General features: G+C 59.9%; 55 protein-coding genes and 2 pseudogenes (1 of these 57 cut by a window edge). 34 read left to right on the forward strand and 23 right to left on the reverse strand.

The features are described from left to right. The 4 genes in view from BLP23_RS16920 to BLP23_RS16935 are tightly spaced (at most 36 nt apart) and all read right to left on the reverse strand, a layout consistent with a single transcriptional unit that may run on beyond the window. On the reverse strand, window positions 1-689 hold the 5' portion of the coding sequence (locus BLP23_RS16920; RefSeq protein WP_092585972.1) for an amino acid ABC transporter ATP-binding protein. It extends 91 nt beyond the left edge of the window; the window shows 689 of its 780 coding nt (coding positions 1-689); the start codon lies at window positions 687-689; its stop codon lies beyond the left edge, outside the window. Continuing rightward, a complete protein-coding gene (locus BLP23_RS16925; protein ID WP_092585973.1) occupies window positions 686-1,651 on the reverse strand; it encodes an amino acid ABC transporter permease in 966 nt (321 codons plus the stop codon). The genes BLP23_RS16920 and BLP23_RS16925 overlap by 4 nt, the downstream gene beginning before the upstream one ends. Further along, window positions 1,648-2,538: an ABC transporter substrate-binding protein gene (locus tag BLP23_RS16930; RefSeq protein WP_092585975.1), complete on the reverse strand. Its 891-nt coding sequence runs from the start codon at window positions 2,536-2,538 to the stop codon at window positions 1,648-1,650. Before BLP23_RS16930 ends, BLP23_RS16925 begins: the two co-directional genes overlap by 4 nt. Window positions 2,539-2,574: 36 nt before the next feature. After that, window positions 2,575-3,564 (reverse strand): substrate-binding domain-containing protein, encoded by a 990-nt coding sequence (locus BLP23_RS16935; protein WP_092585976.1) that lies wholly within the window; start codon window positions 3,562-3,564, stop codon window positions 2,575-2,577. A gap of 103 nt (window positions 3,565-3,667) precedes the next feature. Between BLP23_RS16935 and BLP23_RS16940 the strand changes: the two genes are divergently transcribed. Together BLP23_RS16940 and BLP23_RS16945 are read left to right on the forward strand one after the other, a co-directional pair. Next, the gene (locus BLP23_RS16940) at window positions 3,668-4,996 is read left to right on the forward strand and encodes an aminotransferase-like domain-containing protein (protein ID WP_092585978.1); all 1,329 of its coding nucleotides are present in this window, start codon (window positions 3,668-3,670) and stop codon (window positions 4,994-4,996) included. 184 nt (window positions 4,997-5,180) lie between these two features. Next, the gene (locus BLP23_RS16945) at window positions 5,181-6,260 is read left to right on the forward strand and encodes a calcium:cation antiporter (protein ID WP_092585980.1); all 1,080 of its coding nucleotides are present in this window, start codon (window positions 5,181-5,183) and stop codon (window positions 6,258-6,260) included. A 53-nt stretch (window positions 6,261-6,313) separates the two neighbouring features. Here BLP23_RS16945 and BLP23_RS16950 read toward each other — a convergent pair. Next, window positions 6,314-7,963: pseudogene (locus tag BLP23_RS16950) on the reverse strand (alpha/beta hydrolase). A gap of 202 nt (window positions 7,964-8,165) precedes the next feature. Between BLP23_RS16950 and BLP23_RS16955 the strand changes: the two are divergent. From BLP23_RS16955 to BLP23_RS17005, 11 genes are all read left to right on the forward strand, one after another. Next, window positions 8,166-8,810 (forward strand): MarC family protein, encoded by a 645-nt coding sequence (locus BLP23_RS16955; RefSeq protein WP_092585982.1) that lies wholly within the window; start codon window positions 8,166-8,168, stop codon window positions 8,808-8,810. 56 nt (window positions 8,811-8,866) lie between these two features. Next, entirely contained in the window at window positions 8,867-10,033 is a 1,167-nt protein-coding gene (locus BLP23_RS16960; protein ID WP_324613742.1) for an HlyD family secretion protein, read from the forward strand. Beyond that, entirely contained in the window at window positions 10,023-11,081 is a 1,059-nt protein-coding gene (locus BLP23_RS16965; RefSeq protein WP_092585986.1) for a DUF2955 domain-containing protein, read from the forward strand. The genes BLP23_RS16960 and BLP23_RS16965 overlap by 11 nt, the downstream gene beginning before the upstream one ends. Before the next feature lie 370 nt (window positions 11,082-11,451). Continuing rightward, on the forward strand, window positions 11,452-11,868 hold the full coding sequence (locus BLP23_RS16970) for a cupin domain-containing protein (protein ID WP_092585988.1): 417 nt from the start codon (window positions 11,452-11,454) through the stop codon (window positions 11,866-11,868). Between the two features lie 23 nt (window positions 11,869-11,891). Beyond that, window positions 11,892-12,347, forward strand: coding sequence for a carboxymuconolactone decarboxylase family protein (locus BLP23_RS16975; protein WP_092585990.1), 456 nt, complete (start codon window positions 11,892-11,894; stop codon window positions 12,345-12,347). Between the two features lie 413 nt (window positions 12,348-12,760). Next, window positions 12,761-13,636 (forward strand): LysR family transcriptional regulator, encoded by an 876-nt coding sequence (locus tag BLP23_RS16980; protein WP_092585992.1) that lies wholly within the window; start codon window positions 12,761-12,763, stop codon window positions 13,634-13,636. Window positions 13,637-13,748: 112 nt separating this feature from the next. Continuing rightward, on the forward strand, window positions 13,749-14,192 hold the full coding sequence (msrB, locus tag BLP23_RS16985; RefSeq protein WP_092585994.1) for a peptide-methionine (R)-S-oxide reductase MsrB: 444 nt from the start codon (window positions 13,749-13,751) through the stop codon (window positions 14,190-14,192). Next, on the forward strand, window positions 14,193-14,699 hold the full coding sequence (gene msrA, locus BLP23_RS16990) for a peptide-methionine (S)-S-oxide reductase MsrA (protein WP_092585996.1): 507 nt from the start codon (window positions 14,193-14,195) through the stop codon (window positions 14,697-14,699). A gap of 226 nt (window positions 14,700-14,925) precedes the next feature. Next, the gene (locus BLP23_RS16995; protein ID WP_092585998.1) at window positions 14,926-16,152 is read left to right on the forward strand and encodes a bifunctional alpha/beta hydrolase/OsmC family protein; all 1,227 of its coding nucleotides are present in this window, start codon (window positions 14,926-14,928) and stop codon (window positions 16,150-16,152) included. Window positions 16,153-16,446: 294 nt separating this feature from the next. Next, window positions 16,447-17,352, forward strand: a complete 906-nt coding sequence (locus tag BLP23_RS17000; RefSeq protein ID WP_092586000.1) for a PhnA-like protein — start codon at window positions 16,447-16,449, stop codon at window positions 17,350-17,352. Window positions 17,353-17,596: 244 nt separating this feature from the next. Then, window positions 17,597-18,049, forward strand: coding sequence for a hypothetical protein (locus tag BLP23_RS17005; protein ID WP_092586001.1), 453 nt, complete (start codon window positions 17,597-17,599; stop codon window positions 18,047-18,049). A gap of 236 nt (window positions 18,050-18,285) precedes the next feature. Here BLP23_RS17005 and BLP23_RS17010 read toward each other — a convergent pair whose 3' ends face one another. Further along, window positions 18,286-19,170, reverse strand: a complete 885-nt coding sequence (locus tag BLP23_RS17010) for an aldo/keto reductase family oxidoreductase (protein ID WP_092586003.1) — start codon at window positions 19,168-19,170, stop codon at window positions 18,286-18,288. 94 nt (window positions 19,171-19,264) lie between these two features. Between BLP23_RS17010 and BLP23_RS17015 the strand changes: the two genes are divergently transcribed. Further along, window positions 19,265-20,164 carry a LysR family transcriptional regulator gene (locus BLP23_RS17015; protein ID WP_092586004.1) on the forward strand — a complete coding sequence of 300 codons (900 nt, stop codon included), beginning with the start codon at window positions 19,265-19,267 and terminating at the stop codon, window positions 20,162-20,164. A gap of 192 nt (window positions 20,165-20,356) precedes the next feature. On the opposite strand, the gene BLP23_RS17020 is transcribed toward BLP23_RS17015, so the two are convergent. Together BLP23_RS17020 and BLP23_RS17025 are read right to left on the reverse strand one after the other, a co-directional pair. Then, entirely contained in the window at window positions 20,357-20,782 is a 426-nt protein-coding gene (locus BLP23_RS17020) for a hypothetical protein (protein ID WP_324613743.1), read from the reverse strand. A gap of 380 nt (window positions 20,783-21,162) precedes the next feature. Next, on the reverse strand, window positions 21,163-21,669 hold the full coding sequence (locus tag BLP23_RS17025) for a PadR family transcriptional regulator (protein WP_092586007.1): 507 nt from the start codon (window positions 21,667-21,669) through the stop codon (window positions 21,163-21,165). A gap of 111 nt (window positions 21,670-21,780) precedes the next feature. On the opposite strand from BLP23_RS17025, the gene BLP23_RS17030 reads away from it, so the two are divergent. The 3 genes from BLP23_RS17030 to BLP23_RS17040 all read left to right on the forward strand — a co-directional run bounded on the left by BLP23_RS17030 (window position 21,781) and on the right by BLP23_RS17040 (window position 23,101). Continuing rightward, window positions 21,781-22,335, forward strand: coding sequence for an NADPH-dependent FMN reductase (locus BLP23_RS17030; protein WP_092586009.1), 555 nt, complete (start codon window positions 21,781-21,783; stop codon window positions 22,333-22,335). A gap of 13 nt (window positions 22,336-22,348) precedes the next feature. Then, entirely contained in the window at window positions 22,349-22,708 is a 360-nt protein-coding gene (locus BLP23_RS17035; RefSeq protein ID WP_092586011.1) for a hypothetical protein, read from the forward strand. A 108-nt stretch (window positions 22,709-22,816) separates the two neighbouring features. Beyond that, window positions 22,817-23,101: a DUF3861 family protein gene (locus tag BLP23_RS17040; RefSeq protein ID WP_092586013.1), complete on the forward strand. Its 285-nt coding sequence runs from the start codon at window positions 22,817-22,819 to the stop codon at window positions 23,099-23,101. A gap of 134 nt (window positions 23,102-23,235) precedes the next feature. Here the strand turns inward: BLP23_RS17040 and BLP23_RS17045 are convergent, their stop codons facing one another. Further along, a complete protein-coding gene (locus BLP23_RS17045) occupies window positions 23,236-24,333 on the reverse strand; it encodes a LysR family transcriptional regulator (RefSeq protein WP_233426736.1) in 1,098 nt (365 codons plus the stop codon). On the opposite strand from BLP23_RS17045, the gene BLP23_RS17050 reads away from it, so the two are divergent. From BLP23_RS17050 to BLP23_RS17075, 6 genes are all read left to right on the forward strand, one after another. Further along, complete coding sequence (locus BLP23_RS17050) at window positions 24,332-25,078, forward strand: RraA family protein (protein ID WP_092586016.1); 747 nt, start codon at window positions 24,332-24,334, stop codon at window positions 25,076-25,078. The genes BLP23_RS17045 and BLP23_RS17050 overlap by 2 nt on opposite strands. Beyond that, window positions 25,024-26,088, forward strand: coding sequence for a D-2-hydroxyacid dehydrogenase family protein (locus BLP23_RS17055; protein ID WP_324613744.1), 1,065 nt, complete (start codon window positions 25,024-25,026; stop codon window positions 26,086-26,088). Before BLP23_RS17050 ends, BLP23_RS17055 begins: the two co-directional genes overlap by 55 nt. After that, the gene (locus tag BLP23_RS17060; RefSeq protein WP_092586018.1) at window positions 26,085-26,873 is read left to right on the forward strand and encodes an SDR family oxidoreductase; all 789 of its coding nucleotides are present in this window, start codon (window positions 26,085-26,087) and stop codon (window positions 26,871-26,873) included. The genes BLP23_RS17055 and BLP23_RS17060 overlap by 4 nt, the downstream gene beginning before the upstream one ends. A 123-nt stretch (window positions 26,874-26,996) precedes the next feature. After that, window positions 26,997-28,235, forward strand: a complete 1,239-nt coding sequence (locus BLP23_RS17065) for an MFS transporter (RefSeq protein ID WP_233426737.1) — start codon at window positions 26,997-26,999, stop codon at window positions 28,233-28,235. Window positions 28,236-28,311: 76 nt separating this feature from the next. Continuing rightward, window positions 28,312-28,902 (forward strand): RidA family protein, encoded by a 591-nt coding sequence (locus BLP23_RS35325; RefSeq protein WP_407691795.1) that lies wholly within the window; start codon window positions 28,312-28,314, stop codon window positions 28,900-28,902. A 545-nt stretch (window positions 28,903-29,447) separates the two neighbouring features. Further along, entirely contained in the window at window positions 29,448-30,308 is an 861-nt protein-coding gene (locus BLP23_RS17075) for an MBL fold metallo-hydrolase (RefSeq protein WP_233426738.1), read from the forward strand. Here the strand turns inward: BLP23_RS17075 and BLP23_RS17080 are convergent. Next, the gene (locus tag BLP23_RS17080; protein ID WP_092586023.1) at window positions 30,297-30,755 is read right to left on the reverse strand and encodes a hypothetical protein; all 459 of its coding nucleotides are present in this window, start codon (window positions 30,753-30,755) and stop codon (window positions 30,297-30,299) included. The genes BLP23_RS17075 and BLP23_RS17080 overlap by 12 nt on opposite strands. Before the next feature lie 339 nt (window positions 30,756-31,094). Between BLP23_RS17080 and BLP23_RS17085 the strand changes: the two genes are divergently transcribed. The 7 genes and pseudogenes from BLP23_RS17085 to BLP23_RS17115 form a co-directional block, all read left to right on the forward strand. Beyond that, window positions 31,095-32,105 carry a LacI family DNA-binding transcriptional regulator gene (locus tag BLP23_RS17085; RefSeq protein WP_092586025.1) on the forward strand — a complete coding sequence of 337 codons (1,011 nt, stop codon included), beginning with the start codon at window positions 31,095-31,097 and terminating at the stop codon, window positions 32,103-32,105. A 24-nt stretch (window positions 32,106-32,129) separates the two neighbouring features. Continuing rightward, window positions 32,130-33,407: an ABC transporter substrate-binding protein gene (locus tag BLP23_RS17090; protein ID WP_092586026.1), complete on the forward strand. Its 1,278-nt coding sequence runs from the start codon at window positions 32,130-32,132 to the stop codon at window positions 33,405-33,407. Between the two features lie 63 nt (window positions 33,408-33,470). Next, window positions 33,471-34,322 carry a carbohydrate ABC transporter permease gene (locus BLP23_RS17095; RefSeq protein ID WP_092586028.1) on the forward strand — a complete coding sequence of 284 codons (852 nt, stop codon included), beginning with the start codon at window positions 33,471-33,473 and terminating at the stop codon, window positions 34,320-34,322. Next, window positions 34,319-35,149 (forward strand): carbohydrate ABC transporter permease, encoded by an 831-nt coding sequence (locus tag BLP23_RS17100; protein ID WP_092586030.1) that lies wholly within the window; start codon window positions 34,319-34,321, stop codon window positions 35,147-35,149. The genes BLP23_RS17095 and BLP23_RS17100 overlap by 4 nt, the downstream gene beginning before the upstream one ends. 45 nt (window positions 35,150-35,194) lie before the next feature. After that, window positions 35,195-36,253 carry an ABC transporter ATP-binding protein gene (locus BLP23_RS17105; RefSeq protein WP_092586031.1) on the forward strand — a complete coding sequence of 353 codons (1,059 nt, stop codon included), beginning with the start codon at window positions 35,195-35,197 and terminating at the stop codon, window positions 36,251-36,253. A gap of 21 nt (window positions 36,254-36,274) precedes the next feature. After that, the gene (locus tag BLP23_RS17110) at window positions 36,275-37,558 is read left to right on the forward strand and encodes an MGH1-like glycoside hydrolase domain-containing protein (RefSeq protein ID WP_092586033.1); all 1,284 of its coding nucleotides are present in this window, start codon (window positions 36,275-36,277) and stop codon (window positions 37,556-37,558) included. Between the two features lie 69 nt (window positions 37,559-37,627). After that, window positions 37,628-37,924: pseudogene (locus BLP23_RS17115) on the forward strand (type II toxin-antitoxin system RelE/ParE family toxin); the annotation flags it as partial. A gap of 7 nt (window positions 37,925-37,931) precedes the next feature. On the opposite strand, the gene BLP23_RS17120 reads toward BLP23_RS17115, so the two are convergent. The 6 genes from BLP23_RS17120 to BLP23_RS17145 all read right to left on the reverse strand — a co-directional run bounded on the left by BLP23_RS17120 (window position 37,932) and on the right by BLP23_RS17145 (window position 44,973). Then, window positions 37,932-39,134 (reverse strand): MFS transporter, encoded by a 1,203-nt coding sequence (locus tag BLP23_RS17120; protein WP_092586035.1) that lies wholly within the window; start codon window positions 39,132-39,134, stop codon window positions 37,932-37,934. Between the two features lie 352 nt (window positions 39,135-39,486). Continuing rightward, window positions 39,487-40,923, reverse strand: coding sequence for a M81 family metallopeptidase (locus BLP23_RS17125; RefSeq protein WP_092586036.1), 1,437 nt, complete (start codon window positions 40,921-40,923; stop codon window positions 39,487-39,489). A gap of 24 nt (window positions 40,924-40,947) precedes the next feature. Continuing rightward, window positions 40,948-42,864 (reverse strand): beta-N-acetylhexosaminidase, encoded by a 1,917-nt coding sequence (locus tag BLP23_RS17130; protein WP_092586038.1) that lies wholly within the window; start codon window positions 42,862-42,864, stop codon window positions 40,948-40,950. A gap of 29 nt (window positions 42,865-42,893) precedes the next feature. Then, window positions 42,894-43,670 (reverse strand): SDR family oxidoreductase, encoded by a 777-nt coding sequence (locus tag BLP23_RS17135; protein WP_092586040.1) that lies wholly within the window; start codon window positions 43,668-43,670, stop codon window positions 42,894-42,896. Window positions 43,671-43,695: 25 nt separating this feature from the next. Beyond that, window positions 43,696-44,559, reverse strand: coding sequence for a MurR/RpiR family transcriptional regulator (locus BLP23_RS17140; protein ID WP_092586042.1), 864 nt, complete (start codon window positions 44,557-44,559; stop codon window positions 43,696-43,698). Window positions 44,560-44,583: 24 nt separating this feature from the next. Beyond that, window positions 44,584-44,973, reverse strand: a complete 390-nt coding sequence (locus tag BLP23_RS17145; protein ID WP_092586044.1) for a RidA family protein — start codon at window positions 44,971-44,973, stop codon at window positions 44,584-44,586. Window positions 44,974-45,083: 110 nt separating this feature from the next. Between BLP23_RS17145 and BLP23_RS17150 the strand changes: the two genes are divergently transcribed. The 3 genes from BLP23_RS17150 to BLP23_RS17160 are packed head-to-tail and all read left to right on the forward strand — an operon-like array spanning window position 45,084 to window position 48,176. After that, window positions 45,084-45,569, forward strand: a complete 486-nt coding sequence (locus tag BLP23_RS17150) for a hypothetical protein (protein ID WP_092586045.1) — start codon at window positions 45,084-45,086, stop codon at window positions 45,567-45,569. Window positions 45,570-45,600: 31 nt separating this feature from the next. Then, window positions 45,601-47,076 (forward strand): M81 family metallopeptidase, encoded by a 1,476-nt coding sequence (locus BLP23_RS17155; protein WP_092586047.1) that lies wholly within the window; start codon window positions 45,601-45,603, stop codon window positions 47,074-47,076. Further along, a complete protein-coding gene (locus BLP23_RS17160; protein ID WP_092586049.1) occupies window positions 47,076-48,176 on the forward strand; it encodes a D-TA family PLP-dependent enzyme in 1,101 nt (366 codons plus the stop codon). The genes BLP23_RS17155 and BLP23_RS17160 overlap by 1 nt, the downstream gene beginning before the upstream one ends. 354 nt (window positions 48,177-48,530) lie before the next feature. Here BLP23_RS17160 and BLP23_RS17165 read toward each other — a convergent pair whose 3' ends face one another. Continuing rightward, window positions 48,531-50,081, reverse strand: coding sequence for a putative bifunctional diguanylate cyclase/phosphodiesterase (locus BLP23_RS17165; RefSeq protein WP_092586051.1), 1,551 nt, complete (start codon window positions 50,079-50,081; stop codon window positions 48,531-48,533). Window positions 50,082-50,705: 624 nt separating this feature from the next. On the opposite strand from BLP23_RS17165, the gene BLP23_RS17170 reads away from it, so the two are divergent. After that, entirely contained in the window at window positions 50,706-51,014 is a 309-nt protein-coding gene (locus BLP23_RS17170) for a hypothetical protein (protein ID WP_092586053.1), read from the forward strand. A 240-nt stretch (window positions 51,015-51,254) separates the two neighbouring features. On the opposite strand, the gene BLP23_RS33730 is transcribed toward BLP23_RS17170, so the two are convergent. The 6 genes from BLP23_RS33730 to BLP23_RS17200 all read right to left on the reverse strand — a co-directional run bounded on the left by BLP23_RS33730 (window position 51,255) and on the right by BLP23_RS17200 (window position 55,467). Continuing rightward, window positions 51,255-51,398, reverse strand: coding sequence for a hypothetical protein (locus tag BLP23_RS33730; protein WP_167363914.1), 144 nt, complete (start codon window positions 51,396-51,398; stop codon window positions 51,255-51,257). 81 nt (window positions 51,399-51,479) lie between these two features. Further along, a complete protein-coding gene (locus BLP23_RS17180; RefSeq protein WP_092586057.1) occupies window positions 51,480-52,271 on the reverse strand; it encodes a DUF1236 domain-containing protein in 792 nt (263 codons plus the stop codon). A 123-nt stretch (window positions 52,272-52,394) separates the two neighbouring features. Beyond that, a complete protein-coding gene (locus BLP23_RS17185) occupies window positions 52,395-52,790 on the reverse strand; it encodes a DUF1236 domain-containing protein (RefSeq protein WP_092586059.1) in 396 nt (131 codons plus the stop codon). A 538-nt stretch (window positions 52,791-53,328) separates the two neighbouring features. Continuing rightward, a complete protein-coding gene (locus tag BLP23_RS17190; RefSeq protein WP_092586061.1) occupies window positions 53,329-53,772 on the reverse strand; it encodes a PPC domain-containing DNA-binding protein in 444 nt (147 codons plus the stop codon). Window positions 53,773-54,083: 311 nt separating this feature from the next. Beyond that, window positions 54,084-54,842, reverse strand: coding sequence for a hypothetical protein (locus tag BLP23_RS17195; RefSeq protein WP_092586063.1), 759 nt, complete (start codon window positions 54,840-54,842; stop codon window positions 54,084-54,086). Window positions 54,843-54,921: 79 nt separating this feature from the next. Continuing rightward, window positions 54,922-55,467, reverse strand: a complete 546-nt coding sequence (locus BLP23_RS17200) for a GXWXG domain-containing protein (RefSeq protein ID WP_092586136.1) — start codon at window positions 55,465-55,467, stop codon at window positions 54,922-54,924. Window positions 55,468-55,878: the final 411 nt, after the last annotated feature.

Genomic DNA, 55,878 nt, shown 5'->3' on the forward strand with positions numbered 1-55,878 from the left:
CCATCCATGAAGATGACCCGGTCGGCCGCTTCGCGCGCAAAACCGATCTCGTGAGTGACGACGATCATGGTCAATCCCTGGCTTGCGAGATCCCGCATGGTGGAAAGGACCTCGCCGACGAGCTCGGGATCGAGTGCGGAGGTCGGCTCGTCGAACAGCATCAGCTTCGGCTTGATCGCCAAAGCCCTTGCGATCGCCACGCGCTGCTGCTGTCCGCCGGAAAGCTGGCGCGGATAACTGCCGGCTTTTTCCGAGAGGCCGACGCGCTCCAGAAGCATCAGCGCATTTTCCGTTGCGGCCTTGCGGCTTTCGCCGTGGATGCCAACCGGCGCTTCGATGATGTTTTCGAGCGCAGTCATGTGTGGATAGAGGTTGAACTGCTGGAAGACCATGCCGATCTTGCGCCGCTGTGCAGCGATTGCATTGTTGGAGAGCTTCTCAAGCCGGCCCTTTCGCAATCGATAACCGATCTGCTCTCCATCGACCATGATTGAGCCCTGATTGATGGACTCCAGATGGTTGATGCAGCGCAGGAAGGTCGATTTGCCCGAGCCGGACGGCCCGAGGATAACCACGACCTCGCCAGGGGCGACATCAAGGTCGATGCCTTTGAGGACTTCAAGCTGGTCGAAGGACTTGTGAACATTGCGTGCATGGACGAGCGGTTCGACGGTTGCAAGGGCATTCAATGGCTCGCCTCCTGTGCGACGACGGGTGAGGGGGTATCGGGTACGATCGGAGTGACTGCATTTCCAGCAGGCGCCCCGGAGCCGGAGCGTCTGTCGCCTCTGCTGTAGTAGCGCTCGATATAGCCCTGGCCGATGTTGAGGATCGAGGTGATCAGCAGGTACCAGACCACGGCGACGAGCAGCATCGGAATGATCTCGAACGTGCGGTTATAGATCGACTGGACTGAATAGAGCAGGTCCGCCATGGCGATCACGCTGACGAGAGAGGTCGCCTTGATCATGCTGATGAGCTGGTTGCCGGTTGGCGGAACGATGGAGCGCATCGCCTGCGGGATAATGATCCTTCGCAGTGCGCGTGCCCGCGTCATGCCGAAGGCTTCTGCGGTTTCCGCCTGGCCCCTGTCGACGGAGAGAAGGCCGCCGCGGATGATCTCGGCCATGTAGGCCGCCTCGTTGAGTGCCAGGCCGACGATTGCCGCCGTCATCGGCGTGATGACGGAATTGGTGTCCCAACTGGCCAATGTCGGTCCGAAAGGCACGGTGATCGAAATCGATGGAAAGAGCGTCGACAGGTTGTACCAGAAGATGAGCTGCACCAGGAGCGGCGTGCCGCGGAAGAACCAGATGTAGAGGCCGGCGAGGGAATGGGCGAGCCGGTCCGTCGACAGCCGCGCAATGGCAAGCAGCAGGCCGAGCGCTATGCCGATCAGCATGGCAACGACGGTCAGTCCGAGGGACACGTAAAGACCGCTGATGACCGTCGGGTCAAAGAAATATTGTGCGACGACCGGCCAGCCGAAATTCTCGTTGTTTGCAACGATCCAGCCAAAATTGGCCGCAATGCCCAGCGTCAGCGTCCAAAGGACCAGGCGATCGATGCGAAACGGCTTGTGCGCGTTGACGACGTCGCGGGGATCCGCACCGCCCGAAGGCGATGCGCTTTTGTGGTTGTTGGCGCTCATTTTGGCAACGTCCCGCCGAGATTGATGCCCGGCTCTTTGATCATGTTGTTCTCAAGACCCCACTTCTTCATGATCGCCGCATAGGTGCCGTTGTACATCAAAACCTTCATGCCGTCGTGCAGCACGGGCCCAAGCGGTGATCCTTTAGGCACGACGGCACCCTGATAGAGATTTTCAAAGCCGTTTTTCTGGCCGACGCCCGTGAGTTCGAGCTGGCCGTTGGACTGCGACACGAAATAGGTGAGGGGAGCCTGGGAGGAGAAGAATGCATCCGAGCGCTTGGACCTGACGGCAAGGATCGAGCTCGGCTGGTCGGTGAAGGACTGAACCTCGATCGCCTCCTTGCCGTCGGTCTTGCACTTTTCGGCCTGGACCTTGATGACCTTCTCCGCCGAACCGCCAGCCATGACGGCAATGCGCTTTCCGCATGCGGTGTCGAGCGAGGTTATCCCGTTCGGATTGCCCTTGTGCACGGCAAAGACGACGAATTCCTGCACCCAGTCGACGAAGTCGTTTGCCTCTTCGCGGCTCTTGAAATCGCCGACAGGACCGAAGGCGAATTGGTAGCGGCCGGAATTGACGCCGGCGAGGAGTGCCGGCAGACCACCGACGGTTGCGTGCTCGATCGTAACGCCGAGCACCTGGCCGAGCGCGTCCGTGAGGTCGGCGCTTGCACCTTCCATCTTCGTTCCGGTGACGATCTCGTAGGGCGGAAAGGAGCCGTTGTTGACCGAGATCATCTTGCCGGCGGTCTTGATCTGCTCGGGAAGCTTTGCCCGCAGTTCCTCGTTGACGGTGAGCTTCGGAAGCGTTGCATCCTCGGCCATGGCCATTCCGGAGAGCAGGACGCTTGCAAGAGCGAAGGAGGTGATGGATTTCAATGGCATTTCTTATTCCCCTTTTTGGTTTGTATGGATAAAGGTTCAGAATTCGGCTGCGGCAAGCTGCGAGCGATTTGAGGACGCCTGCAGCGGAAAGAGCTCTTCCGCCGTGAGTATTCGCGCCAGGATGCCCTGCGCGTGCAGTTCCCGGGCAAAATCGGCAATCATCGCACGGTTGGCATCAAGGCCGCTTTCGTCCCAGTCCGGTGGCAGATCTGCCGCGACCTTCAAGAGCTCATCGAGCATCCACGGCGTGGTATCGGTATATTTGCGGCGCTTGGTCGTCCAGACGCGCTTGGATTCATCGATCAAGGTGCTGAGTTCTTCGAGGAGCCATGGATGTTCCGCCGCCACCGTCGCCTTGACGCCGATGAGATGCATGCCCGGCACGTAGCCGACCTCGTCGAAATACTGGCGTTCGGCACCACGAAAATCTGCAAGCACCTGGCGGAACGGGGAATCTTTATCGAAGAAGCCCTCGGGCATGAAGGGTGTGAAAACCGCATCCAGCCCGCCCTCTTTCAGAAGTTCGACCATCGGCCGCTCGCCGGGGGCCGCCTCGATGCGCCCCGGGCGGCCAAATCCGTCGAGACGATCGGTGACAGGGTGGGCTTGCGTCAACCGGCCGGCAAACCACATCGCATCCTCGACGCCGACACCTTCACGGCGCAAGGCTGCGCGCGTCCAGGTGTTTCCGGAATCGCGCCATCCGGTCACACCGATCCGCTTTCCGGCAAGCTGACTCAGTTGCGTGATCGGGCTCTTTTTCGTCGTGATGATGCAGCGATGGCGAAAGCCGCGCATGATGAAGTTCGGGATGCCGATCACAGTCTCGTCGCCGTCGGCGCGAAGCTGGGTATATCGGCTGAAGGACATTTCCGCCGCGTCGTGGGCATCGTCCTTTCCAATATGGGAGATGAGCGTGCCAACCCTTTCGACCTTCACGTCGAGGCGGGGTGACGAGACCTCTCCCAGCACCAGCGGGGTCATATAGTCCCAGTCGCGCAGGGCCAGTCGTATCGTTACAGTCATGCATTTCGCTCGCAAAGAATGGTCACTAATGGTCGTAAATAAATGTTCAATTTGCTGCGATCAAATGTTATTACGTTATTGAACATTTAATCCCGGTGCAAAAATGAGCGAAACCCGAAATGCCGATTGGTTTGCCGAAAAATTAAGCGACAAGTCCATTCGCGGAATTGCGTTGGAAACCAGCGCCATGATCCGGGCGGGCGCGCTTCCCGTCGGAACCAAGCTGCCTGCGATCCGCGACCTTGCCTTTGCGCTTGGCGTCAGCCCTGCGACGATCTCTGAGGCCTGGAGCGAGCTGCGTCGCCAGAAGATCATCAGCGGGCGCGGCCGCAACGGCACCTGGATCAGCGGTGATCGGTTCGTTGCCAAGCCCGAGAGGCTTGCAAGTTCCGGCAACTACGGCGAGGGCGTACTCGACCTCACGGCGGCGGTCCCGGATGTAAGCCTGCTACCGCCCTTGGCAGAAGCCCTGGGATACGGCGCCTCGGCGGATAACCTCAACAGCTACGAACGCAGCCTGATCCTGCCGGAGCTCGAAGCGGCCGTGCGGCGCGACTGGCCCTACGAGCCGGAGGCCTTTCTTGCAACAAACGGCGGCTACAACGCCGTCTATACGCTCTTGCATGCGTTAGTGATGCCAGGCGCTTCGGTCGCAATCGAGAACCCGACGGCCATGCGCCTTCTCGATATCCTGGAGGATCTGGGCGTGCGCATTCTGCCCGTTCAGTGCGACAAGGACGGTCCCCTGCCGTCGTCGCTCGAAGCGGCCATGAAATATCGCCCCGTCGCTTTTCTGTTTCAGCCGCGGCTTCACTCCGTGACCGGCCAAACCGTCAGCAAGGCGCGCCTGGAAGCTCTGGGAGATATTTTGGCGGGGAGCGACACGCTGATCATCGAAGACGATGGGGTGGCCGACATTTCCGGCGCACCCAAGCATTCCTTGGGAGGGCGCTATCCGGACCGCGTCATTCATATCCTGTCCTATTCGAAGACGCTCGGTCCAGACCTGCGTCTTGCCGTGCTGTCGAGTTCCCGGGCGATCGTGGAGCAGATTCAATCCTATCGGAGCTTCAGCGCCGGCTGGACCAGCCGGATTCTGCAAGCGGCTGCAGCGTGGCTGCTCCGCGATCCCAGAACCGACGAAATCCTTGCCCGCGCGCGCAATATCTATCAGCAGCGCCACGATGATCTGACGAACGCTCTGCGCGAGCGCGGAGTCGAGTTGGATGATGGAGGAGGCCTCTGCGCCTGGATTCCGGTCTCGTCGGAGCCTTTTGCGATGGTCACCTTGGCGGCGAGGGGGATCGCAGTTCACCCCGGCGCAAAGTTCTCGATCCAGCCCAGCAATCATATCAGGGTCGCTACGGGCAATCTTTCGGAACGTAGCAGCGAGGTCGCGGACGGTATAGCGCTGGCCTGCACGACCGGCTGATCCGGGATATTGAACAGGCATTCGAGGATCCAGATAGGATAGTAAGGTTGAAGCCTCAACGGATTGATGAACGCCGGACGCCGAGCGCGGCAGCGCGTTAGAGCCAAATGTCTGCGACGTAAGGTTGCCTATGGAGGCTTTCCATGCGTATGCTTAAACGGCCGAACAATGGGTTTTTACCGTCTTGGCAGCAGAACAAACACCGTGGTGGGCATGGGTTTCGCCTGCAGTAGCATGGGCGATCCTGTTGGTGACGCCGTTTACAGGCAGCGCGGGCCTTGTCGCTGCGGCTGCTGGAGTCGCTCTGATCGCCACCGTCTTTGCCGCGGTATTCCACGCCGAAGTGGTCGCACAGCGGGTCGGCGAGCCCTTCGGCACGCTGGTTCTGGCTGTCGCCGTCACCGTGATCGAAGTAGCGCTGATCGTCTCGGTGATGATTGCAGCTCCGGGAGAAAAGGCGGACCTGGCTCGCGACACCGTATTCGCCGCTGTCATGATCGTGATGAACGGTATCGTCGGCCTGTGCCTGCTTTCCGGGGGCATGCGTCACCACGAACAGGGATTTCAGCTCCAGGGAGCGAGTGCTGCCTTGGCCGTACTGGCCGCGCTCACCGTCCTGACGCTGGTCGTGCCAAACGTCGTCACGCGCGCACCAGGGCCGATGTTCAGCACGCCGCAGCTTGTTTTCGCCGGTGTAGTTTCATTGGTCCTTTACGGGGCATTCATCTTCGTCCAGACCGTGCGGCACCGCGACTACTTCCTGCCGTTTGAAGCCGATAACGAGGATGCGCACGCGCCGGTGCCCTCAAACAGGAAGGCAGCCATGAGCGCAGGCTTGCTGTTCGTCGCGCTCGTGGCGGTGGTGGGCCTTGCGAAAGCTCTGACGCCTTCGCTCGAGGCAGGAGTCGACTGGCTCGGCGTGCCGAAGGCCGTCGTGGGAATCGTCATTGCGGGCGTCGTGTTGCTTCCCGAATGCCTGGCGGCGCTCAGAGCAGCGCAAGCCAACCGACTGCAGACCAGCCTGAACCTGGCGCTGGGATCGGCACTTGCGACAATCGGCCTTACGATCCCCGCCGTCGCGCTCGTCTCGATCGTGCTTGGCGAGCCCCTGGCGCTTGGCCTGGAGGAGAAGGATCAGACTCTGCTGATGCTGACGCTGATCATCAGCGTGATCACATTGGGCACGGGCCGGACCACCGTGCTTCAGGGCATCGTGCACCTCGTCGTTTTTGCAGTATTCTTGTTCTTTGCCGTTTCGCCATAGCCTTCCGGTCGCGACGTATCCATCGCACCCATGGGCTTTTCAGCGACATCCTTTTACGGCCGACTTTCGAAGTGATGTTTCAGGCGAGCGATCTGCTCAGCGCTCCACCCGTCCACAGCCGTCACCTCGATCCAGGCGTCGATGTAATGTGCCGGCGCATAGACGTGCCCATACCCTATGGGGGCTGTGGTGGCCATCGCCATGTCGAGCGTGAGCTGCAGAAGCGTCACCACCGGATACCACCGCAGCTCGGAAGACACGTCCGGACCGCGAGGCGCCTTCATCCAATCCGGCTCCCTGTATCAGGACCGATAGTCGAAGAAGGTCACCGGGTCGCTGGCATACTGCAGATAGACGATCCGCATCGGCCCCCACTGCGCTCCCGGAATCGCCAAGGCGTTCTCCTGGCTGGTGAACCGCACATATGAGCCATTCCGGAAGCGTGGCTGCCAGGCCGGCGAACCGTGAACGCGATCGTCGGTCACCGAGCGCCAGATTCGGCTCGGAAATGGCGGACCGCTCCACAGAGCTCCATGATACGGATCGCCGATGACTTCGAACAGTTCGGCGGATTGCTCGGAGCTTAATGCGCCAAGGCTCAGCCCATGCAGGTAGAGCCTGGGGCGACTTTCCCTGGGCAGTTTCGTCCAATGCGCGTAGACTTCCGCAAATAGCGTGCGAGCGGCATCGGCCCCGTAGTCGGGCTCGACCAGAAGGGATAACCAGCTTGTAAGATAGGAATACTGCATCGCGATGCTGGCCACATCGCCTCCGTGGAGGTATTCGACCGTGTCCGCGGCCGCAGGGTCGATCCATCCGGTACCCGTCGGCATCACGACGATGAGCACTGACCGCTCGAATCCACCGACACGCTTGAGCTCCTCCACGGCCAGCTTCGCGCGCGCCTCGGCGGTCTCGGCAGACCGCAGCCCGACATAGACGCGGACCGGCTCAAGCGTGTCTCTGCCGAGAAACGACTGCAAATCCTTGCTGGTCGGTCCCGTCGCAATGAATTCCCGTCCAGCCCTTCCAAGCTCGTCCCACTCGATCAGGGAGGCGTTGCTACCGGTCTTGTTCGCGTCAGTCGGTTGCTGGCTCTCGGGCTCGATGAGTTCGTCGAATGCCTGGAAGGAGGAATCCGCCGCGTACAGGGCAAGCTTGAAGAGGACCCCGTCGATGAGCGACCAGAACAACGTCACCGCAATGACAATGCCGGCCAAATAGGACACGCGCCTCGACACAAATCGGTTGAGCCTTCTGGACGTGAACAGGAAGGTTAGCTGAAAAAACCACGCGAGCACGAACAGCAATGCGAAGGTCAGCGCGGCGATCAAACCGACCTCCAAGGGACGCGCAGTATCGACCGGTTCCAAGCCCATCAGGTGGCGAATCGAGTTCTGCCATTCCGACGCCCGCCACAGGAAAACGGCAACGATCGAAACGCAGACCACTGCAGCAATGAGCTTGATGATCCGCAGTGTGCGGTCCTTTGGCTTGGGCAATTCCAGATAGCGAGCCAGCCATCGCCCAAAGACGCCGAGGCCGTATCCGGCAGCGAAGGAAAATCCGGATAAGACCCCCTGGGTCACAAACGTGCGTGGAAGCAGCGTCGGAGTGAGCGAGGCCGCGAAGAACAGTGCTCCGATCAAAAGACCGGCGGCCGAAAAGGAATTCCAAAACCTGAAGATTTGAGATTGAGACACGGCAGCGGCCCTTAAGTACACCGGAGTGCTCCGAGAAAACCTACCGTGCAAGCTGCGACGGCGCAACCTTGAACTGTGGCGCCTCGAATCCGGTGCTTGACCGAACTGCACTAAGGGATAGAATTAGAAATATCTTATTTAGAGACGCGCGAATCGAACAAGCAAGTCTGTCATCAACGTCATCTACGAAGCGAGCCGTGTAATGGATTTCTCGGTGATTGATGTACAGCTCGTGGTGACGCTACTGCTGCTCTTGCTCGTCGGCATGGGGCCCAAAATCGCATTGGTGCCTTTTCTCGAAAAGACCAAGCACTTCGAACCTCAGACACAACGGGCCGTCGGGCGACGGATGGTTGTGACGGCGGTCGTCACGGCAATCGTCCTGTTTGCAACCGGAGCGCTCCTCATGCGCCTGCTGCATATCAGCGCTGGTGCCGTTGCGGTGGGCGGTGCGATCATTCTTGCGATTCTGGCCATCGAAATGGTCGCCGGGCCTGGCAAGAAGGTCGAGGAGGACGCCGGTGTCCAAGAAGACCCAAGCCGGATCGCCGTTTACCCGCTCGCCATCCCATATCTGCTCAATCCGGTCGGCATCACAATACTCATCGTTGCCTCCGGCGAGGTCGTCTCAATCGCCAGTGCCGGCCTCGTTTTGGGACTCGTCTTGCTTGTTGGCGCGTTCGACTATCTGGTCTTTTCCAACATCGACAAGGTGGCAAAGCGCCTGAACCCGGTCACTCTGGTAATATCCGAGGTTGTGTTCGGGATCTTGTTGACCGCGGTTGCGGTCGAACTGATGGTTTTCGGGCTGCGTTCACTTGAGATCATTGCGGGGGCCAAGCACTAGAACGTGAAGCTCTGATGACCTTGGGTGCGAAGCGGCCCAATGCATGGGAAGCGGATATGGGCGACGTCGGCGAATACGCACGACGAGCGAGGGAGGATGGGATGGCGGACGAGAAAATGGTAGCGGAGCCCTCGACGCTTGCGCCACCGCCCGCAAAAGCTCTCCGGCAAAAAAATCCGGTTCGCCGCGTGACGCTGATCGTGATCGCGATCTGCGCCGTGCTCTTCTTCTATGGCATTGCCTCGGACCGATATACTCCGTACACAGCTCAGGGACTGGTGCAGGCCTACCTGGTCAAGATCGCTCCTGAAGTTGGAGGCAAGGTGGTCGAGATCGGCGTCGAAACCGATCAGCGGGTAGAGGCGGGCACCGTCCTGTTTCGCATCGATCCCGACATGTATGAGCTTGCCGTCCGCAGCGCGGAGGCGCAGCTCGAAGCCGTCGGGCAGTCGATCGGAGCGTCAACCGCTGCTGTTGCGACGGCGGAGGCCAAGCTCGTCGAGGCCATTGCCAAGCGGGAGAACGCGCGGGAGCAGGCGGCGCGTACCTTCGAGCTGGTCAAGAAGGGCGTCTATCCCACCGCGCGCAGAGCGCAGGCGCAGTCGTTCCTGGATTCGGCAGAGGCTGTCGTGGTTCAGGCCGAGGCCGAAGTCGAGAAGGCTCGCCAAGCACTTGGCCCCACGGGTGCAAACAATCCTCAGATCCGCGAAGCCATGGCGGCATTGGAGCAAGCGAGCCTCGACCTGCAGAACACGACCGTGTTGGCTCCCTCCGAGGGCGGCGTGACGAGTCTCTCGCTGGCGCTAGGACAAGTCTTGGGAAAGGGGGAAGCCGCGATGACCTACATCGACATACGGGAGGTCTGGATCGAAGGGGCGTTCCGCGAAAACGCCCTGGAGAACGTCGCCATGGGCGATCCAGTCGACATTGTGCTCGACATTCTTCCAGGACGGGTACTCACGGGACGAGTGGTTTCGCTGGGCTACGGGGTAGGCAACCGCAGCATCGACTCAAGCACTGGCCTGCCTGCCCCGCGCGCTCAGAGTGGCTGGGTTCGCCCGCCTCAGTTGATGCCGGTGCGCATCAAGTTTGACCAGGAGGTACGGCCGCTGCGTTTCGGCGCGCAGGCCAACTTGATGATTTATACCAGCGGCAACGCCTTCATGAACGTGCTCGGCAACATCAGGATGCGACTCGTCGCGCTGCTGACCTATGTCCAGTGAAGCGTCGGCAATCTATCTTAGTGGAACCGACCGCGCCGTCGAAGGCCTGCGCCGAGCCGCTCTTCGCCTCGCCTTCGGGGTCGCAGCCTGTTTTACAGTGGTCGAGGCGCTTGACTGGGAGGCGACCTTCCTGGCCCCGCTCTTGGCCGCCAACATGCTCGCCAAGCTGGAACGCCCTTCGCCGAGCCTGGCGCAGGGTCTGACCGTCATCGTTCTGATTGCCGCGTCGACAGGGATAGTGCTGGTTCTCACGACAGCCTTCATGAGCAATCCGACGGTGCTGATCCTTACACTCGCGCTCCTCGTCTATGTCTCATTCTATGCCCACAGACGCGGCGTGCCAGAATTGGCCACGCTCCTTCCGCAAATTTCGGCCGTCATGCTGCCCACGATCGCCATCCTGTCGCCCGCGACAGCGGGATCGGTTGCCGCATCGATCGTAATGGCCGGCATCGTGGCCCTGATGGGGGTATGGGCAGCGCACGCGATATTCCCCGTTCCCGTGGTTGCAGAGCCCGAAGCGCTGCCCGCCGCCGGCACCACACGCGCGGCCGATCCGGCCACGGCTGCGCGCCACGCGCTTTGCGACACGCTCATCCTACTGCCGGTTCTGACCTGGTTCATTCTCGACGCGACGCAGGTTTCGATCGTCGTATTGATCGTCATCGTGACACTGCTTCGACTGCCCGATCGAGGACAAGGGCAGCAGGCCGCGCTCGGACTGATCCTCGGAAATCTCATCGGCGGGACAGCGGCCGCAGGATTCTACAATCTCGTGCTCGTTGGCGGCTCCTTGCTGTTCTTTATCACGGCGTTTTTTGCCGCAAGCCTCATTTTCGCTGGCCGCATCGCAGTGGCGGCTGATCGCGCACCCGTTTACGCCATAGCCTTCGCAACCTTCATCCTGCTCGTTGGGCTAGGCATGTCACCGCTGCCCGGCACCAGCGGCGAAGCCTTCGTCAGCCGCTTGCTCAATGTGCTTCTCGCGTCGGCTTACGCAATCGGCGGCCTGTCGCTCATGGAGCGCTGGCGACACCTGCCGTCCTGAACACTTGCTCGAACAGACCTTCAATGGCGGGTTTGGATCGAGGCGTGACCTTCAAACATCATCGGCGAAGATCCGGATCTGACGGTTCCCGAAGCTTCTTGCGCTGTCGGACACAATGTCATTGGACGGTCTCACAAGAAACGAGCTCCACCATCACTTCGGTTTCGTCGAGAGCGCACTGTCCCCTCTGAGGTCGGGTCTTCTTCGCTGCCATTCGCGATCGATGCAGTTTGTTCACCGCGTTAAGACCTGCCTGACTTAAGAGGCTGCCTCTCGCATTCTTGGTCTACCGGCCGGGGCGGCAATGCCCGATTCTTAGCGCTGATCACGGAGACACCGTGCTGAAATCGCCATAAGGAGAAATGCCGTTATGAATGCACGATCCATCATCGGCGCGGCCGTCGCCGCCCTCGCCATAGCCACCGCAATCCCTGCCGGAGCGCATGGCCCCGGCGACGTTGTCACGCCCCACTTCGAGCAAGCCATTCCCAACATTCCGGGCAAGACGCTGACGGCCATGATTGTCGATTATCCCCCGGGCGGGGCCTCTGCCCCACACAGGCACGCGGACCGGTCGTTCATCTTCGCCTACGTCCTTTCCGGAGAAATCGAATCGAAGGTGAATGACGGCCCGACGCAGATCTATCGCGCCGGTGAGAGCTGGCACGAACCGCCGGCTGCCAACCATCTTGTCAGCCGCAATGCGAGCAAGACCAAGCCCGCAAAGCTGCTCGCCGTCTTTGTCGCCGACAGCGACGAAACGGCTCTGACCACCCCCACCGAGTAAAAAGAGCTTGAAGGAACAAGACAATGAGCAAGCGTCTCGACTACAACCAGATCGCACCGGCCGGCGTCAAAGCGCTTGGCGGAGTTTACGGGTACATTACGCAGAGCAGCCTTCCTGCGACGCTGATCGATCTGGTCTATCTTCGTATTTCGCAGATCAACAACTGTGCCTACTGCCTCGACATGCACACGCGCGACCTTTTGAAAAAGGGGCAGAAAATCGAGAAGATCGCGCTGGTGCAAGCATGGGCTGAAGCCGGCAACCTCTTCGACGAGCGTGAGCGGGGCGCCCTTGCCTGGGCCGAGACGGTCACGCGCGTGGCAGACACCGGTGTGCCCGACGCGGCTTACGAGGCTGCGCGCGCCGTTTTCGATGAGCGGGAACTCGTTGATCTGACGATCGCGACCGGCCTGATGAACGCCTACAACCGAATGGCGATCAGTTTCCGCAACACGCCACAGGCTGCACTCGAAAACTAGGCCAGTCGCGCGTCGCTCTTTACGGCGGGCGAGGAAGCGGCCCTCCCGCCTGACTGCAGCCTCCAACAACCGTGCGAAGGCGCATCTCGGGCTTCGCGCCGCGGCCCTCCAAGGGTGATGCATTGCCGCTCGTGGAGGTCGACGAATTCGGACCGCGCTTTGCGCCGTCGCACGTAAGCGCGGGCCGACTATGACCATCGCAATAGCTTTCTTGGTCCCAAAGAGGAGAGCGGTGATCGCACTGCCCCCGCAGTAGAAAATCGCCTGCACCGGGTAGCTCATCGGGGGCAGGCGCTCACCAGGAGTGGCACAAACCACTGCTGATCTGTATTCACTCCTGGCAAGCTCGAAATGCGCGCATTTCGCTTCCACCTTGATGGCAATCCCCGTCAAACCCACGCAAGAAGTGATCCATGGACATCAATCAGGTTAGGTACTTTCTCAATTTGGCGGAAACCTTGAATTTCACCGAAGCCGCACGTCGAAGCGGTGTTTCGCAGCCAAGTCTCACTCGAGCAATCCAGCGTCTAGAGGAAGAATTGGGCAGTCCACTCATCTATCGCGATGGCAAGGACAGCCGCCTTACGGCGCTTGGCCGCGACGTCCAGGCCGAGTTCATGCGGATTGAACTCGCGCTTCGAAACGTGCTCGAGCATTCCGAGAGCACGGTGCTCGGCCGACGCCGTATTCTCGACATCGCTGTTGCCCCGACTATCGGGCCTGCTGCCTTTGCCGCATTCTTCGACGACGCGCTTGGAAAGCTTCCTTCCATCAAGATCAACATGCATCAGCTGTTGGCTGGAGAAAGTGCGGACGAAGTGCTCTCGGGCAAGTACCACGCCTGCATCCTGCCGCGAGCGCCGCGTGCCAACCCCAAGCTCAACGTCGTGCCGCTGTTTCGTGAGCGATTCCTCCTTGCCTGCGCGGAGAGCCATCCGCTGGCGGGCAAAGATGTCGTCAGTACCGAGGCAATTGCCTCCTATCCTTATGTCGACCGGCTGGCCTGCGAATTCCACACCGAGATCACCGAGCACCTGATGGACCATGATGCGGTCATGCAACCGCGCTTCAGTGCCGAGCGCGAGGACTGGGTCCAGCAAATGGTAGCCGAAGGCCGCGCGATCTGCATCATGCCCGAGCGGTCCGTCGTCGTGCAGGGCATAGCGACACGCCCGGTTGAAGGGATGTCATTGGAACGCGAACTGGTCTTCGTGACTGTCTCCGGTTCCGGTACGCCGCTCGAGATCCGCAAGATCGCGCAGATGGCAGCTCGGCACAACTGGGTGTAAGCAGCAGAACTGTCCTGATCGTACGGCTATTGAATCTATACACACCTGATATTGGGAATCCCCGTAGGCCCTCGCCATATTCAGACAACAAATCTAAGAACGGAGATAGGCAATGACCTACGCAAAGACCGACGAAGCGGTCAGCAAACTTACGTCCGAGCAATATCGGGTCACCCAGCAAAACGGCACCGAACGCCCCTTTACAGGGGAGTATCATGACAACAAGAGGTCGGGGATCTATGTCGACATCGTTTCCGGCGAGCCGCTGTTCGCCTCGGCCGACAAGTTCGATTCCGGCTGCGGCTGGCCAAGCTTCACCAAGCCGATCGTGTCGGCAAATGTCAAGGAACTGCGGGATGGCTCCCACGGCATGACCCGCACCGAGGTGCGCTCCGCGCATGGCGACAGCCACCTCGGACACGTGTTTGCCGACGGTCCTCAAGACCAGGGTGGCCTACGTTACTGCATCAATTCCGCAGCCCTGCGCTTCATTTCGCGCGACGAAATGGACGCTGAGGGCTACGGTGCGTATCTCAATCAGGTGGAGGATATCTAAATGACCGAGAAAGCTGTTCTGGCTGGTGGTTGCTTCTGGGGAATGCAGGACTTGATCCGCAAGCTGCCCGGGGTCATTCAGACCCGCGTGGGCTACACCGGCGGCGATGTGCCGAATGCGACCTACCGAAATCACGGTAACCACGCCGAAGGCATCGAGATCATCTTCGATCCCGAGACGACCAGCTATAGGCGGATTCTGGAGTTTTTCTTCCAGATCCATGATCCGACGACAAGAAACCGGCAGGGCAACGATGTCGGCGCCTCCTACAGGTCGGCGATCTATTACGTTGACGAGGAGCAGAAGAAAATAGCCGAGGACACCATCGCAGACGTCGACGCTTCGGGTCTGTGGCCCGGCAAGGTGGTGACCGAGGTCGAGCCGGCGGGAGACTTCTGGCAGGCGGAGCCCGAGCATCAGGATTACCTGGAGCATTATCCAAACGGCTACACCTGCCATTTCCCGCGCGCCAATTGGGTGCTGCCACGGCGGTCGGCGGCCGAATAACCGGCCGCCTGTCTTCTGCCACGCAGTACAGCGACCATTCGAACCAATCCTGAAAAGCCCGGCTGATACGCAGGGCGCATAAAAAGGAGCACGTCGTGCAGTCTGGACGCCGGCACTGCGCCGTCACAAGGTCCGGGCAAAGATTGGGCTCTGAACGAACATCTAGGTAGTCGGTCTCCGTCGCTGATGTAGAATGCTCATTTCCTCCCAGCGACGGAGCATTCCCATGGGCTTCAACACGCAACGGCTTCAATTTGCCGGCCATTCCGGCGCAACCCTGGCTGCCCGCCTCGACATGCCGAACGGGCCTTTACGCGCCTACGCGCTTTTTGCCCATTGCTTCACCTGCTCCAAGGATTTGGCCGCAGCTCGCCGCATTTCAGCAGAGCTTGCGCGCGAAGGTATCGCTGTCATGCGTTTTGACTTCACGGGTCTGGGATCGAGCGAAGGCGAATTTGCTTCGACAAATTTCTCCTCCAATGTCGCCGACCTGCTTTCGGCGGCCGACTATCTTCGTCAGCACTATCAGGCACCGTCGGTGCTGATCGGCCACTCGCTCGGCGGCGCAGCGGTGCTGGCCGTCGCCAGGAACATACCTGAAGTGCGCGCCGTTGCGACGATCGGTGCGCCAGCCGATGTCGGCCACGTGTTGAAGAATTTCGGGACGAGCCTCGAGGAAATCGAAAAAAGTGGTGCGGCCGAGGTCGATCTCGCCGGGCGGACGTTCCTTCTCAGAAGGCAATTTGTCGAGGACGCGCGTTCACACCGTATCAAGGATGCGGTTGCGAGCCTGAAAAAACCGCTCCTCATCCTTCACGCGCCGCTGGATGAGACGGTCGGAATAGAAAACGCCAACGAAATCTTCCTCGCGGCCAGACATCCCAAGAGCTTCATCTCGCTTGACAAGGCCGACCACCTGCTCACTGACCTTGACGACGCAGCCTTCGCCGGACGGGTCATATCGGGATGGCTGACGCGCTATCTTGCCGCCGACACACCGCAGGGCACGGGGGTGATCGAACATGTCCGCGTGACGGAAACGGGCGAAGGCAAGTTCCAGAATTCGGTTCAGGCGGGCAGCCACCGGCTTTTCGCAGATGAACCCGGAAACCTGGGCGGGCTCGATTCCGGTCCATCGCCCTATGATTTCCTGTCGATCGCACTTGGCGCCTGCACCGCGATGACGCTGCGTATCTATGCCGATCACAAGAAGCTGACGCTGGGGCGTATCGGCATTGACGTCTCGCATGCCAAAATTCATGTCAAGGATTGCGAGGAGTGCACCAAAGCGGAACGCAGCGCAAGTGGCAGGATTGATCGTTTCGAGCGTGTCATTTCCATCGACGGCGAGATCTCCGAGGAGCTTCGTGGAAAGATTGCGGAAATCGCCGACAAATGCCCGGTCCATCGCACGCTCGAAGCTGTGGCGAAGATAAAAACCACCGTGAAATGAGAAAGGTCGACACGCACCTCGCGGGCGCGTTGCGTCACGCGCCTGCTTAAAGGTGGCATTGTGCGCACGGGCGACGCCATCGCCGTCGTGCTGCCTCCGTCCCCCTTCTTTCCGCTGGAGAGGGTTTAAGAAGGCACCGGTGCGGTTCGAGCCCTATGTGCTTGCGGAGACTACAAACAAAGGACGCGGGATTTCGCATCCACTCTTTTTAAATGAAGTTCAGCCACCTGGAACAATGGGCACATCTGCGAGTTTGGTTGCCACTTCACGAGCTCGTGAGAAAAGGAAACTCCGATGACCGAACCCGTTTCATCCGTGGCGCATATTTATACGCGCGACGATAACCCTAACCTCACCGCAGCCTTCAACAAGGTTTCCTGGGGCGCCGTGTTCGCCGGCGTCGCAGTGGCACTTGTCGTTCAGCTCCTGCTCAACCTCCTGGGTGCCGGCCTCGGCGCCGCCGTCATTGATCCCGCTTCGAGTGATAATCCGAGTGCGACAACGCTCTCGGTTAGCACGGCAATCTGGTTCGTCGTCAGCGGCCTCATTGCATCTTTTGCCGGCGGCTACATTGCCGGCCGGTTGTCCGGACGCCCCCTTCGTTCGACGGGATCTCTTCATGGCGTCACGTCGTGGGCCGTCACCACTCTCGTCGTCCTCTATCTTCTGACCACATCCGTCGGCGCACTCGTCGGTGGTATCTTCTCTGGTTTGGGCGGCATCGTCTCCAGCGCCGGATCTACGGTCGCCACAGCCGCCACGACTGCAGCTCCGGCACTTGCGACGGCCACTGATCCAATGGCCGGCGTCGAGCAGGGCATCCGCGACGCAAGTGGCGGCAACGATCCAGCAGCGCTGCGCGATGCCGCAGTCGCCTCCGTGCGCGCAGTTCTGACAGGCGACCAAACCAAGGCAGAAGAAGCACGCAATCGCGCTGCCGACGCCATCGCCCGAGCTCAGAACATTCCTGTCGATCAGGCCAAGCAGCAGGTCGCCCAGTACGAACAGCAGTACAAGGACGCCGTTGCCCAGGCAAAGCAGCAGGCGACCGAGGCCGCCGAGACCGCAGCGACAGCGTTCTCGGCGGGAGCGATCCTGGCATTCATCGCGCTAGCCGTAGGTGCTATCGCGGCTTGGATCGGCGGCGCCGTCGGCACGACACACGTCGTGCGGGACGAAGACGTATACGTGACGCGCTGAGTATTCCAGGACGCAGACAGACCGCTCAACCGGGCTGCCCATTTGAAAGCGCGTTCATACGCGGGCAATAGAAACGGTCATGGCGGACCGGGATCTTGCACGCTCCCGTTGCCTGCGAACTTGGTCTGCGCCTGGGACTTAAGGATCAGCTTCGCGTTGATCGCCGTCCCGGCCCGGTTCTGCGAGTTCTGAAGTGCGGAACAGATGGCTGCCGCTATCGTTATTGGTAGTCATGGAGGACGTTATGTCGAACGTTTCGAAGACAGGTACCGACGCGATCAACAATGCAAGCAGCCCGACCACGTTCGGGCGTTCGGTGGAAAGCCAGGCGCAGATCGCTGACGCGGCCGCGCAGAGCGCGCCCGGCGGCGCTGGGGAACCACTCAGCATCTATCGTCTCGAACCGATCGCGGCACCGAACGATCCAAGATGGGTCAACTCTCCAGGGCATGGAGTTGTCGTCGTGGCGGCGAGGACGCCAGGCGACGCACGGATCATGGCGGCGAGTCGAGAGCTGGACTTCATGGAGATCGATTCAGCGCCTGCCGAAGACGTGACGACAGCTAATGCGAGTGCTTTCAGGGACGACAAGCTTTACACCGTAATCGAGATCGACCGTGATCGTACCGACGTTTCGCGCGGCATCCTTGATGGCGATGTCTCGGTCGATACGATCCGACCAGTCGAGCCGGACTGACGCGCTTCGGTCTCCCTCACTGAGTAAGCGGCGCTTTTCCTGTTCTGATCCAAGGTGGATACCTCAATACCGTCCCGTGTCGATAACGGGACGGGGGACTGTGGCGTTCAACGAAAGTAATTGTCGCACCCAATTCATGAGTGAAAAGCGGACTTTGCCGAGCACGATTGCGCTGCCAGCTTTCCAGCCGATTCCGAGAGCCGGCGGCGCCCCGAAGCAAGTGAATCGCCGACTTTTCAGGCGGAACTGACGCTCGCCGCAATGCCGTCCAATGCATCAAGCGTATCATTCGGCAGATCAAGTTCTGCCGTGGCGAGGTTCTCGCGCAGATGCGCGACCGAGGAGGTGCCGGGGATCAGTAGGATGTTCGGTGCCCGACGAAGCAGCCAGGCGAGAGCGACCTGCAATGGCGTGGCGCCGAGGCGTTGCGCGGCGTCGGACAAGATGGACGACTGCAGCGGATTGAACCCGCCGAGCGGAAAGAACGGCACATAGGCGATGCCGTCGCTGGCAAGATCGTCAATCAGGGCATCGTCCCTTCGATGCGCTAAATTGTACTGGTTCTGCACGCAAACGATCTTGGTGATCCGGCGTCCTTCTGCGACCTGCGTGGGGGTGACGTTGCTCAACCCGATATGTCGCACCAGGCCCCGCTGCTGGAGCTCGGCCAGGGCGGTGAGCGGCGCCTCGATTGATCCCTCGGCCGGGCCATGGGCGTCGAACATGATCCGAAGGTTGACCACATCCAACACGGCGAGACCGAGATTTCGCAAATTGTCATGCACGGCCTGGGTCAGTTCTTCCGGCGAGACGGCCGGGAGCCAGGATCCATTCTCGCCGCGCCGGGCGCCGATCTTGGTGACGATGACGAGATCGTCGCGATAGGGCGCGAGTGCCTCGCGGATCAACTGGTTGGTCACGTGCGGGCCGTAAAAGTCGCTGGTGTCGATGTGATTGACCCCGCGCCTCACTGCTTCGCGCAATACGGCCAATGCCGCCTCACGGTCCTTGGGCGGACCGAACACGCCAGGCCCTGCAAGTTGCATGGCGCCGTAGCCGAGCCGCTTCACGTTGCGGTCGCCGAGGACGAAGGTTTCGGAGCGGTTTTCTGTGCTGGTCATGATCTTTCCCTTTATCTGACACGGCGTAGATAGGCGTTGGTCATCCGCGCGATAACCGGATACAATCTGCACAGGCTGTGCGGAGAGGCGAACAGTGAGTGTGGATCTAGGTGATCTGAGTGCTTTCGTGGCGGTGGCGCGCGCCAAGGGCTTTCGTGACGCAGCGCGCGCAAGCGGCGCAAGCGCGTCGGGCTTGAGCGAGGCGGTCCGCCGCCTTGAGGCGCAGCTCGGCGTCAGGCTGCTCAACCGTACGACACGCAGCGTCGTCTTGACCGAAGCTGGTCACGGCCTGCTGGAGCGGCTCGGCCCGGCGTTGAGCGAGGTGGAGTCGGCCCTCGACGTGGTGAACGGCTTTCGCGATCGGCCCGCGGGTTCGTTGCGCCTGAACGTGCCGGTCAGCGCGGCGCGGCTGGTGCTACCCAGCATCGTTCCGCCGTTCCTCGCAGCCTATCCCGGTATCCGCCTGGAGGTGATCGCCGAGGAGAGCTTCGTCGACGTATTGGCGGCCGGATGCGATGCCGGTATTCGCTACGAGGAGCGGCTGGAACAGGATATGATCGCGGTGCCGATCGGACCTCGTGTCCAGCGGTTCGCCACCGCTGCTTCTCCGGCTTACCTTGATCGCCATGGGCGGCCCGATCATCCTCGCGATCTGCTCGGCCATGCCTGTATACGCGGTCGCTTTCCGAGCGGTGCGATGATGACGCCGTGGGAATTCGAGCGTGAAGGCGAAGTCGTGCGGGTCGATCCGGAAGGTCCGTTGACCGTGGGGATTGGCGGGGCCGTCGATCTGGCCGTTGATGCGGCGATTGCCGGCGTCGGCATCGTGGGGCTGTTTGAGGACTGGCTGCGGCCCTATTTCGATAGCGGCGCCCTCGAACCCGTCCTCGAACCCTGGTGGCAGGCCTTCTCCGGGCCGTTTCTCTACTATCCCGGACGGCGCCTCGTGCCGGCGCCGCTGCGTGCATTCATCGATTTCATCAAGGCCGGCTGACCAGCTCTGACCTTGACGTGATATTCCTGCAGCCTGATGCCAGGCGGTGCGCCTTTACCGGCCGCTGTCGATCAACACCCCGGCCGGGCAGTGCGGAGCATTGAACCAATGGCCCGCGTTTGCTCACCGTAGACGGCCTGAGGAACGACGCTGCCGTCACAGGACCTCTCGGAAAAGACGGACGATAACCGTTCAATGTCGCCGCAAATCTAATTGAGTTGTGACAATCGACTTCCCAGATGCCGGATCTTGATCGATCGTTCGAATCCGAAGACCGTCCTCGCCGACCTTCTCGATCGTCATTTTCGCTTGGCGATCCCCATAGACTGTATTGGCCCAGGTAACATCGAGTTTAATCGTATTCCCGTCTCGGCTGCCCACGAGTTTGGACGGCTTGCCGGATATTCCGACATAGATGCCGGAATATGCTTCTCCAGACGCCTGGACGTTCGCGGTGAAGCTGCGCGTGACAACGGCAAACGCTCGGCATGAGCCGTTCATCGAAAAACTGGACGATTTAGCATCGGATTGCATTTTGCACGAGACATCAACCTTGCTTCCGCCGAGCTTTGTCAGGACCGCTCCGCCGCCCGTCCACTGCCCTTCGATCGACTTCAAGAAGTCTTCTTCAGAAGCGGACGCGTTCGAAGTCAGACAGGTGGCGCAAGTTAGGGCGATGGCGGGTAAAACTCGCATGACGCAGAATCCTGATGGTTGAAAATGACGAACATCCGACCGATCAACTTGTTCCACACGATCGTCATTTCGTGCGGGACACCGCAACCGCACTGAACTGGCGGACCGCGATGGCGGATGTTAAGCAGAGGCTAGACGGCGCCTTGATCTTTCTGCCCAACGGGACTGATCGTGACGACGATCGTGTGAACCACCCGCGCCGACGAAGACCTGATCGAAGTCTGGCTTGTCGATGAGCGTGCCCGCGCGAGCGCCGCCCTTGGCCTTGCGCTGGATGTTAGCGAGCGACTTGTTCATCGGCGTTATAGCCTTTCAATTTTGTGCACCGCCTCGTCTATGATCTCCGAAACGCTGAGGAGCAATTCCTTATCCGGTGTCCCCGCTAACCTCTGGCCGAGTGCGGTCTTGAGATTCTGCATTGCGCGTCCGACAGGTCCTGCGGCGACGGAGCTGCCACGGAAGCGCAGCGCCTCGATGCGAGCAAGAACACCATGGGCTTCGTCAAGATGCTCATGAAGGAAACTGCGCCCTGTCTGGGTCAAGGAATAGGCGCGCCTTTTTTCCTGGGCTTGCCTCGATTCAATCTGGCCAAGATCTGACATCAGCGCCAGGCGCGGGTAGACGATGCCGGAGCTTGGCGCGTAGTTGCCCCCGGACCGTGTTTTGATTTCTCGGATGAGATCATAGCCGTGCCGCGCATCGCCATCGTCGAGAAGCAGCAGGAGAAGGAATCCCAGCTCATCGCCATCGAGCATCCTTCGAGGACTGCTCGCGGTCTGGGAGTCGTCGTTATTTGTCGTTCTCGGCATATCATACTCTTTTAAAGACTGTCTAAGACATATCTTGACATAGGCTTAAGATGGATTATCGTCGTTGGGACGGCGGCGTTCCGTCATCCCAATTCGACGCAGAGAAATAACATGAAAAAAATCGCCGTGCTGGTCGGATCACTCCGGCGTGACTCGATCAACAGAAGACTTGCCGAGGCACTCGCGCGCCTTGCCGAAGATCGGCTCGAATTCGATTTCGTCGCGGTCGGTGAAGTCCCGATGTACAACGAGGATCTCTGGGCGGATATCCCTGCCTCGATTAAGAGGATGAAACGACAGGTCGAGCAGGCTGACGGCGTGCTTTTCGTTTCACCGGAGTACAACCGGTCCTTCACGGCCGTTTTGAAAAACGCCATCGACTGGGGAACGCGGCCCTATGGCCAAAACTCCTTTGCCGGCAAGCCAGGCGCCGTCGTGGGGACCTCTCCTGGCGCCATTGGTACTGCAGTTGGGCAAAGTCAGCTGAAGAGTGTGCTGAACGCGGCGCATGTGATTGTGATGGGTCAGCCAGAGATCTATCTGACCTGGAAGGCCGAGCTGTTCGACGAGGACGGCGGCATCACTCACGAGAGCACCAGATCCTTCTTGCAGAAATGGGTCAGGGATTTTGAAGGATGGATCGAGCGAACCTCCCAAAAGAAGTGAAAGAATCGACCCTATGATCGGTTCCGAGCCGTCGCCTTCGTCGGATTGCACGATTCTAACCAGGATGGCCCGCGTCTCGACCGACAATGCTTGCCGCCTGCTTAAGGATGCCGCGTTCCGATGGGAAGGCTGGTACCGGGTGTTGGTTTACGAACACAGCTGCACTGTCGTCTTCCCTCCGCAGATCGGGACACGAGCATGGAGCGCGCCTTCGCGCGTCACGCTTATAGCCGACGCTCAGGGCTTAAACTGTTGGATCGAAGCCGTCGATGTGTCGCAGCTCGACGAGATCATGGTGGTCATCGAGCGCCAGCTCAACGACCATCTGTCCGATGATCAGACGCTTGCCTTCGACTGGTACTGCCAGCGCTGAAGCCAGCATCGTCGGGCAAAGGGCGTCGCCTGGAAAAACGACCTCTTCAAGGAAATTAGGTCGAAGGCCGGCGCGTCGTGCAATCAACTCTGGACGAAAGCAAAATCGATGTCGAACGAATACCGTGTAACACTTCAGCACATTGCAGACAGCGGCGAAGGATCGAGACAAGGCCGTACATTGCAGTTCGACATTGTGAGCCATGACGATATCATCGATATCGCAGACATTATCAGAACGAAGGCCATCGTTCCTGACGACGAAGCAAGCGTTCTTGCGGTGGGGATGAAGCTTCTTGGACAGGTTGTTTTGAAACATCGCAAGGAATCGGCCTTCGCGGACTTCTGGCCCCATTTCGAAAGCTTTCTGAGAAGGTTCAAGCGCTCAGCTTGACAACGGACGGCTTTTGCGAGTGCTTACGGCGTGACCGATAGGAGAAGCATCCGATGGTTAGGCCCGGCTATAGCGCTTAAAGCGCGCCAGATCGGGGCAGAGGCGGGACCATCGACCGGAACAGCTCTTGAGCATCACGACGCAGATGGTGTGGCGCTTGGCTCCGTCGTTTCGCCGGGCATTGCGCAAACCCCGGCAACGAGCGACCGAAACCATTGGTGGGCGGGATGAGTGTGCAATCGTTCATGCCAGACAAGTTTGTAGACCAGCTTCTCGGTTTCGAAGGGCAAGGAGCGGACCACCAACTCATGCTTTGCCGCAGACCTGTGGTCCGGTCCGTTGATGAAGCCGCTTGGCACGCAAGTCAGGAGGTCGCTTTGCGCGACGATCCGCAAGGCATCCGCAAAATGGTTGACGACGGTGACGATCATCCGCCTACGACCATGAAGGCTCAGCCAGCCATCCACCGCGCCCAGATCCATTCCCGACGGGGTCACCAGCACGTGAGAAGCCGCCACAAACTGATCAAGGGTCATCTCTTTCTCCAATGCGTGTTCGCGCCGCATGACACACACGTAGCGATCCGTACGAAGACCCTGCACATTTATACCACGTGGAAGCGCTGGAAACATGCCGACTGCACAGTCAAGCGTACCGCGCTCGATGCCGTCGAGGGAGGTGGCATTGGTGTGGAAAGAAAACGCGACCCGGGCATAGGGGGCCATGGCCCTCAGTTTCAACGCGATGCCGGTGACCGCTTCCGACGCCAAGCTGTCCGTAACGGCAATCCGGAAGCTGGTCGGGTCCGAGCGCGGATCAAAATTCTCGGGTGCGATCGATGCTCGGATCACCGCCAGCGAATGATGAAGCTCGGGCCAGATCGCCAGCATCCGTGATGTAGGCTGGACGCCGTCGGCGACCTTGAGGAACAACTGGTCGTGCGTCAGCTTTCGAGCGCGGCGAAGCGCGTTGCTGACGGCCGGTTGGCTCATTGCCAGGCTGGCTGCTGCGCGCGTGACGTTTCGTTCCAACATAATGGCCTCGATGACCACGAGCAAGTTAAGGTCGAGCCGCATGTTATTCACCTCGGTGATAATGGTACCTTGGGAATCTAAATTGGACCATCCAGTTCTTTTGGACAACTCTGTGCAAAGAGAGCTCCGCCCAAGCCCTTTATCAATCCGCGCTTGCAATCGAAGACTGCGCCCAGATGCTGTAAGGATTTTCTTCATGAATGATGCTCCTGCAAGAGACCTGCTGCCGAAGCTGACCGGAAAGATCAGCCCCGATCGTATCCGTCTCCTGCGCACTCCGCGCCCGCCCCAGGGTCTGATCGAAAAGTTCAAGCGCATCGCCGACGCAACCAGCGTCATCGCTGACGTCATGGACGAGTTGGGCATCACCGGCGCTATCGGAGCCACTGCTCTCAAGCCGACCCTTTCAAACGCAAGCATCGTCGGACCCGCCCTCACCGTGCGCAACATCATGCAGCGCGAGCACGTCTATGAAACCGCCCGAGGCCACGTCAATCGCATGGCGGAATTCGAAGCGCACAATCTGGCGCTACCTGGCGACGTCCTCGTGATTGACGGCGTTGCGGGCGTCTCCAACATGGGCGGCATCTCGGCGCAGACAGGCAAGCGCCAAGGCGAAGCTGGCGCCATCGTCTTCGGCGGCATCCGTGACGTCGGCCATTCCCGTCGCGTCGACTATCCGCTCTGGGCCACCGAGATCACTCCGGTCACGGGCAAGTGGCGCATAGAAACCGTGGAGATCAATGGGGACATTCAGATTGCTGGCGTTCGCGTTTCGCCCGGAGACATCGTCGTTGCCGACGAAACCGGCGTTTGCTTCGTCCCGATCGCGCGCGCCGGCGAAGTGGTGGAGCGGGCGCTGGCGAAGGCTGCCTTTGAACAGGATAAATGCACGGCGATCGACGCCGGCACGGCGGTTGCCGACCTCCCGAGCAGAGAGTGATGCAAATGACTGATTTCACGAGAAAACTGCGTATCACCGTCCTCGACGACTACCAGGATGTCGTTCGTACGCTTGACTGTTTCAGCAAGCTGCAAGGTCATGAGGTCACGATCTGGAACGACGCCATGGCCGACGTGGACATGCTCGCGGAGCGGCTCGCCACAACCGACGTGCTGGTGCTGCTGCGCGAGCGGACCAAGGTGGACGAGGCGCTGGTCAGCCGACTTCCTAACCTCAAGCTGATCAGCCAGAACGGTCACGTGCCGCACATCGATCTCGCCGCATGCACGCGTCACGGCGTTCTCGTCTCCTCAGCCTTGACGTCACGCCCTTCGTACCCGACCGTGGAGTTCACTTGGGGTCTCATCCTCGCGTCAATGCGCAACATCCCTCTCGAAAGCGCTGCGCTGCGCAAGGGCTCCTGGCAGAGCACAGTCGGGCTCGGGCTGCGAGGTCGGACACTCGGGATCTATGGCTTCGGCCGGCTCGGCTCGATGGTTGCGCGGATCGGCGCAGCGTTCGGTATGGAATTGCTGATCTGGGGACGGCAGGGCTCATTGGACCGGGCGCGGGCAGAAGGGTTTCCGGTTGCCGAAAGCAAAAAGGCCCTCTTCGAGCAGTCGGATGTACTCAGCCTGCATCTACGCCTTAATGCCGAGACCACCGGACTGATCGGGCCCAAGGACCTTGCTCTGATGAAACCTACGGCGCTGCTCGTGAATACCAGCCGCGCGGAGCTGATCAAACCCGGGGCGCTTGTCGCAGCGCTGCACAACGGTCGGCCGGGAAAGGCGGCGGTGGACGTGTTCGAAAAAGAACCGCTGACGGATCCGACCCACCCGCTGCTGCATCTGCCGAACGCGTTGTGCACACCGCATCTCGGCTATGTCGAGCGCGACAACTTTGAATTCGCCTACGGCAACGCTTTCGATCAGATCGTGGCTTTCGCCAACGGTTCGGCGATCAACATCCACAATCCGGATGTGCTGAAACAGGAGCATGCACAATGAACCTCGAACTCGACGGGAAAGTTGTTCTGGTGACCGGCGGCAGCAAGGGCATCGGCCTTGCCTGCGCGCGGGCATTTGGCAGGGAAGGCGCCCGCGTGGTCATCGTATCGCGCAATCCGGTCAATCTGGCCGCGGCCCAGGCGGCCCTTGCAAAGGAGGGTCTCGACGTCACGCCGTTTGCGGCAGACCTGTCCGACGGGGCAGCAGCGGAACGGGCGGTCGTGGCGGCCGAAGAGCAGGTCGGGCCGATTGCCGTGCTGGTCAATTCCGCTGGAGGCGCCATGCGTGTGCCTCCCGGTGAACTGACGCCGGACAAGTGGCGGGTGGCAATGAATGCGAAGTTCTTCACCTATATCAACGTCATGGACTACGTCCTGCCGAGGATGGTGTCGCGGCAGGGGGGTGCGATCGTCAACATTATCGGCACCGGCGGCAAGATCGCCTCGCCGATCCACCTGCCTGGCGGCGCTGCGAACGCGGCACTGATGCTGGCGTCCGCGGGTCTCGCTGCGGCTTGGGGACACGCGGGCATTCGCGTCAACGTCATCAATCCTGGAGCGACGATGACCGAGCGGCTGCAAATGTCACTGGAGGCGGAATCGCGCGCCACTGGAAAGCCGCCGGAGGAACTGCTGCGACAAAACCAGCAGCGCATACCTCTTGGACGCTACGCCACTGCAGAGGAGGTGGCGGATGCGGCGCTCTATCTGGCGAGCGCCAGAGCGTCCTACGTGACTGCTGCCTCGCTTACCATGGACGGAGGGTTGACGCCGCTCGTCGTGTGAGCGGCTGAGCCGGAGGCGAAATCGAACATTGGGAGGAGCCAGATGTTTAAGTGGTATCGTGAGTTAACAAAGCGGGAGCGAAATACGTTCTGGGGATGCTTTGCTGGATGGGCGATCGATGCAATGGACGCACAGCTCTTCAGCTTCGTGCTGCCCGTGCTCATCGCAGCCTGGGCAATGACAACGGCACAGGCAGGCTACCTTGCCACGGCGACACTCTTCTCCGCCGCCGTGGGTGGCTGGGCATGTGGCTACCTGGCGGACCGCTTCGGCCGCGTCCGCGTCATGCAGTTCACCATTTTATGGTTCTCACTGTTTACCTTCCTGGCGGGCTTTTCGCAGAATTTCGAGCAGCTCATCATCGTGCGTGTGCTGCAAGGGCTGGGCTTTGGCGGGGAATGGGCCGCAGGCGCGGTTCTGATGGGTGAAATCATCCGGCCCGAACACCGCGGCAAGGCGGTCGGTTGCGTCCAGAGCGGCTTCGGCATCGGCTGGAGCGTGGCGGCGATCCTGGCCGGCGTGATCCTGGCCCATGTTCCCGCGGACTACGCCTGGCGGACGCTGCTGATGATCGGGGTGCTGCCTGGGTTCTTGGTGCTCTATTTGCGTCGTCGGCTCGAGGAGCCGGAGCTCTACCGGCAGACTCGTGCTGCGATCGATGCGGCTGGCCGCGGCCCGGGGCTTGGGGCGATCTTCCAGCCGAACATGCTGCCGGTCACCATCCTGGCGTCGCTGCTGGCATTCGGCGTGATCGGTGTCGGCGGGGCGATCGTAAACTGGCTGCCGACATTCATGAAGACGGTCCGGCATCTGTCGCCCAGTGCCTCGGGATATTATGTCTTCCTGGTCACCGGAGGTTCGTTCTTCGGCTTTCTGGCAAGCGCTTATTTGTCCGACCTGCTCGGCCGGCGGCGGACGTTCCAATTGTTTCTGGTCTGCTCATGGCTGGTGACCATAGCCTATATGTTCCTGCCGCTATCAGGTTGGGGGTTGATATTGATGGGGATACCGTTCGGCTTCTTCACGATCGGCAACTACGCAGCCCTTGGCCCCTTCTTCACGGAGTTGTTCCCCACGGCCGTTCGTGGCAGCGGCCAGAGCTTCGCCTACAACTTCGGCAAGGCGGCGGGTGCCGTTGCGGTGTCCTGCATCGGCGTCCTTGCGCAGTGGATCACCTTGGCCGAGGCCATCGGGTTGATCGCGCTGCTCGGCTACAGCATCGCGATCGTTGCAACGCTGCTGCTTCCAGAGACGAAAGGCATCAGCCTTAAGCCGGGTTTTGGCCAGACTGTCGACGGGGATGACCGGTCGATTGAAGCGGCGTCCACTCCGACGGAGCAACCCGCACCTGGCAGGCCATAACCGCTCCGCGCATTCCGGCGCAGGCGCGGCCGCGATCAGGCGCCCCAGATCGAATGAGGCAGCGGTTCCTGCATAGATGACCAACGTGGCCAGGCACGATCCTGTCAAGGCGCGACGCGCAGACTTTTGGAAAGGAGGCCCCGACAAAAGGGCGCGCACTTTTCTAACGCAGGTGTTCAAAGCAGTGAGAAGAAAAGGAAAGGCAATGACCCAATCGACAGTAGTGAATACCTCGGACATGGCAGTGCAGCATAGCTCACGAGCAAGCAAAACCACGAACCGCAAAATGAGCGTCACCGTCGAATCCCTCGCTCACAAGTATCCCGTTCCCAATGCCTGCCGCATCGGCAACCTGATCGTCTCCGGTGCGATCCACGGCGTGGATCCTGCCACCCACACCATGCCGAAGGACCTTTCGGCTCAATGCGCCCACGTATTTGCAAATATGAAGACGATCGTCGAGGCTGCCGGAGGCAGCACCAAAGACATCATCAAGATGACCGTCTATCTGCGCGACCGCGAAAACCGGGAGCCGCTGAATGCGGAATGGGTGCGCATGTTTCCGGACCCCGAAACTCGACCGGCCCGACACTCACAGCCGCTACTGGTAGAGGGCCCTTCTTTGGTTCAATGCGATTTCATGGCCGTAATCGGAGAGCCGGATTGATGCGGTTCTGATCGCCTTTTGCCTCGCTGGCAAGCCAGCTGCACAAACTCGCCTGAAAAGAGGCCCTGGACTTGATGTCATGGTCGGGCAGGGGAGGGCCTAGCGCTCAATCCGCAAACACGGCCCTCGTCGAGGCCGGCGTCGTCACAGCGTCCGGCGCCAAGACTGCGTTCATGCTCTCAGCGACACCAAGAAGGCATGTGAGGCGATCGTCAAGCGTTTCGCTCCGCGCTCCAAGGGCAATGATCCGGCGCATTATTGATAGGGATGATAACGGTCCTTTGAACTCTGAATTGGACGCAGATGATGTGCCGTGCGAGCCTTCACGCGCGCCAGGGCACTACGACTGCGCAAACATGATCGCGGCTCGGGATTTGGTCGTGCAGCCGCATGATGAAGCTCCCCTGCCTCTTTGAAATCCCCAGTCTAAGGACGAAAAGATGACGACGAACAAACCGAACAGTCTTACTCGCCGCTCCCTTCTTATAGCGTCGTGCATTTGCGTTGGATGCGCTGTGCCCGGCCCACTGCTTGCTGATGCTCCAATGATCAAGAGTGACAGCCCGGGCTTCTTTCGTTTGATGGTTGGTGACTGTGAGGTCACAGTACTTTCCGACGGCAAGAATCTGCTTGCGGCTACGAAGTTGTTGCAAGGAGACACCGCACGGATCGCCGATGCCCTGAAAAGCAACTTTCTTGGAGAGCAGGTTGAAACCTCTCACAATTCCTTTCTGGTGAATACGGGCGACAAGCTGGTACTGGTCGATGCGGGTTCAGGCACACTACTGGGGCCGCACACAGGCAAATTGCTTGGCAATCTTGTAGCCGCGGGCTATCGGCCAGAGCAGGTGGACGAGGTCTATCTCACGCATATGCATACAGATCACATCGGCGGTTTAATGTCTGGAAACCAACGGGCCTTCCCGAACGCTGTCGTTCGCGCCGACACGCGCGACGTGGATTACTGGCTGAGCGAGGAAAACATGCGTGCTGCGCCCGCCGCGGCGAGGCGCTTCTTTGAGGCGGCCATCGCGTCTTTGTCTCCTTACATGACAGCGGGCAAGATCAAGACGTTCGAGGGGGCTGCTGATCTGATCCCGGGAATTCGAGCTCAGCCGGCCTACGGGCATACGCCTGGTCATACGATGTACGAAGTGGAGAGCAAAGGCGAAAAGCTGCTCCTTTGGGGCGATATCGTCCATGTCGCCGCAGTGCAATTTGTCGATCCGGCCGTCACAATCGGATATGACGTCGACAGTGCCGAGGCGGAACAAGAGCACTGGCGTGTCTTCGGTGATGCTGCGAAGGATCGATACCTGATCGGAGGCGCACACCTCCCGTTTCCTGGCCTCGGTCACGTGCGCAACAACGGCGACAAGACCTACACGTTTGTGTCATTGAGCTAGCGGGATTAGGAACCCCGCTCTGAGCGTTTCAATGATTTGCTGTTCAGCGGCAATGTCAGGGACGACTAAACGGTACCCTTCCTCATCCTTAAGGTTCAGTCGCTCGACCAACGCCTCGGCATCCTCATCAGTGAGCATGTCCATGACCACCCCATCGACAACGATCGCCTGTCCGGTCACTGCATCGACCACCGCCCAGTAGTTGTTCAGGTTCTTGCGACGGCTATAACGCCCAGTTGCCATGAGGTGTACCTTTGTGTGCTGAGGCCTGGCTTCGGCCTTTCTCTTTTCTTCGGCGTTAAGGATGATCATGAGGTCAGTCGCGACATCGTGGGGCAACCGATTGAGAACCGTTCCGTGCATCTCCGCCGTTCTGCCTTCGTGGTAGTCGATGACATGCCACGTGCCGTCAGAACTCTCCTCTAAACCGTACCGCTTGTAGACCATGGGTCGCCTGGGGGTTGCCTTTAATACACCTAACGTCGACCCGGAGCGTTTGTTGCAAATTTCTAAGTGACCGCCCGGATATGTCGCTTCCCCGCCGCGTCCCAAAGGTGCGAGCTGTCGATTTGCAAATGGCTAGCAAGCCGCCTGCGGACCTGACAAAGAGGGCGGTTGCTTCGACATCAATGCGAATGCAGCAATCTCGACACACGTTACTGCGCCGCATGGTGTCGGTCGCCGAGTGTGCTCAGCAGTCTTTATAGCTGACCATTTCCAAAACGTTTTGGCTTGAACTCCAAAACGTTTTGGTTCATAGTGGCGCTGTATCTGGGAGGGGACGCAGTGTCCAATCTGAAACAGTTGGCCCAGTCGCTCGGCCTGTCGATCACCACGGTATCGCGCGCCCTCGACGGCTATCCGGACGTCTCGCAGGCAACCCGCGAACGCGTGCGGGAAGCAGCAGCGCTCACCGGTTATCGCCCCAATGCATCTGCACGTCGCCTTCGCAAACAGCGCGCCGAACTTGTCGCCGTGACACTCCCGAGCGATCCGGGCCACATCGGCCCGCCGCACTTTCTCGATATGCTCTCCGGCTGCGCAGAACATCTTGCGACCGCCGGCCTCAACCTTGTGATTGCCCCTGTGCCGCGCGGCGAGAGCGAGCTCGACATGTGCCGCCGTTTCGTCGACGGGCAAAGGGTCGACGCCATGCTGCTCGTGCGCACAAAACGCAGGGACGAGCGCGTGGAATTCCTACAGGCTCGGGGCATTCCGTTCGTCACCAATGGTCGGACCGAGTCGGTCCTGCCGCATCCCTATCTCGACGGCGACGGTTTTGCCGGGTTCCAAGCGGCAAGCCTTCGTTTTCATGCCGACGGTCATCGTCGGATCGCTCATATCGCCGGCCCCCAGGACTATTATTTTGCCCATGTCCGGTGCATGGGCTGGCAGGCAGCCATGGAAGAAAGCGGCCTTTCGAGCGAACTTTGCGCCGAAGGCGCACCGACCGAGCAGGGTGGATACCTGGCGGCGCTGGAATTGCTGCGCCATCCGCGTCGGCCAACCGCGATCGTCTGCGCGACAGACGAAATGGCGATCGGGGCCTTGCGGGCGCTCCGTGAAATTGAGGGCGGCGAGACGATCAGCATCGTTGGCCATGACGATCTTCCAACCGGTGCCTATACCAGCCCACCGCTTTCCACCATGCGCATGGCGGGCGAGAACCTGGGCCGCAGCTTTGCCACGCTGCTGCTTCGCGCCATTGCCGGCGAGCCATCGGAAGAACTTCAGGAACTGCACCCGATCGAGTTCGTCGACCGCGAGAGCCATCGGCGTGCGCCGCCAAATGCGTAGAAAAGAACCAAAGAGGAGGAGAAAATGAAACATCTAGCGTCACTTGGAATTCTGGCATCGACCGTCCTTTTGGCCGCAACGCCGGTGCTTGCCGACACGGTGTTCCTGTCCACGCAACTTCGTCCGATCGCAGAAGCGACCGTGGTTCGCGAAGAATTGCTCAAGGGCGTCCAGAATCCGGTCGACTACGTGGTCGAGGAGCCGCCGCAATTTGCGGTCCGCATGGAGGCCGAGCGCCAGGCCGGAACGCACACGATCAGCCTTGTCGGCGCTTTGCACGGCGAACTGTCGCCTCTTGCCGACAAGGACGGCCTTGAGCCGCTCGACGACGTCGCAAAGGCGCTCGCCTCGAAAGGCATGCCGCAGCCTCTGCTTGACCTCGGCAAGCTCGGCAAGTCCAGCCAGCAATATATCCCCTGGATGCAGGCGACCTATGTCATGGCCGCCAGGAAGGACGCCCTGCAATATCTTCCCCAGGGCGCGGATGTGAACAAGCTCACCTACGATCAGCTGATCGAATGGGGAAAGAAGATGCAGGAAGCGACCGGCCAGCCGCAGATCGGCTTTCCGGCCGGGCCGAAGGGGCTGATGTCCCGCTTCTTTCAGGGCTACTTCTATCCCTCCTTCACAGGCGGCGTCGTGCGGCCGTTCCAAAGTGCTGATGCTGCAGCCGGCTGGGAGAAGCTGAAGGAGCTCTGGTCGGTCGTCAATCCGAACTCCACCAACTACGACTTCATGCAGGAGCCGCTGCTTGCCGGTGAAGTCATGGTCGCCTGGGATCACGTCGCACGCCTCAAGGAGGCGATCTCCTCCGAGCCTGATCAATATGTCGTCTTCCCGGCTCCCGCCGGGCCGAAAGGCCGCGGTTACATGCCGGTTGTCGCCGGCCTCGCCGTTCCGAAGGGGGCGCCTGACAAGGCAGGTGCGATCGCTGTCATCGAACACCTGACGATGCTCGACACGCAATTGCAGACAGCGCAGAAAGTGGGGTTCTTTCCGACGCTTGACGCCAAGCTGCCCTCCGACATCGATCCCGGAGTGGGCTTGCTCGCGGCCGCCGTCAATGCAACCCAGAGCGCGCCGGACGCGCTGATTTCGCTGCTTCCCGTCGGCCTTGGCGACAAGGGCGGCGAGTTCAACAAGGTCTATATGGACAGCTTCCAGCGGATCATTCTGCAGAACGAAGCCGTCGGCGACGTCCTGAAGGCACAAGGCGCAACGCTTGCAAAGCTGATGGCCGATACCAAGGCCCCGTGCTGGGCGCCGGACGCCAAGAGCGACGGAGCCTGCCCTGTCGAATAAGCCTTTCGGCCCGGGCGCTTGGCGTCCGGGCCGCTTCCCGAAAAGCCCGCGAAGCGAAAGCCAATGCCAACCAACCGCACCTGGATCCCCTATCTGCTGATCTTGCCCTCGGTGGCGTTCCTGGCGCTGCTTTTCGTCGTGCCGCTTGTGCAGACGATCTGGCTTGCCGTCTCCGACAATGGCACGCCCTCGCTTGCCAATGTCCAGCGTATGGTGGGTGATCTCAATTTTACGCGCTCGGTCCAAAATACGTTTCTTCTGACGCTTGCCGTCGTGCCGGTGCAGATCGTCATTGCGCTCGCCATGGGAACGATGGTCGCGAAAGTGGCAGCCGGCCGGGAAACGATCCTGTGGATCTGGACCATTCCGCTCGGCATTTCGGATCTCGCAGCCGGTCTCGTCTGGTTGTCGATCCTGCAGAACAGCGGTTATCTCAATTCCTTCCTTTACGGCCTCGGCATCATCGAACGGCAGGCGAGTTGGCTTTCCTACCAGACGCCGTTTGCACTTTTTCTGGGCATAGCCGCCGCCGAGATATGGCGGGGAACGGCGATCGTCATGGTCGTCATCGTTGCAGGCCTCAACCAGGTGCCGAAGGAATACCGGGAAGCGGCAGAAATCTTCGGCGCAGGTCCGTGGACGCGCTTTTACCGCATCACCTTGCCGCTCATCCGGCCGGCGCTGCAGTCGGCGCTCATTTTGCGCACCGTTTTGGCCTTCGAGGTTTTTGCCGTCGTCTATGCCCTCGGCGGCCGCAATTTCCCGGTGCTCGTCGGCGAGGCCTACAATTGGCAGAACCAGAACCAGAACTATGGCGTTGCCGCAGCCTACGCGGTCCTCATCATGCTCATCTCGCTTGCGGCCACCATGTTCTATCTGAAGGCCATCAAGGTCGATCCGGAGCGTCTTCCATGAGCACAACCCGTGCGGCAAACTTCGTCTCGTCCCGCCGCATTGTGCTGTGGAGCGGGATCGCCGTGCTTTGCGCCTGGGTCCTGGTGCCGATCTATCTGATCGCGCTCGGCGCCTTCGGCGGACGAAGCGCCGTCTACCTCTGGCCGAAGACCGGTCTGCCGACAGGCCTTTCCTTCGAGCCCTTCCTGCTTTTCCTGAGGACGGAAGGCGTTCTCGGCTCCTTCGTGAACTCACTCGCAGCCGCAGCGATCACGGTTGCCTTGTCCCTGCTTCTCGGAGCGCCCGCCGGCTATGCGCTGGCACGCTATAATTTTCACGGCAAGGATGCCTTCCGGCTCATGGTCCTTTTGACGCGCGCCTTTCCTTTGGCAATCCTTGCTCTGCCGCTCACCGTTTCCTTCATCCGTCTCGGCCTCTACGATACGGTAACGGGCGTCGGGCTCGTCCATACCGTCCTTGCTCTGCCTTTCGCCGTGCTGGTGACGCAAGGCATTTTTCTTGGCGTTCCGAGAGAACTCGAGGAAGCGGCATGGGTCTTCGGGTGCTCGCGTATCCAGGCATTCTTCAAGATCGTCGCTCCGCTCGCCCTTCCAGGTATCGCCGCGACCGCCGTCTTTGCCTTCGTCATCTCCTGGAACGAAGTTTTCGCCGCGTCCGTGCTCACCGTCAGAAATCGGACGCTGACGGCCTATCTTTTGACCGTGCTGGCGGAAAGCCCGATGCATTATCGCTTTGCCGGCGGCCTCATGCTTATCCTGCCATCCGTGGTCTTCATCTTCGCGGTCAGGCGCTACCTTTTCGCGATCTGGGGCATTTCATCCAAGTAACGGGTCATCCAAGCAACGGGTCATCCAAGTAACGGGGACAGTTTCATGGCCAACATCGTCATCGACCGCATCCGGAAGAACTTCGGGACCTTCCAGGCGCTGAAGGAAGTCTCGCTGACAGTCAACGACGGGGAATTCGTTTCCCTTCTCGGCCCCTCGGGCTGCGGAAAGACGACGCTGCTGCGCATCATCGCCGGTCTTGAATCCGAAAGTGCCGGCGACATTCGCATCGCAGACCGCTCGGTAGTCGGGCTTCAGCCGAAGGACCGCGGCCTTGCCATGGTCTTCCAGAACTACGCCGTCTTCCCGCATATGACCGTCTTTGAAAATGTCGCCTTCGGCCTCAGGATGCAAAAGGCCGATGAGGCGCGCGTCAGGCAGCAGGTGGAAAAAGCCGCGGCTCTTTTGCACATCGAGCCCTATCTCGACCGCTATCCAAACAAGCTGTCGGGCGGCCAGCGCCAGCGCGTAGCCGTTGCTCGGGCGCTCGCCGTCGAGCCGAAGGTCCTGTTGATGGATGAGCCGCTTTCCAATCTCGATGCGCTGCTGCGCCTGGAAATGCGCACGGAACTGAAGACGGTCCTGCAGTCTTCCGGCACGACGACGATTTATGTGACGCACGACCAGACCGAGGCGATGGGCCTTTCCGACAGGATTGCCGTCATGCACGACGGCCAGATCGAGCAGGTTGGCCATCCCGTCGACATCTACAACCATCCCGCCACGCGGTTCGTCGGCGGCTTCATCGGCAATCCGCCGATGAATTTCATCCGCATGCCCGTGACCGACGGGCACGTGATCGCGGGCAGCGAGCGCTTTTCGGTGCCGCCGGGATCTGGGCCTGAGATCATCCTCGGGCTGCGCGGCGAAGCCGTGGCGCTTGCGCAGCCGTCAGAGGGATTTCAAATGCGCGTCCGCGTCGCCGAGCCGATGGGTTCGCATCTGCTTTTGACGGGATTGATCGAAAACCAGCCCGTTCGCGTCATCCTGCCGGCCGCCGAAAAGGTCGCAAGCGGCGACGTCATCGGCCTGAAACCTGATCCCGCGCGCATTTCTTGGCTCGCACCCGATAGCGGCAAGGCCTACCTGGCGGCCGCTGCCTGACGAATATCTGGAGTAAATGGCATGACAAAATACATCGATGAAGCCAAGGCGATCTTGGCGGCGAATGACCGCGGCGGCTACACGGTGCCGACCGACCGGCTTTATCCCTTTCAGTGGAACTGGGATTCGGCCTTCGTCGCCATGGGGTTTGCCGTCTACGACATCGATCGCGCCTATCGTGAACTCGAACGCCTGGCCGAGGGACAATGGACCGATGGCATGATCCCCCATATCGTGTTCCATCAGCCGAGCGACAGCTATTTCCCCGGCCCCGACGTCTGGCGCACGAACCATGTCATTCCGACCTCCGGTATCACGCAGCCGCCGGTCTTCGCGATGGCTCTTCGCAAGATTTACGAAACGGCGGTCGCCACCGGCTCTGTCGCAAACGAGCGAACCCTTACGCTCTACGATGCCGCCTTGAAGTGGCACCGATGGTGGTACCGCGCGCGCGATCCGGAAGGCACCGGTCTCGTCGCCTTGCTGCATCCTTGGGAAAGCGGCAGCGACAACTCGCCTGCCTGGGACATCGCCCTTGCGCGTGTTCCGACGACGACTGAAACGCCGGTCGTGCGAAAAGACATAGGGCATGTGAACCCGCAAATGCGCCCGCGTGATGAGGATTATGGCCGCTTCATCCATCTCCTGGATACCTATGCGGCCTGCGGCTGGGACCCCGTCGAGCAATGGCAAAAGGCTGAGTTCAAGATCGCGGATATCCAGACCAGCGCGATCCTGCTGAAGGCCGGCGAAGACCTGCACTATCTTGCAGGTGTCTTCGGGCGCGCAGGCGAAGCCGATGAGATTGCAGCGCTGAATGAGCTCACGCGGCAGGCCCTGAAGGCGCAATGGCGTTCCCGTCTTTCGCGTTTCGTCTCACGGGATCTGCTGGCCGGCGAGGATGTCGCCGCAGCCACGCAGGCCGGCTTCATTCCTCTTCTTGCGCTCGACCTTGACGAGGCGACAGCTGACGCTTTAACCGCCGAAATGCGAAGATGGTGCAAGGGTATGAAAGTCGTCTTCCCGACGACCGAGCCTACTTCCGCGAGTTTTGAGGCCAAGCGCTATTGGCGCGGTCCGGCCTGGGCGATCATCAACTGGCTCCTGATCAACGGATTACGCCGCAACGGCCACGCAGGACTTGCAGAGGAACTGCGCCAATCGACGATCAGCGCGATCGAGACCGAAGGCTTTGCCGAATATTTCGATCCGAAGACCGGCGAAGGATGCGGTGGGCTCGGATTCTCATGGACGGCAGCGGCCTACATTGCCCTTGAAAAGGCGGGCAGTTCCGCAATTAAGTAGGAGAAAGCACCAAAACCCGATTTCCTGTACCCGGCTGGAGGAGCCCGACATGGCCCGTGGTCGCGGCCTGCACACGAGGCTGGAACCGAGGTTGCTCTCGGCTTTGTCGACACTCTTCTAGCTGCCTATGATCTGGTCGCCAGCCATCCGGAGGCCAGATCTTTGCGGTATGCATATGAATTGGGATGTCCTGACGTGCGGAGCGTTTCGATGAAGCGCTATCCCTATCACATCCTTTGTCATAACGAGCCAGATCGTGTCGACGTTTGGCATGTGCTTCATGCCAAACGAGATCGGCGCAGCGGATGCAGGGGCCGGATCATTGAATTCGAACGCGCCTGTCTGCCTTCTTCATCCGGCCGGTAGTCCTCCATCAAACAGCTCGACGTCCGGTGCTGCAGTATATCAGGAGCCCGATGCCGCCGAGCCCAAAGAGCGCGCCAATAATTGAGGTCCCCGAATAGGTCGTGATGGAACTGCCGATGGCGAAGACGAGTGCGCTCACGCCTGCGCTGAGAAAAATGTTGACGGATATCAGGGCGCTGCCAAGACCTGGCCGTTCTGCAATCAGGTCCTGGAGGTAGGTGATGGGGATGCTGATCAACGCTGCGGCGCCAATGCCGCTGATGACTGTCAGGGCGTAAGCGTGCCAGGGCTCTGAAGCAATGCCGAGCAGGAACAGGTAGGCGGCATATATGATGGTGCCGGTCACCAGTGCTGCGACCTGACCCATCTGCCTGAGAAGTCGCGCCCAGACGATGATGAAGATGATCTCGAGGAAGGCAACGATGCCGACGAGAATGCCGACATCGCCCACCGTCCCGTGAACCGCTCCGGTGACGATCAGGGGAAGGATCGCCCCGTTGACATGGAGCGTGCTCGTAATGAGCGCAACGGCAATCAAGGGCGCGAAGATTCTCGGCGAAACCACTTCGGCGAGAGCTGCAAGATGAGAGAGATGATGCGTTGCTGCTTTGTCCGTGCCCTTCTGGCGCGGGAGGAACACGCCGATCAGGGCAAAACAGAATATGCAAGAGAGACAGGCGAAAAGATATGCGGGCAGCATGCTCGTCGACGCGGAAAGCAGAACACCTGTCATGCCTGGTACCAGCACCCACGACAGCGAGATCATTGCCCGGACGCCAGCGTTGACGGTGTTGACCTCGTTTTTGGGCATTCCCGCGGTGGCGGCCCGGACATTGGCAAAAAGCAGGGAGTTAAGCGAACCATAGATCGGTAGCAACAGAAGCGAGCAGGCGATGAAGCTCGTTTGGGTCGGAACGAAATAAATCGCGCCATAGCCGAAAATGCCGAAACTGGCAGCCACCAGCATCATCGAACGATATTCGCCGAGACGGTCGGCAAGGTTGCCGAGGAGGATGCTCACGAGGACATTGACCGCCGCGGCCGCAAAGATCAGGGCTGAATAAAGACCGTTGCTCAATCCCAGCTCGCGAATGCCGACGACGGATTGATAAGGCGATGTTGCCGCGCCCGCAAACCCGAAGGAGAAAATGGCGACCATGCTGACGCGGATCGTGGGATTGCGAAAAACATCGGGAAGAAGGCGGTTCATGGGAGATGCCAACGAAAGGAGCGTGACGACAGTCGGACGGCGGGCGTTCTGGTCATGCGCCGCCCGGCCACCGGGATGTGACAATGCAAAGTGTCACTCCCGCCACCGCGCTGAAAAGCGGGCCTACGGTGTCGTCGAGCTCGCGGTCGAACGGGACGGCCGGCTGCGTCCGGCAGACGCAGGCAAAACGAACTTGATCTTCACATCTGCGGAATTCCCGGCGATGGAGATGGCGTCCACGATCAGACGATAAGCATTGCACATCAGCTCCGTCGACCAGTTCGCCTTGGGTTGCGTTGGTCCCGTCATGTTCACATGATTCAGTGCGCGCCGAGCTTGAAATGAAAGACAATCAGTCCTGCCAACGCTCCGAAAAGCGCGCCTGCGGCGCGTAGTCAAAATTGCGATCGAACGGAAAGACCGGCCGCGTTCGGCGATTGCTGGCGAGACCTTCGATGTCCTGGTTCACGACGCCATCCGTCAGCGCCATGAGGTTCGGATTGGCAATCGGCGCGAGGTCCGGCGACAGATAGCCGGACTTGACGACGAGCAGCCGAACGGATCGGGGGTCGAGGCCGAGCCGCGTAAAGTCTGCGATGTTGTGGTAGGGGCGCCTGCGCGCGGCAAGGACGATCGTTACAACGCCGGTCCTGACGACCGCCTGGCGTTCGGCGCTGGAGCCCGGATTATCTAGAAGGAGCACCTCGGCTTCGATGCGGGCCGGAAAGCTTGACGCATCGAGGCTGCCGCCGATGGCAAGTGGCACGATCGTGCCTTGTCCGGCGGCAAAGCAGGCCTCGACGGCCGGCAGGTCGGTAATGCCGGCAAAGAGCACGTTCTCGAATGTGCGGGAAAGTACGGCTTGGAGGACGTCGGCGCGATCGCCGACACCGCCGCCGGTTGGATTATCGGCGGAATCTGCAAGGATGACCGGTGCGGTCTTTGCCCTTTCGGCGATGTCGAGCATGTCGTCGAGCGGACCGGTGACGGGGCCGAAACGAAAGTGCTCGCGGGCGTTCCAGTAGGAAAGGGCGATCTCCTCGGCAGCCTGCGCGGCAGCAGCCTTATCCGATGCCGTCACCACGGCGCAGGCCGTTGCCCGCGGCTCGTCCGCCCAGACATAGCCAATCATCAGATTGGCATCGAGGATGCCGGCGCGGCCATCGAGATCCGGAAGTCTTTGGTAGAGGCTCTTTGCCGGCTCGTCTTCCGTCGATGTTCGCTCGCCAGGCCAGAGCACCGGCACCGGCGCCCAGGCGACACCCGGCCGGTTTCCGCTTTTCAATGCATCGACGAGCATCGACCAGGCCCGCACCATGGTCTCGCGGACATCGATATGCGGCGCCGTGCGGTAGGCTGCGAAGATATCGAGCTGGTCGACAATCTTCTGGCTGACATTGCCATGCAGATCGTAGCTCGCTGCGACGATACAGTCCGGGCCGACGACGGCGCGGGCGGCCGATATCCAGTCGCCTTCGGCGTCGTCCATGCCTTCCACATTCATGGCACCGTGCATGGCGAGATAGAGACCTTCAAGCGGCATGTTGTCTCGCAGCCGATCGAGGAACTCCGTCTTGAACGCCTCATAGGCCATGCGCGATACCGGCCCGCCGGGAACGGCGCGCGCGTGGAGAAGCGGGAGGTGATCGATCCCTTCCGCTTCTAGAAAGTTGAAATAATCGGAACCGAGGAGATCTGCCCCGCGCAGGACGCGAAAGTCCTCGATCTTCATCAGCACCGGCGAGTATGTGCTGCATTCCGTGTGAATTCCGCCGACCGCAATCCGCATCGCTACCGTCCTGGAGTTTCAGGCCTAGAGTGCCGGGCTTAAGGGGACGATGGCCGCAAAGCGGTTCCAGTCCTTCTTCGCCTTCGGGGTCCATGCCGCTTCGGCGATCGCCGGAAGGCGCGGAAAGACCAGGCGGTTGAAGTAGCCGCGCGACAGGAAGTGTTCCGACCAGATGCAGGCCTGTACGCCCTTCATCTTGTCCTTGAGATTCTCGGGGAACTCGCCTTCCGCTTCATAGGCATAGGTATGTTCGGGCGGCACCGTGCCTGCCCAGCTTGCCCCCGGCTCCTGGAAGGCTTCTGCCTGCACCATGTCCAGATAATAGGCCTGTCCCGGCGTCATGACGACGTCGTAGCCCTCTCTTGCCAGATCGATGCCAACCTGCGGATTTTCCCAGGCCATCAGCAGCGTGTCTTTCGCAGCGACCCCGCCGCCGTGCGCCACCTCGTTCCAGCCGGCAAGCTTGCGTCCGCGCGCCGTCAGCATGTCCTTGATCCGTTTCAGGAAATAGGACTGCAAGCCGAACGTGCCGGAAATGCCTTCTTCGGCCATCAGCTTCTTTGCCAGCGGAGAGGCAAGCCATGAACCGTCGGCCACTTCGTCACCGCCCACATGAATGTAGGAGGAGGGGAAGAGCTCGACCATCTCGTCGAAGACCTTTTCCAGGAATTCGTAGGTGAGGGGCACGGCCGGGTTCAAGGCGTTGTTCGGATAGCCCTGAACGGAATGATAGCTGTCCGGTGCCTCCTGGCCATCGGTGAGTTCCGGGAGAGCGGCCAGCGTCGCGGCATTGTGGCCGGGAATATCGATCTCCGGCACGACTTCGACATTCAATGCCTGGGCATGGGCGACGATGTCGCGGATATCGTCCTGCGAATAGAAGCCGCCGACGGGCTCAGCGCCATTGCCGAGCTGCGGCAGCAGCGGCTCGTCGGGACCGCGCAGGACGCCGGTGGTAGTCAGCTGTGGATAGGCCCTGATCTCCAACCGCCACGCCTCGTCGTCGGTCAGATGCCAATGAAAGATATTGAGCTTGAACCAGGCAAGGATATCGATCAGCCGCTTGACGTCGGCGACCGGATAAAACTGACGCGATACGTCGAGATGGCAGCCGCGCCAGCCGTAACGCGGCTTGTCGGAGATGCTGCCGGAGATCGGAAAGCGGAACTTGCCCTTTGTCGTGCGCGCCCCGTTGAGCAATTGCGCAAGCGAGGTCAGGCCATACTGGCGCCCAGCCGCATCGCAATAGGAAAGCGTGACCTTGTCAGAGGCAAAGGTTAGCCGGTAACTCTCCGCATCGAGCGAGGCCTGGCGGTCGAAGGCCAGCGCCCGGCCCTGCGGCGATGGCGCCAGGCTGAAGACGGAATGGTCGCTCTCAAAGAGCCGGCGCGAAAGGGAAATCACCGTCGAGATCGAAAGCAGCTCCTCGGAGCTTGCACCCTCGGGATAAAGCACGACCGGAAAGCTGTCGCCCGGCTTGGCATCGATCTCTGCTGGCCAGGGCTGGAGGGCGAAGGGAAGATCAAGGCGGCCCTCCGGCAGCAGCACCGGCGGCGGCTCGCTCAGACTGCCTTCAAGAAGCAGATCGGAGACGGCCACCTCGGCATGCGTGCCGTCGGCCAGTGTCAGATAGGCGGATTTTGCCCCATCCGTGCAATGCTGCGCCTTGCGATGAAGGCCGGCAACCGTGAAGATCCAGCTTTGGCCGGGCGCAAGAACGAACCCCGGAGGCGGCGAGAATTCGTGGAAGTTCGCGTTGCGGCGCAGGAACTGGGCGTTCTCGCAGGCTTCAGGATCACTCACCCGCGTCAAGGACGTATAGACGAGCTTGAAGCCAGAAAGCGGGCTTTCGGAGAGGTTTAAGAGCGTGAAGGTGAACTGGCCGTTTGGCCCACCCTTTGGGGTCCAGCTGTTTTCCAAGCGATAGTAGACCGGTTTCATGTCCTGTTCCTCTCTTTTGTTTATGGATTTCAGTAATGGTCGGATTGCGAGAAGGTGCGGGCGAGCTCCGTCTGGCCCGCCGTCAGGCCGCAATCCACGGGCAAACAAACCCCGCTGATGGCTGCCGCCTGCGGTCCGGCCAAAAAGGCAACGGCATTGGCCACATCCTTCGGGTCGACGACCCGCTGGAGCGGATACCATCGCCGTGCCTCCTCGAAGACATTGGGATTGGCAGCGGCGCGCGCTTGCCAGGCCCGGGTTCTGACCGTGCCGGGGGCGACCGCATTGGAGCGGATGCCGAACTTGCCGTATTCGACGGCCACCAACCGCGTGAAATGGAGAAGCCCCGCCTTCGCCGCGCTATAGGCCGGATGCCCGAAAACGTTCATGCCGTTGACGGAAGCGATGTTGATGACCGAGCCTTTCGAGGCCTTCAGCATGTCCTCGACGGCGCGAAAGCATAAGAATGCAGCTTCGAGGTTGAGGGCATTGTCCATGCGCCAGATGGCAGGCGTGGTATCATGAAGGCTGACAGCACGTGCCGCGCCGGCATTGTTGACGAGCGTCTGCAACTGTCCAAGTTCGGCGCAGCGCCTTGCAAGATGAGAAACGCTCTCCTCGCTGGTGACGTCGCACCCAGCCGCAATAAAACGGCTTTTCGGACCAAGCGTTGCCGCAACGGCTTCGGCCGCCTCCAGGTCGATGTCGGCAAGCAGGACGATGTCATGGTCATCGGCGAGCCTCGCGGCGATTGCAGCGCCGATGTCTCCAGCAGCTCCCGTCACGATAGCGACCGATTGCGTCATGCTTCATCCTTCCTTTTGCACGTCCTCAGTCTCCGAGGAGCTGACGGTCGTCGCCGTCGCGGTGGGCGACCAATTGTTGCTTGATACGCCTCAGCGTTACCGCCGCCTTCGGCTGGATGGCATAGGCGACAAGGCTCGCGATGATGTCGACGGTTGCGATATAGGCGATGCGGGTCGAGGTGGGGCGGAATATATTGTTTCCTTCCGGCAGATCGATCGGCACGACGATCTCCGCCGCCGCTGCCACCGGGCTTCCGCTCTGTGTCAGTGCAATCGTCGTGACTTTGGCTTCGCGCGCCAGCCCGAAAGCACGAACGAGCTCGGCATTGCGCCCCGAAAAGGACGAGCCGATCAGCACATCGCCCGCGCGCGCTGCCGCCGCCATCATCAGCTGCATGCTGTGGTCCGAACTTGCCGTGATGCGCAGCCCTAGGCGGAAGAGGCGGTTCTGGAATTCGTCGGCGATCATCGAGGAGTTGCCACCCGAACCGAAGGCATAGATCATGTCCGCCTTGGCGATCCGGTCGGCGGCGCGTCCGATTGCGGCGATGTCAAGCGAACGGTGCAGGAGGAACAGCGCGTTCTGGGCCTTGGTGATGATGTCCTGGGCAACGTCGGCGGGATCGCTGCTCTTGGACTCGGGCTTCAGGTAGCGGACGCCGATATGCGCCGTGCGGGCGAGTTGAACCTTGAAGTCAGAGAAGCTTTCGCAGCCGAGACGGCGACAGAAGCGCGTGACGGTCGGCGGCGAGACCTCGGCCTTCTCCGCCAGCTCGATGATGGAGGCGTTCACGGCAAATTCGAAATCGTTGACGATGATTTCGGCAATCCGGTTCTCCGATGGAGAAAGGCGGCCCTTGTCTTCCTGCAATGTGGAAAAGATATCCAACCGATCCTCCCGGTGATGGCGCCCCTACTGGTCTTTTTTCTTATAGGCGACGCAGTCGATCTCCACCTTGCAATCCACCATCATTGAAGATTGCACGCAGGCGCGTGCCGGGGGATGCTCGCCGAAATATTCCTGATAGATCTTGTTGAACGTCCAGAAATCGCGCGGGTCGTCGAGCCAGACGCCGACGCGCACTACATCCTCGACGCCGTAGCCGGCCTCCTTTAGGATCGCCAGCACATTGGCAATTGTCTTATGCGTCTGGGCGATGATGTTGCCCTCGACGATCTCGCCGCTTTCCATTGCAACCTGACCGGAAACATAAAGCCAGCCATCGGCTTCGGCGGCGCGCGCAAACGGCAGAGACTTGCCGCCGGCGCCGGTTTGAACAGTGCCATAGCGCTTGATGGACATTCCGGATCCTTGCAAATTATTTTCTTGATAAGTTGACAAGTGACCATAGAAAGCAGAATTTGGCTAGCGAAAAACGCAATTTATGAAAAGAATTTAAATAAAGGGCGAACATGCGCGATCCTTTCAAGAATCCCTTCCCTTCGTCCGACACAGCCCGGTATTCCATCTGGGAGATGCTCGTTCCGCGCGATATCGACGCGTTTCTGGCTGCCGATTGGTCCATGGTCGAAAACGACTTCGTGGAAGATGGTTTCATCGGGATCGATGGTCGCAAGCAGGTGAGCCCGGACAAATGGCGTCTTGCCTTTCCGACACTTGCCGCCTATCGCGACGAATGGCTGCGGCAGGCCAAGGAATTTGCCAAAGAACGCCTGGCAGAGGACGCACGCACCGCGATTTTTTCGACGACCACGCTGGAAGATATCGAGATCGAAGGCGACACGGCCCTGGTGCGCAAGAAATTCGATGGCGGTATCACCAAGACCGACGGCAGCCGCGATGTCATGCAGTGGCAGACGCTCTATTACTGCCGGCTTCACGAGGGGCGCTGGAAGATCTGCGGGTTCACCGGCTATCTGCCGAATCCGATGGGTTGAAGCGGTGCCGACAACATAAAAGGCCAATCATTTGCGCATTTTTACGGCAGCTCTGGCGACCGAGACCAACACCTTCTCGCCGATTTGCGTCGACCGGCGGGCTTTCGAGGCTTCGCTTTACGCACCGCCGGGACAGCATCCTGAAACGCCGACGCTTTGCACCGCGCCGATCACCGTCGGCAGGCGGGTCACTGCAGCAAAGGGCTGGGAGCTGATTGAGGGAACGGCAACCTGGGCGGATCCGGCCGGGCTCGTCAACCGTTCCACCTATGAAGATTTGCGCGACGAGATACTGGCTCAGCTTAGCGCCGCAATGCCGGTTGACGCGGTGGTCCTCGGGCTGCACGGAGCCATGGTGGCGGCGGGCTACGAAGATACCGAAGGCGACATCCTTGCGCGCATCCGCGAGATCGTGGGACCCGATATTCTCGTCTGCGCCGAACTCGACCCGCACAGCCATCTGACCGCCAAGCGCGTGGCGGCCCTCGACTTCGCCGTCTACTTCAAGGAATTCCCGCACACGGATTTCGTCGACCGCGCCGAAGATCTGTGGCGCATCGCTGTCGATACGCTTGAAGGCAGGGTAAAGCCTGCCGTTTCCGTCTTCGATTGCCGCATGATCGACGTTTTCCCCACGTCGCGCGAACCCATGCGCTCCTTCGTCGACAAGATCATTAAGATCGAAAGGGACGACCCGGATGTCTTGTCGATCTCCGTGATCCACGGCTTCATGGTCGGCGACGTTCCCGAAATGGGAACGAAAATACTCGTGGTGACGGATGGCAAGCCGGAAAAGGGGGCAGCGCTTGCCCGCGACCTGGGGCTTGAGCTGTTCTCCAAGCGCGGAACCTTCATGGCACCTCAGATAAACGAGAAGGAGGCGGTCGCGCGTGCTGTGGCCGCCACCGCCTGGCCGGTTGTCATCGCTGATGTTTGGGACAATCCGGGCGGCGGTACTGCAGGTGATGCCACGGTCATCCTCGAAGAACTGCTGAGCCATGGGGCGGCGGATGCGGCGATCGGCACAATCTGGGACCCGATGGCGGTGCAAATCTGTTTTGCGGCAGGGGAGGGCGCTGAGATTCCGCTTCGCTTCGGCGCGAAATCGGCGCCCGGCACCGGAAATCCGATCGATGGTACCGTGACGGTCGTCAAGCTTGTGAGAGATGCCGAGATGCAGTTCGGTGAGAGCCTGGCACCCTTCGGCGATGCCGCTCATGTGGTTCTCAACGGCATCGACATCATCTTGAACTCAACGCGTGCCCAGAGCTTCGATGCCAGCCTCTTTACCGTCATGGGCATTGATCCGGCCAAGAAGAAGATCCTGGTCATCAAATCTACGAACCACTTCTTCGCGTCGTTTTCGAAGATCGCCGCCGAGATCCTCTATTGTTCTGCGGGGACGCCCTATCCGAACAATCCGGCCAAGACGCCCTATCGCCGCGCACCGAGAAATATCTGGCCGATGGTCGCCGATCCTCATGGAAATGAACCTGGAGCCGCATAGTGCAGGAAAACCGGTTTGCCGTTGTCGCCGAAGTAGGCAACAGGATTGCAGATCTTTCCACGCCGCGACCGATCGTCGATGAAGACCGGATGGCGGCAAACATCAGCCGGGTGCAAGCCTACATGGATGCACATGGCCTGCGTTTCCGTCCGCATATCAAGACGCACAAGATCCCGGCGCTTGCCGCAGCGCAAGTTGCCGCCGGGGCCAAAGGCATCAACTGCCAGAAGATCTCAGAAGCCGAGGTTTTTGCAGCAGCGGGCTTCGAAGACATTCTTATCACCTTCAATATTCTCGGTTCGCAAAAGCTCGAACGATTGTCAAAACTCAATGAGAATATCGCCGGCCTGAAGGTCGTCGCAGACAATGCGGTGACCGTTGACGGCCTTTCGGCGCATTTCGCCGGCCGCAAGCCGCTTGCGGTTCTGGCCGAATGCGATACCGGCGGCGGACGCTGCGGCGTGCAGAAGCCGGAGGCTGCCGCTTTGCTTGCAAAGCGCATCGTCGAAGCCAAGGGGCTCGTGTTCGGGGGGCTGGTCACCTATCCGAAACCTCAATCGGCTTCGGACGTCGAGGCCTTCATCTCCCAGACGCTGGCGCTTCTTCACGCCGAGGGCATTGCTTGCCCGATCATCAGCAATGGCGGCACGCCGAGCCTTTTTGAAGCACACCTCGTCACCTCTGCAACGGAACACCGCGCCGGCACCTATATCTACAACGATCGCTCCATGGTGCGGATGGGCCATTGCACTGAAGACGATTGCGCCATGCATGTGCTTTCGACGGTCGTGTCGCGGCCGACAGCCGATCGCGCCGTCATCGATGCAGGTTCCAAAGCGCTGACTTCGGATCTTCAGGGATTTGCCGATTTCGGCGCGATCGTCGGTTACCCGCAAGCCCGCATAACCAGTCTTTCCGAAGAGCACGGCGTTATCGATCTTTCGAACTGCATCGGTGATCGGCCGAAGATCGGCGAGAAGCTCTTCATCATTCCCAATCACACCTGCGTGGTTTCGAACCTTTTCGACACCATGGTCTTTCATCGAAACGGCGTCGTCTCGCGGGTCGAAGAGGTCGCTGCGCGTGGCCTCGTCTGGTAGGCACGATCATCGAAGCAGTTGACCATGTACGCCCGCCCGTCACTTCAATAAAAGTTTTCTGGCACTCGCCAGTACTTTGGGCTGAAGATCTCACGACCGACGTCAACGCGAACAAGCAGCCGTCCTCAATGAATGTCTGGCCGTCTTTGAGATCTGTTTACGCATGGTATTGGCCAACGATACGCGATCTGTCGTCTGTCAGCTTTCGATAGCTTTTAGATATCGTTCGACAGAGCGTTCGACGATGCGAACGCCGTCTCTTTTGATCGGTCTGCCGGTGAACGCACCGTAAATCGCCTCAAATCGATATGGCCGGACCGCCTCGGATATTCCTCTTACCGTGCCGGCGCCATATCAACGGCGATGCTGCACAATGCTGGCGCTCGCGTGATCTGCGGCAAGCTCCTCGACCGGCACAGGTCTACCAAGCAGATATCCTTGGCCGATGTCACAACCCAGATCCTGGAGCCGCCGAAGTTGGCTCTCCTCTTCGATGCCTTCGGCCGTTATCGTTACCCCAAGTCCCGCACCGAGTGCGATGATGGCCTTAACCACCTTGTCCTGTTTATCATTGGCTTCGAACGATGTGACGAAACTCCGGTCGATCTTGATCTTGTCGAACTGGTAGTTGGACAGTTGGGAGAGGCTGGAATAGCCTGTTCCAAAGTCGTCGAGAGCAATCCGAACCCCCGCGTTCACCAAATCGTCGAGCACAATTCGAGCCGTGACAGCGTCCTGTATGATGGCACTCTCTGTCACTTCCAGTTCGATTCTGTGCGCGGGAAAGCCGATATCGCCCAATATCTTGAGGATTCTCAGGCCCAAGAGCCGGTCGCTCAATTGGAGTGGAGACACGTTGAATGACAGGACAAGATCATCTGGCCAGGAAAGTGCATCCGTACAGGCGCGGCGAAGCAGTTGCTCTGCCAGGTCGACGATCAGACCGGCCTCTTCTGCGACAGGAATGAATTCGCTCGGCGGAATGAATTCGCCGGAAGCCGTCTTCCAGCGTGCCAGCGCTTCAAAGCCGATAACCTTATTCGTCTTCAGATCAACGAGAGGTTGATAGTAGGGAACAATCTCGGCGTTCTTGATGGCTGCTCTTAGATCCGCTTCCACCCGAATCCGTTTCGCCAGCTCGTCATGCATCGAAGGAATGAAAGTCTTCACCAGATTGCGCCCCTGCCTTTTCGCGGAGTACATCGCACAGTCCGAATGTCGGATGACTTGATTTAAATCGTCGCCGTTGTCCGGATAGAGTGCGAGGCCGACACTGGCGCCGAGATCGATAGCGATACCATTGATCGTGAACGGCTTGCCGATTTCGGCTACTATGCTGTTCCCCACAGCGACGAGATCAGGGTTGCCGGTGCGTCGGGCCAAAATCACGAATTCGTCTCCACCAAGGCGGAAAACGCGCTCACCGGGAAAGAGGGACGAGAGCCGCTGAGCCACCGCCTTCAGCACGGCATCACCGTGATCATGTCCGAGGAGGTCATTGATCTTTTTGAAGCCGTCGAGATCAATGCTGAACACGGCATAGGCTTGTCGTGCCCATCGATCAATCGTCTTCTGCGCGCATACCGAATCCAGAAATCTGCGGTTAGGCAGTTCGGTCAGGGAATCGTGGTAGGCAATCCAGTCCACATTCTTTTCGGCCTGTAGCCTGCGATTGACCTCCTTCGAAAGATCCCTGATCCTCAGCACGGAGTAAATGAGCCCGAGAAACCCGGAAATGTTTAGGGCGACGAAAACATCGTCCAGTGGATAGCGATGGTGCTCCTCAACGAATGCATCCAGGCTCTCATGCCAATGGAATTGCCAGGACAGCAAGACGAGAAGCAAGAAGATTGAGAGCCAGACAAATATTTCCACCTGGGGTCTGGTTGGGTGCATGCGGGACATATAAACAGGCTCCTGTTGTGAGAAGAGCCATCATGGCCATTTTTGGGAACCGCATCGTCCCCAGACGCTTTTCACACTGAATGCCGCGGCATCGATGGGCCACCTTGGGTGGGTGATGGAACCGTCCCAATTCATTCGGGCGGAAGTGAGGGATCGGCATTCGCGACAAGCTCCAAGCAACATTGCCAGCCTCGAGAGTATGTCTGTCATCCTCGAAGGTTAAGGACTGGTTGCCTTTGTGGAGGTGGGATCGTTTTTCTGCGCACAGCGGATATGTCTTCCGCAAATTGGATAGTGTTTCGATTCCGCGGTGACTATGTGGCCTTGAAAAGGTGGGCCGCGACATCCTTTCTGGTTCTGGTTCGGCCTCGCTTTCGACGACAATTCGTCTCCTCGAGGGGCGCTGGCGTAACGCTTGGGCCTTTCAGTACGATCGACTACCATTTGATGGGCGGCGACCGCGGCCTGAAGGATGCGGGTAATCGGTCGAGCAATGAATTGGAGCCAGGAATGGGCCTTTGTCGAGAAGTGGGATCAGACCAAGGTCCGAAGTCTGGTCGCGAAGGAACTGCTACAGTGCGCTTACACGCAAGGCGCTGCCGCCACGTTTAGATCGGGAGGCTCATGTCCCACGGTATCATCACCGAAATTCGCGATGCGCGGAAAGAACTGTTGAGCCTTTCGATCAAGGATCGCGAGCGTCTTGTTCGCCGGATTGTGGATGAATTGCACGCGGTTCGAAGCAACGACTTTTCCGACAGCCCGTTTGCCAACAGCACGGGCCTCGACCACCTTGTTGCACGCACTTACGACACGATCCCCGAGATAGCGCGGATGGATGACAGGAACTTTGGAATGGTCCTCGACCAGTTCGCTGAGTTGCTCGAGACGATTACGAACATCGTTCGCCTGCCGCCGACGGTACTGCACTAAGGCCGAGGCTGTGAAGCGCGAGCTTCGATCAGAGCACTGGAGATGCTCCGGCGCCAGCTTTATCCTGATGTTGCCGCTGAGGGCAGTTCGCCTCTTTCGCCATTGATGCCGAAGCCGAGCTGGCGGACGTGGAGGCAATCCGGCGACGCGGTCCCGTTTTAAGACTCTGGCCGACCTCGCGTATAAGTTCTCGATGGCCCCTGCGAGCAGCACAAGCTGAGGCGTCCAAGCGCCTGAGCCTCACGGAGAGCGCGCCACTTGATGATGCAGAACCTGTTGCACAAAGACACGGCTCGGGGTCTTGTCTGCCGGATCACCGAGCACCATCAGTGCAAGAACGATAGCTGCGATGGCCGCTGCGATCACCGCGAGTGGAAATCCCATATCACTAGCCTTTGCTTCGTTGCATAAGATGGTCTTCTCTTGCCCCCGGCGGGTCTTGCCGCCGGGGGCAGTTGCGGCCATTCAGACAATGATGTAGACGATCTTGAACGTCGAAGGTTCGACGATGATGATCCTGCCATCTGCCAGGATGAAGAAGCGATAGCCTTCATATTGCGGGACGATCTTGACGATCCGCGGCGGCAGCGGTTCGAGTCGGATCGTCTTTGGAATGGCTGTGCCAACCTCAACCGTGAAGTCGACTTCGCGAACCGGCTCGACATTGACTTCCTTCACGACCTGCTGAATTTCAGTCTTCTGTTCGATAGAGATGTTGACATCGGTCTCAGTCTTAGTGGAAGTGGATTGATCGGACGTTCCCGTCGATGTGCTTCCACCCGTCGTGCCAGTGTCGCCCGATCCTGTGGCGTCAGACGGCTTATCGGATGTGGCTTTCCCATCAGGCGAAGTTGTTTCTCCGGAGCTCTTCGTGGAGCTCTTTCCGCTCTCGCTGCCGGATGCAGGCGCCTGCTGCGAAGTGGATCCGTCGGCAGGTTTGGTTGTGTCTTGCTGTTGAGTGGTAGGCTGATCAGTACCTTGCGAAGATGAGCCGGATGTTCCGGCTTCTCCACTGTCGGGTTTGACGGTTGTAGCGTCGCCCGTTCCTGCTGACGGGGCTTCTTGACCCGAGCCGTTGCTTGGCGTTTCTGCGCCTGACGGCTGCTGCGAAGTGCCGGATTGCGGCTGCTCGCCTTGCGTCGTGCCCTTCTTGGGCAATATCGGAGTTGCATCCTGCGCGGCTGCGGAAAGTAGACCAACTGGCGACGCGCCGAGCGCGAGCGAGGCGATCAGGACAGGTAGGATCTTGCAATTCATAGCTTTAACTCCCTGGCCGAGGACGTGCTGCGCCAGAGGGCGTCGCAGCACGACGTCCTTGCGGTGTCGATTTGATTTGAGTTTGCAGGTTGGGACCCGGCATGCCGGATCCCAACTTTGTCGTCAGTTGACGATCTGGATGACCTTGCGTGAGGAAGGCTCGACGATCACACGCTGTTCGTTGACCACAGCGTAGGCGTATGTCGGGTCATCGGGTACCGGCGTGACTACGACGGCCTCAGGCAGAGGCTGCCCGACGACCACCTTCTCCTTTATGACGACGGTGCCTGACGGAGGAGGTGCTTCGCGTACATAGGTCACGACCCTAGGCGGCGGCGGATCGAGTAGAGTTCCGACGACCGCACCTGCTGCGCCCCCGATTGCGGCACCGGCCGGACCGCCGACGATTGCGCCTGTGGCTGCACCGCCAACCGCGCCGTTAACCGTCGAGGATCCTGCAAAGGCAGCACCCGACATCAGGGCGATCGCAGTGGTAGAGACGAGAATCTTGCTGAACATTTTCTTCTCCATTTCCGGGGCTGTCTTGGCAGCCTCACAGGGGAGCAAACGACATCACAACCCAGCAGTTCCCTCCGTCAGACCATTGGCCCGAAGCACTCAAGACTTTGGTCTGATTGAGTTCATTTGTGGTAGCTGGGTAGTCTGCCGCTGCGCTGTTGGGGGGCACCATCATTGGTCGCGCTGGACGTAAATTTGTTGCCCCGTGTTGCCACGCCCAGCCTTATGGCGGGCTAACAGTGAGGGTTCGCTTTGGTTCGAGAGGTGAAGCCAGGTCGTGGCAAGCTCAGCGTTAATGGTTCAGACTCGACAATAAGCCCGCCGAAGCGGGGCAAAACATTTTCACGAAACATGTTTGCGACAAGGGCTCGGTCAAAGGCGAGCCCAGGCCATCAGCTGCGTGCCAAGGGATCATGCCCGAGCGCTGCAGATCACGCAGATCAAGCGACTGGCGGGACGATGAAGCAATCGCCATAAACCTCCAGGGAAAAGACCAATGAAAAAGCCCTTTCTCGTGACCGCCTGCTCCAGACAACGTCTACAGATCGATCAGCGCGATACCGAGGTCTTCGCGCTTTCTGCGGCGGAAGCCGACGGCGCTTTCGCGGATGATGATCTCAAGGGTAGGATGAACGGTGCCCTTGATAAAATGGCCGCCCCGGGTGGCTCCGTCTGACAGGCCGAGGACCACATGCATGTGGAGGCTGGCCTTGCCGTCGTCACCGATAGCAATGTCTCCAAGGGCGCTTAGGACCTCGGTCTGTTCCTCAACCGGAATCTCCTTGTAGTTTTTCGTCGCGAACTCGAAGAAGCCGAGCGTGGCGCTACGGAAGGCCCCGATGGCGGTTAGCGACGCGCCGCCGACCTTTTGCTCCTCGGCGAAGCGCGTGATTGCTTCGAACGCCTCTTCGCCGTCGTCCAGGACCAGCACGAAGTTGCGCTCGCGCCACGGATCACTTTCGGCAAGTTCCTTGCTCTTCATTTGGGTTCTCCCTGGAAGAATGAGGGTGTCGTCAATGTCGGCCGTCACGAATACGCTCCGCATTCCTCAACGAGCTGCATAGTGACCAATGCCTTAAGGGTGTCGAGGTCTCGGCAGTGGCTGAAGCATTCCACCGCTGCCCATGGGGCCGCGATACCTTAGCCCTCGACACCTAATGCCGATATTCTGGCGTTCCATATGAACGCCAGTGACCGGCTCATAAAATCAAGGAGGGACGGCATCCAATCGTCCGGCCCCTTTCGTCTTCGACGGCACCGACCTGCGCCGACCAGCGTCGATCTCGTCCGCGCCTACCGGCTGCGTGGGAAGCTTTGCTCCTGACGAAGGCCGTCCATCTCCTGGCTCTGGCGACGTTCGCGGTCGTCAGGATCCTGTCCCTCGGCGACCGTCCGCTGATGACCGGTCGGAAGGATGTCGTCGCGCAGATGTTCGTCCATGGGAACTTCCTGATCGAGCTCATAGGCACGCACGCGCGAAGGCGTAGATCCGCCGCTTCTCATGTAGTGACCTGCGCCCGTAGCAGACTCCGCCGCGTCGGCTTCGAACACATCGTCGCGAGAGGCGGAGACCTGCTGGTCGCGGTCCGCTTCTCCGAGACGGTTTTGATCATATCTCGCCTCGCGATATGTCTCGTTCTGCTTCAGGACGTTCCAGCCTTCGCTGCGCCAAAGGTCGGCGCGCTCGTCCATGTCGATTGCTCCTTCATCGTCGAGTATGTCGTGGGCCGTGTCGTAGGTGGCCTCGTCCACCGAAGCGGACACCAGGAAGCCACCGCGTCGAAGTCCTTCGGCATAGACGGCACGATCGTCGTCTGGAAGGAGCCAGTCTTCGAGTTGAGGCCAGAAACCTCCGCGATCGTCGCTGTCGACATTAGCCTTTTCGGCATCGGCTTCGTATCCCGGCATCAACCGGACGTCGGGGATGCCCGCCTCTTTGAGGCGCTCGACGGCATCCTCCGCTTCGCTTCGAGAGTCAAAGAACGCAGTCAGGATGCTTTTTGCCGGTTCGCCCGAGACCGCGGATGCGCTGTCGTTGTAAAGATTGCTCATGTGATCCTCCGATTGCTGCTCTTCCCTGCGAACGGTCCGAGCCCGACAATGTTCCGGACGATGCAGTCCAAGCCGTGCGCTACATGCCTGCCTCCGTCACTTTCCGAAGCCTGAAGAAATACCGGCACGGGTCGTCGCGCACGCACATCATCCCGACCAGTTCGTCATGACTTACAAGCCGAAAGTGGTCCACGATGGGCTGCTTGTCGTAGATCATTGCCGCGCTTTCGACTTGTTCGAATGTTCGGAGCGTTATCGAAGCTGTCGTACCTTTTGCGCGCAAAGCCTGCTGAAGATGCAAAAACAGCTTCCGAGCAACAGCCGTTCGTCCCAGTGGTGCCGCCTTGATCGCGAGCCTGATGGGGATATAGGAGGGATCAATCGCCACAAGACGTGCGGGGTGGCGTTCGAAGAGCAAAGCGTCCGCCCGCATGTCGTTATGGAAGCGCTTTCCGAACCAGTGCAAGTTCTCGAGGACGCCGTCCAGCGGATGACCCGACGGAAGGCCGACGCCTTTCCAAAGTCCGATCATGTCCTTTGGTTGGACAGGCTCCAGTGACCGAAACCACGAAGCTATCTCCTGCTGCTGGTCGCATGGCAGGGAATTTCGTTCTCCGATGTTCATCTCGATCAAATGAGAAGAAAGTCCGGAAGTTCCGCATTCATGGATTTTCGCACACTTCATGGTGGCGCGCCCACGCAACGGCCCGGAAGGAAAGGGCGGTCGCGCGCCTGATCGCGCAGCATCTCTTCGACTTGTCTGACATTCCCGGGTTGGCCGACCGCGACACGGACTTCAATCTGCCCCAGCCACCGGGACCATTGGAGGTCGGTTAAACCTGCTGCCCCCGGGAGAGAATGCTACGAATAGGCGACATTCGAATGCCTCGCGACGTTTCGCCAAGGAAAGCGTATCTTTGGATCACAACGGGCGCGTCCTTCGGCGTCAATCGAAGGAACGGGCGCCGTGCAGTGGTTCTGATGCAATAGAAAATGCCAATAATTCGCCGCCATCATCACCCTGATGCTGCTGACC

Origin of the sequence: Rhizobium mongolense subsp. loessense (assembly GCF_900099775.1) — a bacterium.
Lineage (GTDB): Bacteria > Pseudomonadota > Alphaproteobacteria > Rhizobiales > Rhizobiaceae > Rhizobium > Rhizobium loessense.

Excerpts from the sequence above, each read along its gene's own strand:
- BLP23_RS17125 (WP_092586036.1), bottom strand. The coding sequence starts at position 40,923 with ATGCGGATTGCGGTCGGCGGAATTCACACGGAATGCAGCACATACTCG.
- BLP23_RS17200 (WP_092586136.1), bottom strand. The coding sequence starts at position 55,467 with ATGAACATCGGAGAACGAAATTCCCTGCCATGCGACCAGCAGCAGGAG.
- BLP23_RS17040 (WP_092586013.1), top strand. The coding sequence starts at position 22,817 with ATGTCGAACGAATACCGTGTAACACTTCAGCACATTGCAGACAGCGGC.
- BLP23_RS17055 (WP_324613744.1), top strand. The coding sequence starts at position 25,024 with ATGCACGGCGATCGACGCCGGCACGGCGGTTGCCGACCTCCCGAGCAG.
- BLP23_RS17135 (WP_092586040.1), bottom strand. The coding sequence starts at position 43,670 with ATGACGCAATCGGTCGCTATCGTGACGGGAGCTGCTGGAGACATCGGC.
- BLP23_RS17105 (WP_092586031.1), top strand. The coding sequence starts at position 35,195 with ATGGCCAACATCGTCATCGACCGCATCCGGAAGAACTTCGGGACCTTC.
- BLP23_RS17095 (WP_092586028.1), top strand. The coding sequence starts at position 33,471 with ATGCCAACCAACCGCACCTGGATCCCCTATCTGCTGATCTTGCCCTCG.
- BLP23_RS17050 (WP_092586016.1), top strand. The coding sequence starts at position 24,332 with ATGAATGATGCTCCTGCAAGAGACCTGCTGCCGAAGCTGACCGGAAAG.
- BLP23_RS16975 (WP_092585990.1), top strand. The coding sequence starts at position 11,892 with ATGAGCAAGCGTCTCGACTACAACCAGATCGCACCGGCCGGCGTCAAA.
- BLP23_RS17195 (WP_092586063.1), bottom strand. The coding sequence starts at position 54,842 with ATGAGCAATCTTTACAACGACAGCGCATCCGCGGTCTCGGGCGAACCG.
- BLP23_RS17180 (WP_092586057.1), bottom strand. The coding sequence starts at position 52,271 with ATGAATTGCAAGATCCTACCTGTCCTGATCGCCTCGCTCGCGCTCGGC.
- BLP23_RS17090 (WP_092586026.1), top strand. The coding sequence starts at position 32,130 with ATGAAACATCTAGCGTCACTTGGAATTCTGGCATCGACCGTCCTTTTG.
- BLP23_RS17000 (WP_092586000.1), top strand. The coding sequence starts at position 16,447 with ATGACCGAACCCGTTTCATCCGTGGCGCATATTTATACGCGCGACGAT.
- BLP23_RS35325 (WP_407691795.1), top strand. The coding sequence starts at position 28,312 with ATGACCAACGTGGCCAGGCACGATCCTGTCAAGGCGCGACGCGCAGAC.
- BLP23_RS33730 (WP_167363914.1), bottom strand. The coding sequence starts at position 51,398 with ATGGGATTTCCACTCGCGGTGATCGCAGCGGCCATCGCAGCTATCGTT.
- BLP23_RS16935 (WP_092585976.1), bottom strand. The coding sequence starts at position 3,564 with ATGACTGTAACGATACGACTGGCCCTGCGCGACTGGGACTATATGACC.
- BLP23_RS17165 (WP_092586051.1), bottom strand. The coding sequence starts at position 50,081 with ATGTCCCGCATGCACCCAACCAGACCCCAGGTGGAAATATTTGTCTGG.
- BLP23_RS17075 (WP_233426738.1), top strand. The coding sequence starts at position 29,448 with ATGATCAAGAGTGACAGCCCGGGCTTCTTTCGTTTGATGGTTGGTGAC.
- BLP23_RS17045 (WP_233426736.1), bottom strand. The coding sequence starts at position 24,333 with ATGAAGAAAATCCTTACAGCATCTGGGCGCAGTCTTCGATTGCAAGCG.
- BLP23_RS17010 (WP_092586003.1), bottom strand. The coding sequence starts at position 19,170 with ATGACCAGCACAGAAAACCGCTCCGAAACCTTCGTCCTCGGCGACCGC.
- BLP23_RS16925 (WP_092585973.1), bottom strand. The coding sequence starts at position 1,651 with ATGAGCGCCAACAACCACAAAAGCGCATCGCCTTCGGGCGGTGCGGAT.
- BLP23_RS17035 (WP_092586011.1), top strand. The coding sequence starts at position 22,349 with ATGATCGGTTCCGAGCCGTCGCCTTCGTCGGATTGCACGATTCTAACC.
- BLP23_RS17025 (WP_092586007.1), bottom strand. The coding sequence starts at position 21,669 with ATGCCGAGAACGACAAATAACGACGACTCCCAGACCGCGAGCAGTCCT.
- msrB (WP_092585994.1), top strand. The coding sequence starts at position 13,749 with ATGACCTACGCAAAGACCGACGAAGCGGTCAGCAAACTTACGTCCGAG.
- BLP23_RS17100 (WP_092586030.1), top strand. The coding sequence starts at position 34,319 with ATGAGCACAACCCGTGCGGCAAACTTCGTCTCGTCCCGCCGCATTGTG.
- BLP23_RS17190 (WP_092586061.1), bottom strand. The coding sequence starts at position 53,772 with ATGAAGAGCAAGGAACTTGCCGAAAGTGATCCGTGGCGCGAGCGCAAC.
- BLP23_RS16930 (WP_092585975.1), bottom strand. The coding sequence starts at position 2,538 with ATGCCATTGAAATCCATCACCTCCTTCGCTCTTGCAAGCGTCCTGCTC.
- BLP23_RS16970 (WP_092585988.1), top strand. The coding sequence starts at position 11,452 with ATGAATGCACGATCCATCATCGGCGCGGCCGTCGCCGCCCTCGCCATA.
- BLP23_RS17030 (WP_092586009.1), top strand. The coding sequence starts at position 21,781 with ATGAAAAAAATCGCCGTGCTGGTCGGATCACTCCGGCGTGACTCGATC.
- BLP23_RS16995 (WP_092585998.1), top strand. The coding sequence starts at position 14,926 with ATGGGCTTCAACACGCAACGGCTTCAATTTGCCGGCCATTCCGGCGCA.
- BLP23_RS17120 (WP_092586035.1), bottom strand. The coding sequence starts at position 39,134 with ATGAACCGCCTTCTTCCCGATGTTTTTCGCAATCCCACGATCCGCGTC.
- BLP23_RS17185 (WP_092586059.1), bottom strand. The coding sequence starts at position 52,790 with ATGTTCAGCAAGATTCTCGTCTCTACCACTGCGATCGCCCTGATGTCG.
- BLP23_RS16940 (WP_092585978.1), top strand. The coding sequence starts at position 3,668 with ATGAGCGAAACCCGAAATGCCGATTGGTTTGCCGAAAAATTAAGCGAC.
- BLP23_RS17145 (WP_092586044.1), bottom strand. The coding sequence starts at position 44,973 with ATGTCCATCAAGCGCTATGGCACTGTTCAAACCGGCGCCGGCGGCAAG.
- BLP23_RS17110 (WP_092586033.1), top strand. The coding sequence starts at position 36,275 with ATGACAAAATACATCGATGAAGCCAAGGCGATCTTGGCGGCGAATGAC.
- BLP23_RS17060 (WP_092586018.1), top strand. The coding sequence starts at position 26,085 with ATGAACCTCGAACTCGACGGGAAAGTTGTTCTGGTGACCGGCGGCAGC.
- BLP23_RS16965 (WP_092585986.1), top strand. The coding sequence starts at position 10,023 with ATGTCCAGTGAAGCGTCGGCAATCTATCTTAGTGGAACCGACCGCGCC.
- BLP23_RS16960 (WP_324613742.1), top strand. The coding sequence starts at position 8,867 with ATGGGCGACGTCGGCGAATACGCACGACGAGCGAGGGAGGATGGGATG.
- BLP23_RS16980 (WP_092585992.1), top strand. The coding sequence starts at position 12,761 with ATGGACATCAATCAGGTTAGGTACTTTCTCAATTTGGCGGAAACCTTG.
- msrA (WP_092585996.1), top strand. The coding sequence starts at position 14,193 with ATGACCGAGAAAGCTGTTCTGGCTGGTGGTTGCTTCTGGGGAATGCAG.
- BLP23_RS17170 (WP_092586053.1), top strand. The coding sequence starts at position 50,706 with ATGTCCCACGGTATCATCACCGAAATTCGCGATGCGCGGAAAGAACTG.
- BLP23_RS17150 (WP_092586045.1), top strand. The coding sequence starts at position 45,084 with ATGCGCGATCCTTTCAAGAATCCCTTCCCTTCGTCCGACACAGCCCGG.
- BLP23_RS16955 (WP_092585982.1), top strand. The coding sequence starts at position 8,166 with ATGGATTTCTCGGTGATTGATGTACAGCTCGTGGTGACGCTACTGCTG.
- BLP23_RS17065 (WP_233426737.1), top strand. The coding sequence starts at position 26,997 with ATGGACGCACAGCTCTTCAGCTTCGTGCTGCCCGTGCTCATCGCAGCC.
- BLP23_RS17005 (WP_092586001.1), top strand. The coding sequence starts at position 17,597 with ATGTCGAACGTTTCGAAGACAGGTACCGACGCGATCAACAATGCAAGC.
- BLP23_RS17130 (WP_092586038.1), bottom strand. The coding sequence starts at position 42,864 with ATGAAACCGGTCTACTATCGCTTGGAAAACAGCTGGACCCCAAAGGGT.
- BLP23_RS17080 (WP_092586023.1), bottom strand. The coding sequence starts at position 30,755 with ATGGTCTACAAGCGGTACGGTTTAGAGGAGAGTTCTGACGGCACGTGG.